The sequence below is a fragment of the Paenibacillus germinis genome, from assembly GCF_013141785.1.
Classification (GTDB): domain Bacteria; phylum Bacillota; class Bacilli; order Paenibacillales; family NBRC-103111; genus Paenibacillus_E; species Paenibacillus_E phytorum.
This window is the reverse complement of the sequence record NZ_WHOC01000011.1, coordinates 1-44,619: the sequence shown is the minus strand read 5'-3', so window position 1 is coordinate 44,619 and position 44,619 is coordinate 1. Positions and strand designations below refer to the sequence as shown.

The following is a 44,619-nucleotide window of genomic DNA, read 5'->3' as shown; positions in this document are numbered from 1 at the left end:
ACCTGGCGATGCGTCTGTAATCTTGACCACAAGTGGGCTGCTAGCTGTTGTTCCGAAGGAATTAATAAGTTCGCTCGTATACGTATAAGTGCCGTTCGCTTTGCCTTTCACATCTACTTTAGCCAATTGCGCTGCTGGAGACGCGTCTGTCAATGTTTGCGTACTAATGAGTACGCCATTTTCGTACAGCTTGAACACGGAGCCGTTATTTCCCCACCACATGTTCATTGTGACGGTATAGTTACCATCTTTTAATCCAGTTGCCTGACCGCTGTTATCTGACAAAACTGGCTTACCTGGCGCCCCAACCGATAACGGCTTCACAACCGTAATAGTCACAGCGTTTGTTGGTACTGTTTTTCCATTCAGGGTGACGGTAGCTGTAATTTGTGCAGTACCTTCTGTCAAAGCGCTAACTTTACCTGCTGCATCTACAGTAACTACCGCTCCATTACTTGTGTTGTAGGCAACTACAGCACCACTAAGATCAGCTGGTGTTCCATTGCTTAATGTACCAGTAAGGTGAGTAGCCGTCGTTTCACCTACTTTCAGAGACACCGCGTCAGCAGCAAGGGTAGCTTGACTGAATGTAACGCTCGTACTTACGTTGAATGTTTGTGTCGATTGTACTAAATTGCCTGCTGCATCCACTACACTGTATTGCACCGTATGTGCTCCTAGTGCTAGACTGCCTGCGGCAAACGTTTGACCGCTGTTAATCACAGCGCCATCCAAAGTCAACTTCTGCGTCGCCACACCGGAGTGTGCATCAGTACTGTTTAAATCGAATCTCAGCGTATCCGCATCTGTCACATCCCCAACTGTGTGACCGGACTGCGTCAATATAGCCTCCGGCGCTGTTTTATCCAATTTCACTTGCAACGATTTCACCGCTTCCACATTCCCTGCGGCATCTGTGGAGAAATATCCGATCGTACTCGTTCCTTCGTTTTGAATGACAATTGGTGCAACGTAAGCTGCTGCTGTCCCACCATTGATACTGTATTCGGTCCCCACCGCACCCGCTGATTCATCCACAGCCGTCAAGGTAACCGTCACGTCTTCTTTAAACCAGCCCTCGCTATTTGGAGAACTCGACAATGCCGCCGTCGTCACAGGTGCCACTGTGTCAGCCACTTTGGTGAAGTCGCTCAATCCTCTTGGTTTCAACTGGAATACACCTTTGAAAATAGCAGCCACACCTTTGATATTCACGGTTTGACCTGCCTGGTACGGGAACGTACTCTGTGTTAATCCAGTCCGTGCGTCTACCCGAACATGATTGCTTACCGCTCCGCTAACCGCATCAAATTCAAAAGAGCCAGTCGGTGTAGCACTAATGATATTATTGATAGTTACATTGCTAAGCTCAACCAGTTGACCTTGGTTATCGCTAGTTATAGAAGATACAACAGCTGGCGTAGGCACAGCAGCGACCCCTGTTTTGGCAATTTCCACTGGATCCGTCAACTCGAACTCTGTGTTAAATAGCGCTGTCGAAGCCGTCACCTTCACGGTATCTCCAAGATGGAAGCCACTCAAGCTCTGGAACACATACATACCGCCGGTAGCATCCTGCAAGTAAAAAGATTGCCCGCCAAAAGAGCCCGGTTCCGTAATTACAACGCCCTCAACAGTCACCAATGTTCCTGCAGCTTTCCCCCGTGCTTCAGCGACTGTGATCTTTGCTGGAATCGGATTCTGCTCTTCCGGTAATGGTTCAGCCGGAACGTTGCCAAGTGTAACGCCTTCGGTCTTCAAGTTCGTTCCGTTTTGACGCAGCCTCAAGTTGGCCGCAGCCGTCGTTCCCGGCTTAATTCGAACATTCAAATCTTTTGTAGCATGTCCGTTAATATCTGAGGTCACGCTAAACGTGGAGCTGTACGCGTATGCAGTAGGCCATGTGCCGTCTGCATTTTGAATCATGGCTATTTGAGCGCCACCGCTGACCAAATATATACCAACACTGAAACCCGCTACAGTCGTAGACGCAGGCAGGTTATCCACAACTACCCGCACGGGGAAGTCCACTGCATTGGGTAGTGTTGCTTGATGCACAAAGCTGTAAGCTGCGCTCGCTGTTGCCGTTGGTCCGCCGTATGACCCCGGTTTAAATGTACTGCGGTCATACCATTTGTAGCCTGCATTTGGTGCAGCCCAAGGCTCTGGCTGTGGTTCCGTTGATGTAGCCGGATCTTCAAAAGGCAGAAGCGTTGTCGGTTGATCTAACTGCAAGCCGTTAACCTGAGATAAGCTTGTATAGCTTTCTTTCTTCGAGAGCCAGTTCACCATATTTACAAGCAGCACACCATCATTCTGCTCTTTAAAGCCGTCATAGGTCGTCTTCTTCGCACCCGTATCCTCGCGGACATATTTCGGAGTTGCGTCTTCAACCGGTGAGGAATCGCCGATAAAAGCAGCCTTCCCTGCACCCGCTTTAGCAACAGCCACATAAGGGCCTTCGGCAATACCGCCTCCATTATAAACACCTTGATCGACTGCGTTCGCCCAAGCATCGCTCGTTTGCGGCAGGTACACAATCCCCTTCGCCTTTGTCGGATCAAGAATGGCTAGTGTTGAACCTGCATGCATAGCCACTGTTGAGACACCGTTGGTAATCCCGAAAGCTTGCTCTGGCGCAACAATTTGATTCGCCGTAATATCTCCTAAAGCATTATAGCGGAAACGCAAACCGAACTGTGTAGCCAACCAGTCCGAACTTGCTACATCCTGCATCGCCGACGAAGCGATCTCTTCTGCGTTCATGCCGCTAGCCGGATTCGTCCATGCGCCTCTGCGGTAACCATTGAATACTTCCGAACCGTCCCAACGGTTCTTGTTGCGGTCTGCATTGTAGTGATCTCCGATGAAGAAGATACTGCCGCCACCCTGCACATATTGCTCCAGAGCGGCCTGCTCGCTCGTCTTATAAGGAACATTAGACTCCGCAACGACGAATACATCGTAACCACTCAAATCACTCAAAGTAATTGGTGTTGTTTTGCGCAGCTCTTTCACATAATAACCATTATTCGCTAAAGCATTGGCGAAATCGGAGAAGGCGCCATCAATGACCCAATCGGCCGCCCCAGCCGTTTGTTCATGCGTATTGTCGAAAAGCACCTTCTTGCCAGCGTTTTCATTCACAACTTTGGCTTCAATGAATGGAGCCGGATCAGTCGGTCCTTCCGCCATAACAGCTTGCCAGCTGCTTGTGGCTAATACTTGAAACGGTAACGCGATTGTTACGGCAAGTGTTGTTTTCAAAAGTTTTGCTTTCCATCCTGCTAGCCTACTCATTACAATTCCTCCTTAGCATTTGCTGAGTCAAAAAACTTCTTCATAAGCAGAGGCTTTATGGACAGACAAGCCCAATAATACCCCTAAATTTTACCATGATCTAAAAGGAAAAAGTGATATTTTTTTGTAAAGATAAGGAAGTTTGTGCAGGTGCACAATTTCTTAATTCGCAACCTATGCAAACTTCACTAGCAGTCGAGCAGGATTGTTCATGAATATCACTCGATTTATTTGTAATCGCTTTCACTTTTTCTAAGGCTTTCCCTAAAGATTTAAAAGACAGCTGAACGGCAGGTTATATCTGCCTGACCAACTGTCTCCGTTTTTGTATGCCACAGCCTTTTATAAGCATATTATGGGCAAGGAAAGTCACCCGACCTCTAGCTAACGGAACGTAGCGCCGCTATTTCGGGAAATCTGCGCATAAAATCGAATAAGAGGAACGTGAGGGCGCTATTTGATCAAAAAAGAACGATCCAAAGGCAAAAACCGCGAAATAACGCCCCCTCGTTCCTCTTCCTCCAGATTTCGGATGTTTTCGGTCAAATAAAGCATCTACGTTCCTCTTCCTCATGATTCCGGCTGTTTTCGTCCAAATATCGCACCTACGATCCTCTTCCCCATGATTTCAAGTGTTTTCCATCCAAATAGCATTGACGCCTCAAGAAATTCTGGTTCCCATAGCTAAGACGGCTGATTCGCTTTCGTTTGTCCACGATAAGCATTCGGCACAAACCCCGTATGAGCTTTGAACAGCTTACCGAAATAATTCTTATTTTCGTAGCCCAACGAATCGGAAATTTGCTCAACACTCTTGTCCGTGATTTCTAAAAGCTCCTTCGCTTTTTCCATCTTGAGCCTAGTGACGTATTCAATGAAATTCTCCCCGGTTTCCCGTTTGAATAATCGGCTTAAATAGCTTGGATGCAGATGAAGATGGGTGGCTGCATCTTCGAGGGAAATTTTCATATGCAGATGATTATATACAAAGCGTTGACACTCCAGAATTTCACGGTTGTGTGACTCGCGATACACCTGGCCAGCCCATTGAATGGCCTGCTGAAGGTAATCCTTGAGCCATAGCTCAAGCTCACGGAGGGACGACAATTCATAAACATCATGATGTAAGAGCTCCGATGAGAAGGTTGATTGATAATGCTGCAGCGACTTGAGCCGCATCCGTACGTCGAGAATCATCTTCAGCAGCCATTCCTTTACTTCCATCGGGCGAAATCGGTTATATTGGATAAAATCTATCCACTTCGAGACAAACCCATCGATCATATCGGGTCGCTCATCGAAAACGACACTCCGAAACTCATCTAGTGCTTCGGAGTACTGCGCTAACAGCACCCCTCCGTCCCCGAATCCTTCTCTAACATGCCCCAATTTAATGATAGATGACTCCGGTAAATAAAAACGCAGATTCTTCCCTTCGACCATTCGAATCAATTGATCTTTCAAAGATCGTGCATCTTTGACTGGGCTTCCCGTTAGAAAGGTGAATGAAAGCTTTGAATATTGTTGTAAGCTGCTTTGCAGCTGCCTTAGTGTCTGCTCCACCTTTTGGCTGTTGTTGACGTGAAGCTCCGAGTAATGTGGAAACAACAAAACAAATTCTCCGGTATCATAAGTGAAAAGTGCTGTCTCCTTCTGATCGACAAGCAGCTCTTCAACAATATTCTGGATGGTGTATTCAAACAAATCCTTGGATTGAAAGCGATTGTCTGCCTCCTTCACACGATTCGCATAACCAAAGACCGGAAGTACGCCTTGCTTTCCAAGACGAATACCGAATCCTTCAGCTTTCAAAGTCCACTCTTCCGCATCAAACAAAGGCTCATTCACCGTACTGCGGATAAATTGACGCTTGGACGCACCGCGGTGTTGATAAGCCTCCTTCTCGAGCTTGCGGCTCTTCGACACTACTTGAACCTCCGCGTCCAACTGTTCCTTCAGCCTTCCCAACAACTCAGAAATGTTGCCAACATTCATCGTTTCCTTCAAGATATATTCGCTTACCGACAGCTTCATCGCTGTTTGCGCATAGTGAAAATCATCGTGACAGGATAGAATGACGGCCTTCACGTGAGGATGAACCTCACGCAGATGCCCAATGAGCTCCAGTCCATTCATGCCAGGCATGCCAATATCGCTTATGAGCACATCCGTCTTTTCCAGGCGTCCGGCTTCGAGCGCATCCAATGGATTCTCGTAAGCGCCCATCAACGTATAGCCTAACTCTGCCCACTTAATTGAAGTCTTCAAAAATTCAAGCACAGGTAAATCATCATCCACAATCATAACGGAGTACATGGTTAACCCTCCTTTCCTACCTGATGAGGAAAGCGCAGCACAATCTGCGTTCCCTGATCTTGTCCGCTTTCGATTTCATAATCAAAACGATGACCATATATTAAACGAAGTCGTTCAAATACATTGTGTAAACCAATGCCCGACAAGGAAGGGCTGCTTGTTTCCTGAAATTGCTGGGTAGGAATGACATCCAGATGATTGCGAAGTGCAGCTAAACGTTCAGGGGGCATCCCGACACCCGAATCTCTAACTTCCACCTGCAGCCTCCCATCCTCACAAATCCTCGAAGCTATGGTAATTTCCCCTGCCTTGCTTTTAAGCCCATGTATATAAGCGTTCTCAATTAGCGGTTGTAATAAGAACCGAGGTATTTCAAAAAGAAGGGTGTCTGAAGCCGCTGAAATCTGCAGCTGTACCCGATCACCGTGCCGAGAATTTAACAATCGAATATAATGTTCGTTAATCTCAATCTCCTCATGCAGCGAAATGTATTCATTGTTGCGGTTGATCGTCATCCGCAAGAGAGATGATAATGAACTGATTAACTCCGCATTCTCGGAATCACCTTTCATCATTATTTTCAGACGGATCGAATTAAGCACGTTAAATAAAAAATGCGGATTAATTTGCGCCTGCAGCATCGCTAGTTCTGCTTTACGCTTTAACTCTTGTTCGCGGCGGTTCTCTTCTAACGTCCGTTCAATACGGTCGATCATTCGGTCGAATACATAACCAAGCCGCCCTACTTCATCTCCCCCGCTGATGTTAGATCGCTCACTCAGTTGACCGGATTCAATGCGGACTACGGTTTGGACAAGCCGCGCAATCGGTTTCGTAAGCGTACGCACCATATAAAGGAGCACTACGGCGAATAGGATTAAAAAGAATAACTGGATCAGAAAATCAGTCTTTCGGAAAGACTCAATTTTGTGGGCAGCGCTTTTATACGGACTCATATTAACAAGCTTCCATTCGGGCGTTAAATGATTGCTATGCAAGATGTAATCTTCTCCATCTACCTTCACAAACGAAGATCCATCCTGCGCCGGAAGTTGATCATAGTAAGGAAACGGATGACCGATGGTTGTGGAGTCTTTATCGACCAGAATACGCCCCTGACCGTCAACAATGACCATCGATTCATTGTTTTTATATTGATCAAATAACTGTTGAATTGAGCTTAATTCCAGTCCAACAACCACATAACCGTACGTTAATCCATTGATACGAAGCGGTTTTGCTGCCGCCAATAAATAAGGTTGATTGGTTGCTTGACTATAATTGGGTTCAGCGCCTATCCATTTGACATTATAACCGGACGCTTTATCCACATCGCTAAACCAACTTTTTTGCAGGAATTCATTCGGGTTAAAAGCAAAGGTTGAATACGAAGCAACATACTCACCATTGGGCAAAAGCAGTGTGACGTATAAATTACCAAATGAGTTGATGACCGTTGACATTTTCTTAAATATCGTTTGTTTATACGCCAAGACATCCCCTTTATCCGTTTGGTCATTTGCCCGGCCTAATTCACGAATAGAAGGCTGCAGATCCTCATCAAATTGAATGAAATTCATCACATAAAGCATATTTTTCATTTGTCCGTTTACAATCTGATTGACGATCCGCATCGATTCCTGCGAGTTATCAGCCACTTGCGACCTCACAGCATCCCGTGTTAGCAGACTGGAGACGTTCATGGAAACGATGGAAGGGAGAACGAGACATATCAGAATCGTCAGCACCAATTTATTGCGTAGTGATAAGGTACGAAGCCAGCTCGGCACTGCACTCTCCTGCCTTTCGTTTGAATCAAAGAAATGGGAAAAAGAGGAGCCCTAGGCCTCCTCTTTCAATTATATCAGGAATGGTGTACGGTTCGTTAATAACTACTTGGCATTGCTCTTACGGATATCTTCGATTTTCGTTTTTGCTGTTTGAATTGTTTTCTCCAGATCCTGCTTACCTGTCAAGAACAGCTCGACTTGTGTTAAGAATTCCTTCTCTTGCTGCAGGGCATATGTCGGAGGAATAACAAGCTTCGTTGCTTTATTTACTTTCAACGTAGCCAACAATGAATCCTTATCGATCATGGCAGCTTGTTCTGGTTTACCATTTTTCAGAATCGAATCTACATTCTTAGCCAAATCGGCTTTCTTCCAACCCGAGAAGAACAGACCCTGTGTTTGAATTCCTTCCGTCGTATACCATTTCACAAAGTCATATGCCGCTTGCTTATTCTTGGAATTTGCTGCGACACCTACGAAGTCCGCGCCTCCAATCGTTAGACCGTTCACATCTTTCGCGTCGTACTTCGGATATGGAGCAAACACTGTCTTAAATTTCGCATTCAGCGCCAGTTCTCCTACCATCCAGTTCCCTGTTGCTAACATCGCTGTTTTACCGGCATAGAAAACGTCACGGTAAGCCATTTTCTGCGATATAACTTCAAAGTAAGGAACGGATGTTTTGTCCACATTTTCCATTTTGTTACGTAAATCGAGGGAGTAACGAACCTTTGGATTATCGATATTCTGTGTACCGTCAGGTTTCACTAGGTAAGCGTTATCCATGTCGCTGTTCAGTGCCAATTCCGCGTATTCTTTCCAATTATGGAAGTAGGATCCGTACTGCTTGGCTGCGCCTTCACCCTTGGTCAATTTCTTAGCATACTCCGCATATTCATCCCAGGTCCACTCTGTTGGTACGGGCAGTTTCGCTTCATCCAACTTATCTTTGTTCAATAGAACGAACCATTCCGCCATTTTACCGGGCAGAGCATAATATTTGCCGTTTACGACCGGGTCAAGCTTATATTCATCTTTAACAACAATGTTATCTTTCTTCAAATAATCATCAAGTGGCTCCAAGATACCGGCTCCTATGCGTTGAGCGAATTCGGGTGCGCTTGAGTACATAACAACGTCCATTTGGTCGCCGGAAGCGGCTAATAGATCAAGCTTTTTCATCCCTTCTTGGGAATCGCCCTTCTCGGACATGCTTTCATAAACGACTTTCACGTTCGGGTGAGTTTTATTGTAAGCTTCAACAGTCGCATTCCAGTTCCCTTGAGCCTCAGTGTACCATCCTTGTACTTTAATTGTAACAGGCGCTTTAGCTGTTGCTGCTGCATCCTTACCATTATCCGCCGCAGGTGTATCTCCTTTACCACAGCCCACAAGTGCAGTACTGATGGCTAGGACACCGCTTAGTACTAATAAACTCTTTTTCATAGGAACCCCTCCAAGTTGTATTCGTTATATTGAAAACCTTTACATAATCGATCGTAACAAACTTGTTTGGAGCACACGAGGCACTATTTTAACCTCATGCACTCATTTTTTGACTTTTTAACCCTTAGCCTTTAACGCCACCCATCGAGATTCCCTCGATTACTTGCTTTTGCCCAATGATGAAAATGATAAGTAAAGGTACGATTGCCGATACAGAAGCGGCCATGATGAGTGAGTAGAACTCTCCATTTAGATCAGCGAAGGATCGAATGCCAAGAGGCAGTGTGAATAAATCTTTCGTCCTTAAGAAAATAAGCGGGTTCTGGTAGTCGTTCCATGTCCAGATAAAACGCAGAATCGCATAAGTAGCGATCGCTGGACGTACAAGCGGTGTACAGATAGAGAAGAAAATTCGGACATGGCCTGCTCCATCCATTCGCGCTGACTCGATAAACTCCTCATGAATGCCCATATAGAACTGGCGAAGCATGAAAGTCCCGAGAACACTGAAGGAGCCAAGCAAAATTAAACCAAAGTGACTATCGAACAAGCCCATCCAGCGGAACAATAGAAACTGTGGAACGAGAATCGCTTGACTGGGAATCATATAGATCGCCAGGACGAGAACAAAGAGTACATGACGGCCGCGAAACTTGATCTTCGAGAAAGCATAGGCTGCCATGGAGGAAAGCAGGACGGAAAGCGCCGTAGTCAAAACAGAAACCTTGATAGAATTCCAGTAATACAGGGAGAATTTCGTCGACCAAACCGCCTTATAATTTTCAATCAAATTCCAATGCTTCGGGATCCACTGAATGGGATATAGAAAAACATCTGCTTCCGGCTTCATAGATGCGGATATCATCCATAAGAAGGGAGACATGAACAATATGCCTATGATAAACATGAAGATCGTTAGCAGCGTTTTTTTCACATTTTTAAACTTGTCCATCGGTTACTCCTCCTTCTTCTCTAGTAATTGACCCATCTACGTTGTCCAAACCACTGAACGAGTGTAATCAGGAGGACAAACACCAGCAGCACAATAGCCATCGCGGAGGCGTAGCCGGATTGTAGATTAACGAAGGCTGTTTCATACAAACGATATACGACTACACTGGTTGAATTCGCAGGACCGCCGCCTGTTAGAACGGAAATAACATCGAACGCTTTGAATGTCCCTATAATGCCTGTTACGAGTAAAAAGAATGTGGTTGGCGATAAAAGCGGCACCGTTATGCTGAAAAATTGCTTCAACTTCGATGCGCCGTCAATGTCCGCTGCCTCATAAAGATCGTTCGGAATCGACTGCAAACCGGCCATAAATATAATCATGTTATATCCGATACTCACCCAGATCATAAGTCCCATTACACAATATAAAGCAAAATCCGGATCAGCTAGCCATTTGGGCGGATTCGCCATCCCCCAGTCGATTAATATTTGATTAATCGGTCCATAGGTTGGGTGGAACAATACCTGAAACACAATAGCTACAGCAACAACACTTGAGATGTAAGGAATGAAATAAACCACTTTAAATAGGTCTTTAAAATGAATTTTCTTATCGATGATGACCGCCAGAACGAGCGAAAAGATCAAGGTTAACGGCACTACAATCATAAGAATCAGGTTATTTTTGAGTGATAGAAGAAATACGCTGTCATGCACAAGCTTAACAAAGTTATCTAAGCCGAGAAATTTCACTTTAGAAAATCCGGCAACAAAGTTCCAATTCGTAAAACTGAGGAAAAAGGAAGCTACGATTGGAAATAGTGTAAAAATAAATAACCCAAGTATCATGGGACTGACGAATGCGTATCCGACCAGATCCTCGCGCACCTGCTGCGTGGACCGCTTCCGCTTCACTTGTACGGAGGGAGTAATGCCTGCTTGTGAATGTATTTTGGTAGCCATGAAATTCACCCCATGTCGTGTTTTCTCTAGTCTACCTTGGTGGAGAAGCATAGGTAAGTCAATTAATTGACTCCTTTGGGTAAAATTTTGACCTTTGGGTAAGTAGTATGGCGGGATGCAAGGATAAATGTCTTGCGCTGTTCTAAAGAACGAGCCGTTTGTCTAGGTTAATGAGAAGCAAGTTAAGTTGCAGACTTTAACCTTTTAACACGTAAATTGATCGTCGGCTCCCCTTTTTGCGGTCCAAGCCATATTTGATCAAAACAATTCTACTCTCGCAAGCAATATTGTATTTTGTACAACAATAAGCCGGCTAATCCGCGTAATCCCTGCGATTGTTGCAGAACATACAACATTTTCTCCCAAAAGCAGCTCTTTTGAAGGAAATGCGGCAAAATTGTTGTACAACATACAACATCTTCAGCTTGGGTGAGAAGAAACCACTGAAATTGTTGTACACTGTACAACTTTCGCTCCTATAAACCGAGAAAAGACAGGTTGAATTCCTAATAGACCCTTTCCCCCATGCACGCGAATCCTGAGAGCGCGTTGTAGCACCGCCGCATGGCAGTGACAGCAAAAAATCCGATAAGCCTCAGAGGCTAACCGGATCCTTGATCTTACTTATTCGCTTCATGCACCTTCAGCAGCTTGCCTTTAATCGTCGTATTCTTCATGATTTTGAGCACCAATGGGCCCTTACCATTCAAAATATCCACATACGAAACATTGTCCTGAATCGTAATGATTCCAATGTCATCAGCCGTCACACCTTCAATTTTGGCCAGGGTTCCTACAAAGTCTACAGCCCGAATCTTTTTCTTTTTCCCACCGTTAAAATAGAGCTTCATAATTCCCTTGTTCAGTTGGTCACTTTTATCCCTCTTAATAACAGGTGTGGCCTGCATTTTTTGATCAAAAGCGGATTGTCCAATATCAACCTCATCCGCCGTGGGAGCGTCTTTTCTCGGTATTTCGAACCCCAGATAGCCTTCAATATCAGCTAGAAACTTGTCCTCATTTGGCGTTACAAACGTAATCGCCTTGCCCGTTTTCCCTGCACGTCCAGTTCTTCCGATTCGGTGGACATAGCTTTCTTTTTCAAGCGGAAGATCGTAGTTAATGACATGCGTGATATCCTCCACATCAATCCCTCGCGCCGCGACATCCGTGGCAATTAAGAAACGGAATTCCCCTCTTTTGAAAGCATTCATGACTAGGAACCGATCGTCCTGTATCATGCCCCCGTGGATTTTGTCGCACGGATAGTCTAGCTGCTCCAACTGCCTATATAAGTAATCGACATGCTCTTGCGTCCGGCAGAAAATGATGCAATTATCGGGATTCTCCACCACGAAGACATCCTTAAGCACATTAAATTTCTCGTTTTCTCGAACCGTTATGATAGAATGCTCAATCTGAACCTTGGACGCCTCAGGTGTTTGAATCTCAATATCGATAGGGTTATGCATGTATCGATGGCATAATTGTTCCACATCATTGGGGAGAGTTGCCGAAAATAACATCGTCATGCGATCCGTCGGCAGCTCATCAATAATCGCCCCCACCTGCTCAATGAAGCCCATCCGGAGCATCTCATCCGCTTCATCGATGACTAGATATTTTAGCCGCTCCAGGTCCAGCGTCCCTTTCTGAATATGATCCAGCACGCGGCCCGGCGTCCCAACGACTACATGGCACTTTTGGTGCAGCTCAATCTTCTGCTTGGCAAAAGGCTGCTTCCCATAAAGAGCTACCGCTTTTATCCGCTTGAATCTCCCGATATTCGTGATATCCTGCTTCACTTGATCGGCCAACTCTCTCGTCGGTGTCAAAATCAGCGCCTGCGGCCTGTTCTCTTCCCACTCCACCAATTCACAAATCGGTATACCGAACGCCGCCGTCTTCCCGCTTCCCGTACGTGACTTAACCGTGAGATCCTTCTCCTGCAGTGCGATTGGAATCACTTCGTTCTGCACATCTGTCGGCTGCTCGTATCCTAAACTTTGAAGCGCCCGTACGATATCTTCACTCAAATTATAATCCGTAAAACTTCTTATACCCACTAATAAACTCCCCTTCTTCTTGCTGTTCTTCCTATATTACTACATCTTGCCTCGGGAACAAAAAAAAGCCCTTAAAAGAAGGCTTGAAGGGAAACAGACCAAAAAAATTACTGCGCTTTAAACATTAAGAAAATTTCATTTTTATCGCCCGAGTGGAAACCAATAATCTCCTTACAACCCGTTAAGATATATTCAAATCCTTTTGTACTGTCCTCTCTCGTTACACTTCTCTTTTCAATATTATTGCACGAGGTTTTATCTTTCCCTTTTTGTTTCCCACCATGTTTATCTCTTGAGTTATCAAAAATATAGTTAATTTGCTTCCCATCATAAATGAGATCACTTAATATTGGATCCCCTTCCTCTGAGTAACTAGTAATTCTTAGTTTTGATGCTTTCTGATTTTCAAAATCTGTAATAAAAGAATCAATCTTTTCAAAGTTCATTGGCCCTAGATGACCTACAATAATATCTCCATTATTCTTTGCGTCTTGAAGAGTGTATGTATTACAGCCTGATAGTACGAATACAGAAAGAACAAGACAAATTATTCTCCTCATGGGTTACCTCGGTTCTATAAATGCCCTATCGAAGGTCTTCAAACTCTCGCAATCTTTATCCCCAAAATACTCCCGTATTGTCCTTATCAACTAATTGTAATTGTTTCTCAAAATTACTATCTGGTTCGATATGATCAACCCAGTGCCACTTATCCTTACTGTCTCTCCAATAGACTTTCCATTCATTCGATTCTAATCTGAACTGCGCAATATCAAATTGAGTCCATTCCGTACCAATATAGGGTTCTCTTTCCTCAATGAGTGTCACATTGTTCCCTCTAAATTTATACACCATCCGAATCTGGTTGTTTAAATGTTTGGGTATCTTCTTCTCAATATATTCCTGTAAAATGTTTTCTAATCGTTTCTTTGTGAATTCGTCAAACATAGTTTCACCTCATATTATTCAAGATGTCTTATTCAATAGATTCCTATATAAGAATCCTATTATTCTATATAAGGGTTCATTTAACCTGCATTTAATACAGTCTCTTCTCATAGCTCTCTTGTAACCCTTAGTGATTACTTCAATGGTATATTGAGTTGAATTCACATGTTCTGATAATATTCTTGGAATTGATGGTAAAGAGTCCTCTACTGCCCAAGACTTACTATCCCAAATACCAGAACGTTTAAATGCTTTAGCACAATGAATGAAGCATTCTTCAACTTCTACTCCAATTCCTAAAATAGGGTATTTCCCCTTGGCTTCCATCTGCTTCAGAATTCCTTCATCTTTAATCACAAATGCTCGCCCATTAATTCTTAATGTTTCTTCCAGCCCAGGAATAATAAATATGATTCCAACATGAGGATTCGATAATATATTTCTTAGTGAATCAATCCTACGGTTCCCAGGTCTTTCTGGAATAACAAAATATCTTTCATTAAGAACAAGAACCGAACCGGGAGCATCTCCTCTTGGTGAAACATCACAATAACCGTGCTCATCTGAAGTAGATAAAAATAATAATGGTGATAATCCTATTAAATCCTGACAATGTTTATCTAAACTGTTAATTACTTTTTGCTTTACAAGTTCACTCGGAGAGCCTATTAGTTCTCTAATTTCATCTTCAGATGTTAAAATTTCTTTAAATGGAACCTTCATATATTGTCCTCAGTTCTTTTGTGATTATTATTGCTCTTTAATATGATTTGCCCTTCCTAATCATTAATTCAATTAATCCCAATAAATCCCTGCACTTTTACGAACTACTACTCACTTAATTTACAAAAACAAAAAGAACTGCCGCGGCAGCTCCTTCATTATTTCTATAAACTCAATAAGCCTACTCTAATCCCATCTTAAAAGCCTCAATAGCCTGACCCAATCCATCAAAAGCATCCGAATTCTCCTGAATCGGCTTATCCGATCTTATAGCTTGAACCACTTGGTTCAGTAGATTTTCCGGCATGTCCACATCCGCCGAGTGTGCTGTAGCAACAACGACTAATTGCAGATCAGGGACGACAAATATGCGTCTTCCGCCTGAACCAGATGCATAGAACACTTCATGCTGCTTTTTGCTTCCTCTGACTAGCCCCTGAACCAAAGGCTTGGACCACCAATAATAGCCATAACCACCTTGTGTACCATTACTGTAATTGAGGAATATGCGCTTAGTCACCGACTCTTTGATCCATGACTTCGGCATAATGGTCTTGTCTTCCCATTGGCCTTCCTTCAGATACAGATAGCCAATTTTGGCCATGTCTCTTAACGTTAAAGCCATAGCCCAAGCCCCAATCGTGCAGCCCCCAGGATCATGATTCCAGTTGACGTCTGTTATTCCAAGCGGCTCGAATAAGCGGGATTTGGCATAGTCAAACATGGACTCACCTGTTACCTTTTGCAGTACAGCAGACAGAAGATGTGCATCACCATTGCTGTAATTAAATACAGTACCAGGCTGGTTCTTAGCCGGACGTTCCAGAACATTTTGCACCCAGTCCGATGAGTACATCATTTCGGTTGATGATTGTTCATTTGTATTGTCCCACGCCAGTCCTGAGGTCATGTTAAGCAAATGCTTTAACATGATCTTTGACTTCAGTGGATCACTTTCTAGCTCAGGAAAAAAAGTAGCAAGCCTCTGATCCAGACTTATCAGCTTACGTTCAGACAAGGCAATACCGATCAAAGCGGACGTCACGCTTTTGGTCACGGACTTCACATCTTGCGGTAAATCAGCTTGGCTGTTCTCATTATAAGCTTCAGCAACCAAATGTCCGTTACGAATAACCGCTACACTATGTACCTGCTGATCGCGAAAAACTTCGAGCATCTTGGCTAGTGCAGCTGAGTTCATCCCTTGCGCCTCTGGCGTAGATGTTTTCCAACCTTGGGTAGGCCAATCATTAGCCCTTATTTCAGAAATACTATCAGAATTGCTGGATATTTGAGGAAACGATTTGTTCAAAATATGCACTTGATTATTTTGGGTTCCAGACGCTGACAAAGAAAGGGCTGCTGTTTTATTTCCACTTCCGACAAGTGGTTTATTCTTATTTTTCATCTCTATCTTTCCTTCCAGTATGGTTTTTAGCCCCCTGTGCTAAGTATTTTACTTTATAAGTGTGAACTAATTATGGCTTAAACCTTAATAGAACCTTAATATTAGCTGAACGTTTGCTGAATTTCATGTGATTTGAGCCCCATATGTTACAATAATCGTACAAATCCCCTTAAAAGGAAGCTTTATTCGGAGGTTAGGCATGCGAAAACTCATATTTTTCATTGGTCCTGCCGGTGCAGGGAAAACGACACTCGCCAAAGCATGGGCACGCAAACACGGCGGAGCTTTTCTCGACATGGATACGCTGCTCCGACCGGCGGCAGAAGCGATCATGACCCTTGCCGGTCAAGACCCGAACGACCGGGATTCCCCCACATACAAGACATACTGTCGCGATTTAGGATACCGCATAACGATGGACGCAGCACTTGAGAATCTCGAACTAGGCTTGGATGCTATTGTAGTCGGACCTTTCACCAAAGAACTGGCAGATCCGCTTTGGCTGGAAAAGGAACTTTCAAACATCGGTGCTACGATTAACGATGTGTGCGTTAGGGCTATTTTTGTCTATTTACCAAGCGAGAATGCCTACCAAGAACGAATACGGACTAGAGGCTCCGCTTTGGATGTTTGGAAACTGGACAACTGGAAGCATTTTAGCCAGTCGCTCGTTCGTAGGGAAATCAAATGGTTAATTGATCCCTCTTCGATTCTCTATTTTGATAATTCAGGACCGTTTTCATCTATAAAGCTAGACGAACTTGAGAAATTCATTTACAGAAGCTAACGATATAAATAACAACATTGACAATATCTATTTGTAAAGTAACAAGTGAATTGATTTTACTTTACAAATAGGCTTCTGTAATTATAGAATACAAATAGGATCTACATACTTCTCAAGGGGCAATACATAAAATGAACCCGAAAACTTCCATGCAAGACATCGCCGATAAGTTGGGCATTTCCAAGAATGCCGTCTCCTTAGCCCTTAATAATAAAGCTGGCGTCAGCGAAGAATTGCGCTTCCGTATTTTCGAAGCAGCTAATCAGTTGAACTACCGGACAGATACCAAAACAAAAAAGAAACGCGGCAACCTGCTCGTCTTAATCCCCGAAAACATTCGTAATGATAAAATCTTCTACTACGAAGTGTTCTGGTCCATAGAAAAAAGAGCCAAAGAAAATGGCTACAACGCCATTATCTGCGGTGTTACACAGGAGATGGAGGATCAACTCATCCTGCCAGAGCTTTATCATGAAATTGTATTTGACGGCATATTACTCGTTGGCGTCCTTCATCTTAACTATGTTAGAAAGCTCATTGATTTGGGAATTCCCCTCGTTACAGTGGATCATTATTATGATAGCTTACAGCTTGACGCTGTGGTGACCGCGAATGCCGAAGAGGCTTACAAAATCGTCACTCATCTCATTGACAAAGGTCATCGGCAGATTGGTTTTATCGGTTCGATTAGTAGGACGAAGAGCTTCAGGGAACGCTGGTCCGGGTATCAAAATGCTATGTCTGATGCAGGGTTGACAGTCGATATGAATCACAATATCATCAACCCCTCACCGCTGGAGGCGCTAAATTCCAACCCCGTCCAGTTAGCAGATCATCTCGATGCGATGACTTCCATGCCGACTGCCTGGTTTTGTGCGGATGACCGCATTGCGATTTCCTTCATTCAAATCCTTATTTCCAAAGGCTACAAGGTACCGGAGGATATCTCCGTTGTTGGGTTTGGTGACATTGAAGCGGCTCAAATGATCGCTCCTCACTTAACGACGATCCAAGTGCAGCGCGAACAACTTGGCTATGAGGCCGTGGATTTTCTCATTCGCAAAATCGACTTCGGCGGAAGTCCTGCGAAGATTTCCATCTATGGAGAACTCATCGAGCGTGATTCCTGTAAAGCGCTTGGATAACGAATTAAAAAGATTTTCCTGTTAGAGAATGTTTACTCTCTCTGCAAGAGTCTTTTCACTTATCCACTGGAAATGTTATAATATCTGTTAGACGAAGAACGTCCTTGAGCCCTGTGGCGCAAGGGCGTTTTTTTATTCTTTTATTAGGAGGCGTTTGCCAAATGCCATTTGAACAAGCACATCAATCGTTCATAGAAAACCATCATGCACGCAGAAGCGGTGAAAGAAAGGGTCGTTTAAGTAGGGGGCACAACTATGCAGAAAAGCTGCTGCTCCAACAGGTATGGTGGCCGCTATTCGGTAACTTCGACAACCTGCATCCGGAATATGAGATCTACGACTGGAATCGCAAGTCGCAATTCCTCGACTTTGCGTTCCTCACTCCATTCGGTCGTTTTGGAATTGAGTGTGACGGCTATCAAAGCCACATCAAAGATATGGACCGCGAGAAATTCAGTTACGCTTTGAACCGAGATACATTCCTCACAGGAATGGGGTGGACAATGATTCATTTCTCCTTCGATGATATCCAGAACCGGCCCGAAGTATGCCGAATGCTGCTGCAATTGGTCATCGGCCCCCATCTCCTCCGCAATATAGCAGCCACTTCAATCTCTCCAGAAGAAAAGGAAGTCCTTAGGTTAGCCGTAAACCTAGGGAAGCCGATTCGTCCCAAGGATATCATCCTGCATACTGATGTAAATTTTCGTACAGCGCGTAAATGGTTGTATTGTTTAGTTGAAAAGGGCATTCTGCGCTCGATAACTCGCGGTAAATATACCTGTTACTATGAGCTTAAGGAAGGTGCGTGGCAGCATTTGATTTAGTGGCATGGGTGTGATGCCTGATTACTTAAGCAATGATGCATAGACTCTCCAAGTGTTTATCACTTCCACTATTTGGTCTCTCTGTCGGGTATCCACCACCAGTTGGGCACCCGCCAATTGAAATCCACTAGTTCACGTTAGTCCAAGTTGTATATTGTGCAACAATTCTTCCACCTCACGCTGGTGCAACCGGTCATTGTTGTATCTCGTACAACAATTTGAGCTCAAAACGCCTATTTCTGAGCGATTCTCACCAAAATGTTGTACGCGGTACAACAAAAAGCCAATTTGTCCAAAAATACCTCCGTATTGTTGCACAAAATACAACAACTCGGCGAGTTAGGGATATTCATTAGTCTGATATGTGCAAGTTGAGCTAAACTCGCTGTTTAAACACTGTTTTAACGTTGTTTAATTAACCTACAAGTTATACAATGAATAAAAACATAAGAATGAGGTCCCACTATGCAAATTGAGGTTTCGACCAAAAATATGTTCTTCCTGGAATGTTTCTCCTCGGAGACCCGAGTGAAAATCATTGAGCTGCTGGGTGAAGAGCCTTTGAATATCAAACAATTATCACAGCGACTGGAGATTTCATCCGCTATTGTAACTAAGCATATACAGAAGCTAGAACAAGCAGGAATTGTTACGTCCGAAAGTATGACAGGTGTTCGCGGAACACAGAAAGTATGTTATCTGCAGCTCGAGCAAGCGATGCTTCAGTTCAAAGCAAAGAAACCGTATGAACATCCGACGAATACGATTTCAATTCCGGTTGGCCAATACTCATCCTTCGAGGTGAGGCCTACGTGCGGTCTTGCTTCGCCTACGCAAATTATTGGCGTCATTGATGACCCCAGATATTTCGCGGATCCCCAACATGTGCATGCCGGCATCCTCTGGTTCGGGAGCGGTTATGTCGAATATAGAATCCCTAACTTCTTTCACAGCAATCAGAAACTTCGCTCCTTGGAAATTTCTTTTGAAATCTGTTCCGAGGCCCCGGGGTTTAACGAGAACTGGCCATCCGATATTTCTTTCTTTATCAACGAAACTCCCCTAGGTCAGTGGACGAGCCCTGGTGATTTTGGAAAGCAAAGAGGTGTGCTATCCCCAGATTGGTGGGGAAATGGTTTCACTCAGCACGGTCTTTTGAAAATCATCACCGTCAATCCGCAAGGCTCTTTCTTGGACGGAACGAAGATTTCCGACATCACCATCCAAGACTTAGATATTTCTTTCGCAAAAGACATACATTTTCGAATTGCTTCCTTAGAAGAGTCCACAAACTGCGGCGGTATTACGTTATTCGGCAAGCAGTTTGGAAATTATGAGCAAGACATCGTGGTTACGATGCATGAGGATAAGTAGTGCCGACCGTGGCGCCGGGTGCTGCACCGGGCCAATGTACGGGTCGAAACGGCAGTCAGTGGCGGCCCACTTTCACGGAGTTTTCTATACACGTTGACAACAACAATATGTCAAGTAAGTCCCCGATTCACAGATTTAAAATATGAACAATCTGGAAATCCTCTCATTGACACCAAACTTGACAATAAAAAAGCACCTGTACAATTTGAGCCAAAATACGGTGCTTTTTGAAGAGGAAAAAGAGGGACAAAGGGGCTCCCAAAACAAAGCTAACTTTACATACGTTGTAGATGGCTCAAAGTATCACACATTTGCATAGGCTAGCTGGAGGCCATCAAGTGCAGGAATGAAATGATGGTGAGTATCCAATATTGCATTCAGCGTGTGAAGAGCATCTTGGTTCTGCTGACTAAGCTTGGCATTCTTCTTAAGTCTTACCAACAACGACTGGTTGGCGATAACCTCAAGCAATTGTCTTTTCAGCTCCACTGCATTCTTCACTTCAATTGCCGCTCCAAGCCCTACAAGAAATGCAGCATTATCCTGTTCTTGACCAGGTATCGGCTTGTACAGCATCATCGGTAGCTCGAGTGCGAGCGCCTCGGATACGGTAAGCCCTCCCGGCTTCGTCACGATCAGATCGGATAAAGCCATCAGCTCGTGGACGTGATCCACGAATCCTGTGACCATCACGCGATGGCGTGTTTTCTCACCGCCTAGCTCCTCCTCAAGCTGCTGCTTCAGCTTCTCATTGCGCCCGCATACGAATACAAACTGCACTGGCACCGCCAAATCGTCTGATTGCAGCACAGACTTGAACTGCTTGCCAATCAAGCCATGTCCGCCACCCATTACCAGTACAGTAGGCATGTCACGATGCAAACCATGCTTATCACGGAGCTCGTTCCGATCATACGTTTGCGTGAAAGGCATTCGAATCGGAATACCCGTCACTATAATACGCTGCTCCGGAATCCGGTAACGCAGAAGCGATTGCTTCACATGCTCGGCACCAACCAGATAACGATCCGTACCGGGATGAACCCAGTAGCTGTGATCCGTATAATCGGTCATCACTGTCACAGTAGGCACCGTGGTCAGTCCGTTACATTTTAAGTACGACATCGCCGCGGCCGCTCCAGGAAAGGTGCACACCACTTCCGTCGGTTCCTCTTCTTGCAGCAATTCCAGCATCCTATCGGTGCTGAACGATTTCATCTTTTTAAACATATGAGACAATGTATTATCCTCTCGCGTCTTGCGGTACAAATACCCGTAAACAGAAGGCAGACTTTTCACCCACTGCATATAGCAGTATTTGCCCACCGAATGCAGGTAAGGATGCGTCCACTCCAGGAAATCAACTACTTTCACGTCCACATCCGGTTTATAAAACCGTGCAGCTTCCAGAATCGCTTGCGCTGCTTTATTATGCCCGTCCCCTAGGCTGCCTGTCAGGATTAATAGTTTGTCCCTACGTTTCATCTTCTAAGTCCCCCTTCGAACTTTCGCTGCTGCGTATTCACAGCCACCGATTCTTTCAGTAAACCAATTCTAAAACGTTCCACGACGTACACAACACCCTCAGAAACCAATACAGCACCTACGATATCCAGAAGAACATGCTGTTTTACGAGCAGCGTCGATACAATAATGAGCAATGACATGCTTGTAACGGCGATTTTATAGGGCCAAAATATAGTTGTTGATCTTAAATAGGCTTTCATCATTAAATACGAAGTTAACACGTGTGTACTTGGAAAACAGTTAAAAGGTTGATCTGAGCGATACACCCACTGTACCATCCGCAGCAGCCAATCGCTTCCGGTTAGCTCCGGCCGAGGAACAGTCGTCTGATATATAGCATATACCCCATAACACAGGAGCAGACCCATTATGAACTGAAAAAGTGTTTTATAGTACATGCTGCGATCCTTATAAGCCAAATATAAGAACCCAACCAACAGAAATCCATACCAAGACAGGTAAGGTATAACGAAGCTCTTCATAAATGGAATTTGCCGATCCAAATCCGTAACTAAGCTGTAAGCCACCCCGTCCGCCTGATTCAGATGAATGTAGATGAGACCCACTAGGGGGATCAATAGCAAGCCGCTGCAAGCCATTATATATGACCACCACGAAGTTTTTTTCACATCAATTCCTCGCTCTCCTTTACGTTATCTTCATTATAAAAGAGATCCAAAAAGTTCTTAACGCACTAAGGTACTGTCTTTCGTTAGCCAAAGGTCGCGAAAAAACCTAGACCAAAGTCTAAGTTCTATTTTTGCAAAAAGGAAAAATACACAGAAAAGACCTGTGACTAAGGCACAAGTCTAAAAGGCTATGGAAGTAAGTAAATGCTTATTTATTTCTTTTAGATCGCTTCTTATAACGTAGAATTCTATATAAAATAGCCCCGGTCAAGCCAACAAAGATGGCGATGACAATCCAACGATTGGACATATTGTCTCCTATGAAAGATTCCGTTGTAGCTCTAGCCTCTTTCAATGGGATCTCTTTATCTTTCAAGTAGTCGAGCTCTTTGGAGGCATCGGCAAGCTTTTTGGAAGGTGAGCAAAGTGGGTTTACCCATTCGTTCCCTTTCTTTTTTAGAAAAAGGAGATAGTGTACTCCTTTCTCACTTGGCCCGTTAAGTGATCCCCATGTGATGTCCTCATCCACATTTATTGTACGTTCCTCAATACCTTTAAAACTTTTTACGACAGTTAATTGAATTTGATTACTCTCCTTTTTGCGAACAACACCCTCAACAAGACCAATAATGACACCATCATATTGTTCATAAGCCTGCTCCATCGATGGCATTTGCGCACAGGATAGCGCATAGGTATTTGTGGGAAATAGAAACACAAGAAGAACTATCCATATGATTAGTTTATTCAAGCCAACACCGCCTTTTTTTTAAATTAGACGGATTTGACTGGTCATTGTTGCAAAATTATGTAAAAATCCGTTTCACGAACAGGGGTGGAGATAATGCCTCTATATTTGGACAGGCGGCATGTAAGATTGCGCCCGCCAGTATTAATGTTTTCAACAAAAGCTCCCCCTCCCCTAATGCCTAGTACAAGCTGTATAACTTCCTTCAAGAAATCAGCTTCGTCTGTTTCGCCTTTTCCGCAACTTTTTGGGTATAGCCGCTGAGCGGCTTTTTCAATGCTAGAGCAATAACGTAGCAAATCGCAATGAATAAACAAAGGAAGAACGCATCTCTAAGTACCACGGAGAGCAGCATACCCCCAACCGCCTCGCGCATGATACCTACCGCATAAGTGAACGGCACGAGTGGGTTAAGCTTTTGGAAAAAAGGCGATGCCGTGCTAACCGGGAACGTGCCGCCGGAGCTGGAAAACTGAAGCACAAGGAAGATGATCGCAATGCCTTTGCCTATGTTTCCGAATACGGAGACCAATGTGTACGTGATGGTTATGAACACTTTGCTGATGAGAATCGCAAAAATAATGAACCAGAACTTATCCACAACATATGTGCCCAGGAGGTACATATCGCCAAGTGTGACAATGATGGCTTGGAGACATGCAACCGTCAGGAAGATGAGCATACGTCCAAAGTAGATATGGTGCAGCTTCAGCAGGCCTTCCGGGTTATCCACATCCACTCTCATCATCGAAACAAGCAGCATGGCGCCTACCCACAGGGATAGCGTTGTATAAAAGGGCGACATCGCCGACCCATAATTCGGAATAGGAAAACGCCTATCCTCTTTAATAAGTACAGGATTCGCGAGGAAATCGCTTTGCTTCTGAATATCATTTTGCAGCAGTCGGAGAATTTCTTCGATACTTCCCCCGCCTTCCACCTTACGGATTTGATCCGCTGCTTTGCGGACAGCCGCCTCAAATTCTGGCAGATCATTGCGCACAAGGTTGGCCGCTAAATGAACGGCACTCTCGACTTCCGGAAATTTCGTCTGGTACAGATCGGATAATTTACGGATTTCGTCCTCAGCCGCTGGCAAATCATTACGCACAAAGTCTGCTGCCTCGTGCAGCTTCTGCTCGACTTTAGGGAGATCATTACGAACGAACGGCGCGGCTTCATTGATTGCGTTGGTGAACTCGGTCATTTTGGTCTGAAGGGTCGCTGACGCTTCATGTACTTTCGCGCGGATATTCGGCAGATCCTTTTGCAGCATATCGAGCTGAGTTTGCGCGAAATGAATGCCGCTCTGCGCATCCACTAAGATCTCTTTGATGTTCGGCAGTTGCGACTGCAGTGTCTGCAGCACAGTAGCCGAGTTTTGGGCGATAGACTTCATTTGACCCAGTGCTTTGGTGATGTTCGGGACAATTTCCGAGTCGTAGCGCGACAAGATATTGCCTAATGCGCTGCTCGCCTCTTTGGACAATGTATTCAAATTATCCACAAGGTCTTTCGCTGGTTTCTCCCCGCGCTGAATGGCCGATTGGATCTTACTTAACGTTTGAAGTTGGTTATTGAACTTGGATTTGACACTGTTCAAACGGTCTATGGAGTCGGTAAGCGGACCATTAGGTAAGTATGTATTCAAACGCGTAAGCAGGTCGACTGTTCGGTCAATGACCGCCACGCCTGTAGTAAGGCGATCCGTGAGCAGCCCTATAGCAGCCAAAGCTTTCTGCGGGTCAAGATTAGCATCCTGGAGCAGGCCAGTAAGCTGCGTTACCGCATCCGCTGTCTGCTGAAGCAATATCAAATTCTGCTTAACGACAGGGATAAGCGCTTGGAACGCCGCATCATTATTTTGTAAAAAGTTGGCCAATTGGCTTGCAAACGCACCACCTTGCGCAGCAATGGCCTCTACTTTAGGCAGAGCGTTTAACGCCGCGGTAACAATTTCATCCGCCTTGCGAGATTTATCAATCGCTGTGTTTAGAGCCTCTTCGACCTTGCCGAAGTTCTGATCCAGTTCTGCAATACGATCAGCGGCCCGCTGGATCTCCGGCAGTTTTTCCTGAATGACCAATACCTCTTGCGCAGCTGATTCAATCTTTGGCCAACGCTCTTCAATCTTTAGAATCGTATCACCGGCCCGATCTATTTCGGGAATCCGTTTCTCGAGCTCGACGATTTTCTGCCCCTTTTCCTTGATTTCGGGCAGCTTCTGCTCGATCTCAAGCGCTTTATCACCCATAGCCGTAATTTCCGGCAAGCGCTTTTCCAACTCAAAGATCCTTGACTCCATATTCCGAATTGTCGGCAGCTCTTTCTCCAAATCGATACCGAGCTCTTTCATTCGTGTCAAAATAGACGTGCTCACCGTTTTAATAAAATTTTCGCTGATTTGCGCAGTCACACTAGAAGCACCCTTACTTGTAATTTTAGGAGCGACCGCATTAATTTTCTCATTTACCGTGTATAAAATCTCCGGCTTTTCCATCGATCCATCCACAATACTTGTTATTTTTCGCGAAAAATCATCCGGAATAATCAAACTTGCGTAATAATCCCCTTTTTCAACACCGTCCAGAGCCTCTTGCTCGTTCACAAACGTCCAACCCAGGGAATGATTATTTTTCAAATTATCCACAACTTCATTACCGATATTAATAGCTTTATCCTCGACAACTGCCCCTTGGTCTTTGCTTGTTACCGCAATTTTGATACCAGACGTATTGGCATAGGGATCCCACATCGCCTCTAGATTAATCCAGGCATACACGGATGGTAAAATAGCTAGTGCAATCATAAGAAAGAGACCTGTGGGCACTTTCCACAAGTTCCTAAGATCCGTTAAATAAATGCTCAAAATTTTCTTCATAATACCTCCACAACTTTCAACGATATGGTTAATGTTACCTTGCACCTAAGTTACCATACACTTATTCGCCATATTAGTGAAGACCATACTAAAGAATATCCATAATCCCCCCAATGGAATCCATCGGAATGAGTTCTCCTCAATGTTAGAAACCTTCATGGCTGTGGGTAAGTTGTCCTGTGGATATGTGTATAGATTGTCTGATTTATTATACACAGCCTGCTCTGTGGACATGTTGATACTGTGGGTAATTTTGTGGATAAGTTTAATATGATCGGCATGGAGTCGTAAAGAGAGGAACAAAGAAGCGAGGTCAGAAAGCAGGTTGAAAGGTGCAGGCTCGAAGATGCGGAATTCCCGTTAGAGAGAGCAATTTTAAATCGAGAAAAGAGGGAGGGGATGTGAGGAATTATCAGAAATGTGATTACTTTAGGCTCGGTTTTCGAGCCTATTTCAGTTAACACAAATTGAAAGCTCGGTTTCCGCGCTTTCGCACATATGCTGATTACTAGCAACATCCTTAAGCTCATAAATCGGCTTCCCAGCCTTTTTCTCATAGTAGCGCATGCAGCGGCACAAGCCCACAGCGTTGGTTGCAAGGCATCACGAGCAGGTATTTACTTTTGCACAAAGGCATGCTATTCTTATTTCGATAAGTATAGAAACAACAAGAAAGGAGCACTCTACGATGGTTGATGTCAGTTTGGAAGCCAAGCAAGCGGTGAAAGTTCATAAAGCGTTAGGCGAACCTACTCGCTACAAAATTTTTGAGATCCTGATCAAAGAAAGCAATTTATGCCCTGCGGAACTTGAAAACCGTTTGGAATCAGTGGCCTTATCCACACTGTCTCATCATTTGAAACAATTAACAGACTGCGGACTGCTTGACTCCCAAAAAAAAGGAACGTTCGTATACTTCACCGTGAATTGGGAAAACGCAAAAAAATTCGTACCTTATTTGCTTGATTAATTTTTTCACTTTATATTTCTACATATTTAGAAATATAAAAATATCCCTCATATCTGTTGCAAATGTATTTTTTTTGATCCATATTTCAATAGATCTAGAAATATAAAAATAAAAATGAAAGAGGTTATCAGAATGTCAAAAACATGGAAAATTTACATCTTAGCACTCCTTAGTTTTTTAGTGGGAACATCGGAGTTCATTATTGCGGGAATACTGGATAAAATATCGAGCTCGATGGATATTTCATTAGTAGCTGCAGGCCAACTGATTACCGTTTTCTCTCTCGTCTACGCGATCGGCACTCCGATCATCATGGCTTTAACCTCAGGCTGGGACCGGCGCAAGCTGCTCCTCTACGCGCTTGGTTTGTTTGTCGTCGCTAATGGATTGGCCTTTGTCATGCCGGGATTCGGACTGTTCGTCAGCGCTCGAGTCTTGATGGCTCTTGGAGCCGGGGTCGTTGTTGTTACCTCATTAAGTATCGCGGCTATGATTGCCCCTCAAGGAAGACAGGCGAGTGCGATCGCAACTGTTATTATGGGCTTCACTGCCTCTTTGATCGTAGGGGTCCCGCTGGGTAGAATGATTGCCGCTTCATACGATTGGAAAATGGTGTTTGGTGGAATCGGCGCCCTGGGCCTAGTAGCAATGGTCGTTATCGCCTTAACTATTCCTTCCTTGCAAGGGGAAGCGGCTATTCCGCTGCGCAAACAATTGGCTCTTTTGAAAAATCCAAAAATGGCCATGGCCTTGTCGGTTAGTTTCTTTTGGCTTGGTGGTTATTCAATTGCCTATACGTACATTTCACCTTATCTTTTAACGATTACCGGTATGGGTGAGAAAACGCTGAGTACAGCCTTGTTTGCATTCGGTATAGCCAGCCTTATCGGCTCCAAGCTCGGGGGCTACAGCACCGATCGTTGGGGAGTTAAGCGAACATTAACGTCGGGTATGCTGTTGCATGTAATCACGCTTATTTTGTTAACTTTGGCCGCACACTCACCCAGTGTCGTATTACCATTGCTTATCTTGTGGTCTTTCGCCGCTTGGTCGTCAGGGCCTACACAGCAATATAATTTAGTTACACTAGCCCCAGAATCTTCAGGTATCATGCTCAGTCTGAACAGCTCGGTTATGCAGCTTGCGATGGCTGCCGGCGCCGGTGTTGGCGGTGTTGTAGTTGGACAAATATCTCTTGCGTCCGTTACTTGGATCGGAGCGATCGGTGTTGGGATTGCTATGGTTATTACAATCTTATCTTTTAGAAAATCAAGTGCAGGAAGCAAGGCTACTGCTGAATCTTCAGTTCAGCCGTTGCAAAGAGCATAAGAAATCTCCAGAGGTTCATTGGAAAAAGACAAAAAAGGATAATTCAGCTCTTATGGAGCTATAGATTATCCTTTTTTATCTGTCATGGTAGTCATGAAGCTCCAATAAAACTGACTGTAATCCAAATCTAGCGCGAGCCTAATAGCATTCGGCTGGGCGGTGGCGTTTGGTCGAAAATCGGCAATGCTTTGCCCCATCGCGATTCCTTCCTGGGCAACAACATGAACCGGCCGATTCATCCACTGGAACATATGTCGATTAACAAGAGCCATCATGGGAAGTAAGTCATGCGTCGGGGCACCTTGAAGCTGGGGCATAGATGTCTTATAAAAATCGTAATAAACATCAAAAATTGGTTTAAAAAGGGGTACCTTACCTACCCTGTTGATTGAATCACTCATATTCTGAGTCACAATAGCCTTATGGGTCACATTTAACGGAAACAGGGCAATGGGTCCGCCGCGCCTCATGACAAGATCAGCCGCGACGGGGTCCCCAGCAAAATTCGCTTCAGCCACTGGCGTAACGTTGCCCGGAACAAGAAAGGCACCTCCCATGATATAATATCCTTTCACTTTCTTTAGCAATTCCCCATACAGCATAATGGCCATTGCAAGAGAAGTCAGTCGCCCTGTATCGACAATGATGAGCTCGCCACCATATCGTTCGAGGATGGATTTCACGATTCCAAAATTTTGCCCCTCCGATGCAAATGGGGGAACTATCGAACCGAGCCCATGCGTCCCGTGTACTTTGGTCGTATAAGTCGGAGATTCACCTTTCATTGGCCGTTCCGCCCCTTTGATGACCGGCACATCGTTCAGTCCTAATGAATCGAGAAGAAAGTGGGCATTTCGGACGGCATCCTCGACTGGAACATTGCCGTAGCTGCAAACAATTCCGACAATGTTGATTGTTTTCGTAAAGCTAGCGTACATAAGAGCGACGGCGTCATCGACCCCCATATCGGAGAAAAACAATACGTTAGTTGTCATTGCATCCCCCTTCGATACAGAACTCCTTATATGTTTATGAACGCGGTTAATGCAACATGCGATAAACAGCGGAGAGGTCTTGCATAAAGAATGGGATGAAAATAATCGAAAACTATCCCAAAAATGATAAACACATTTAACTGGCAGCTTCTTCATGGATATGTGGATACATATACCAGGGATAGGCTTCCACTATAGGGAACAAAGAGTGGCTATTTACGTGAATTATGTCCTAATTCAAGCAAACGAGGAACCTAGTGACGCTATTTACGTAAAATATGCTCAATTCTAGCAAATGAGGAACGTAGTGACTCTATTCCGTTGTTTTCAGCTTCGAATAGCACAAATTTCATCAAATAAGGCCCTCTCGTTCCGCTAATTCATTATTTAGCTCATTTGATCCACTTTAGCCACTCCTCGTTCCGTTAAGAGCAACGTTGACCAAAAAGGACCTCCCCCCTTATGGCGAAAGTCCTCGTTGGCGTTCACTTCTCAGAGTCGTGCAAAATACTCAGCAGCAGGCAGGCGCAGCCTGCCTCTTATAACGGCACCACTTTGCGCCAAGTGCGCAAAGCTGTTACATCTTCCGCGCCTGCGGCCGCGTAAGCTTCGCAAACGAAGCCCGGGACTTCCGTGCCGTCCCGGAGCTCAACCTTTCCGATCCCCAGCGGAGCTGGGATCGCAGCTGCAAAGCCGCCGAATGCCTCCAGCGGCATCTCCCAGACCTCCAGCAGGATGGCTGCGCCGCCCTGCTGCTGCTTGACAAGCCCCGGCTTCGCCGGCGTGGTTGGCAGCTTCACCAGGCTGTACTTCGCTGCGGTCTCATCCTCCCGGATGAACCGCGCTCCACAGCCTAGCATTTGCTTCTCCAGCGGGTAGCCGCGCATGTGTAAGCCACAGACCGCGACCAGCGTCGTCGGCACCGCTACCGCGGCAACCTCATCCGCCACAAACTGCCCGGCTGCGCCGCAGATCAAGCTCTCCTCTTCAGCGAGCGCGAAGAACGTGATGCCAAAAGGCGTCTGCGGCGCCGCATCACCCGCCGGCACAGCAACCCCACACAAATCAAGCAGATTGCAATGATTCGTGTAGCGCCCCATATCCCGATTCGTGCTAATCGGGTCAGCAAGTACTTGCTCGCGCGTCCAAGTCCCCCCGCAGGTAGGCATGACAAGCACAGCATCCTTCAGCAATTTGCGAGCTTCCAGCTTGAACTGCTGAAGCTTATGCATCGCATGGAACACAGATGCAGCATCGTACTCGGCAGCGGAGCCGGAGCGAAGGATCTTCTCTGTAACTGGGTACGCAATGCCGGGATTGGCTTCAATAAAGCTGCCCAAGGCCGCCCAACGTTCGGCCACCCATGGGCCCTCATACAGAATTGCCGCCGCTTCGGCGAACAACGAAACATCGATATATTCAACGGGGATGTTCAAATTAACACTTAGTCCCTTCAATTTCTCAACTGCAGTGTCCCACGCAGCGCGGTACTCCGCAGCAAAAGGACCATAAAAACCCAATTCACTTTCCGGCAGAAAAACTTTAGACGGAAGCTTAGCCGCTCCCCTTACCACACTGCGTGACCAAGGGTCATCCGCTTGAAGCCCGCGCACTACGCCGTCTACGGCGAGCGCGTCCTCTAAGCTGTGCGCGAAGACGGTTACACAGTCTAAACTCGCACAGGCAGGCACTACCCCTTTGGTTGGCCAAGCGCCGAGACTCGGCTTATAGCCTACCAATCGGTTGAGTGCAGCCGGCACGCGGCCTGAGCCTGCCGTGTCTGTGCCAAGCGAGAACGCCGCATGGCCACGAGCTACCGAGACGGCTGAGCCGGAGCTTGAGCCGCCGCTGATCAGTTCCGGGCGAAGCGCGTTATGCGCGTCACCGTAAGGACTTCTCGCGCCGACAAGCCCCGTCGCGAATTGGTCCAAGTTCGTCTTGCCGACCGGAATCGCTCCTGCGGCAATCAATCTTTCCACGACGCCTGAGTGCTCCGCCGGCGTATACGCATACTCCGCGCAGCCAGCTGTCGTCGGCACCCCAGCCAGATCAATGTTATCTTTGATCGCAAATGGAATTCCCCACAGCGGCGCATCAGCCATAGAAACAGATTTTAATCCGTCCAAATAAGGCTGAATGACATCCATCGTCGGCGGTGTAATCCAAATATTCATACCCGCATCATCCGAAGAGCGCTGCACAATGGCCGCTATTACTTCATGCGGAGTCAATTCATGATTCCGATACCTATCCCGGAGCCATGAAATACTTAGCTCCTTCGGCACTTCAATCATCTTTATCTTCCCATTCTTCTCATTCATTTCACTCTTCCCGTTCTTTCCATTCTTCTCATTCAGTTCGATCTTTCCCACCTTATTAGCCTCAGTCATCTACAGACACCTCTCTCCTTAAGCAGATTGTGCAATACCTAGAATCAACTGTCCTGCATGAACTTGATCGCCAGGCTTCACCTGAATCATTGAAACAAATCCATCACAAGGCGCATGCTGCGGGAATTCCATTTTCATACTTTCCAGAATCGCCAGTTGATCGCCCTTCTTCACTTGTTCACCTTGAGATACAAGAAGCTTCCAAACACTTCCCGGCATAATTCCGCGTACAGCAACAGTTCCTGCTGGCAGCTCATCCTCTGGTCCTTCATTGACAGTCTCCTGTTCGGATACGTACTCAGCCAATCCCTTCGCCTTCCAGCTTTCCCGCTCTTCTTTAAAAGCAATTTGCTGCTGCTTACGGAACGTTTCCGTACTCTCTTCGATGGAGCTTAGGAATTGCAAATATTCACCTAAATCAAATGTCGTTTCTTGAATATCCGCTTCATATCGACCTCTTGGGAAGTCTTCACGCAATTGAAGCAATTCCTCAGCGCTGACCTCGTAAAATTGGATTTGATCAAAGAACCTTAACAACCAAGGCTTACCCGCCTTAAAGCTTTCCGTAGAGCGCAGGCGATTCCACATTTGAATCGTACGCCCTACGAATTGATAACCGCCCGGACCTTCCATCCCATACACACACATGTAAGCACCGCCGATACCAACGGCATTTTCCGGTGTCCATGTTCGTGCCGGGTTATATTTCGTTGTGACTAGGCGATGGCGCGGGTCAACCGGAGTCGCTACAGGAGCCCCCAGATATACATCACCCAATCCGAGCACCAAATAATTAGCGTCATAAACAATCTTTTTAACCTCATCAATTGTATTTAATCCATTAATGCGTTGAATGAATTCCAGATTGCTCGGGCACCAAGGCGCATCCGGACGAACCCCTTGTTGATAACGCTGAATCGCCAGCTGTGTCGCGGGGTCATCCCAAGAAAGCGGTAAACGAACAATACGCGAAGGTACGCGGAACTCTTCTAATGGAGGCAGCACTGCGTCAATCTCAACAATTTTCTTACACGCTTCACTTACCGTTATTTGTGAAGGGTCGATGTGAATTTGCAAGGAACGAATCCCTGGCGTTAAATCAAGCACCGGAATCGAGCCGCTTTCCACAATCGCTTGCATCAAAGCCTGCACTTGAAATCGCAGCAGCAAATCCAGTTCAAGCTCACCATACTCAACGAGTAAATTCTGATCACCGCAGCAGCGGATCGTGATTGGGAATCTGCGATTAGCTGTTTCATGGAAAAAACGCGGATATTCCGGCGTAAACTCTTCATTAACAGCAGGGAGCTGCACAAGCACCAGCCGTCCGAAATCCCCCTCACCAATCGCACGCAAATTACTTTCCTGCAGATCGCGCAGAGCTTCTGCTTCTGGAAGTGTCAGCAAGTGGAATCGAATTATATCACCCGGATGAAGCTGACCCAGCTTCCAAAACTCAGCCGAAGCCGTCGTCACCGGACATACAAAACCACCAAGACTCGGGCCATCCGGTCCAAGAAGAATAGGCATATCCCCCGTCAAATCCAGCGTACCGACAGCATACGCATTATCGTGAATATTAGATGGATGAAGCCCCGCTTCCCCGCCATCTTCACGCGTCCACAGCGGAGCAGGTCCTTTCAAACGAACCCCTGTCCTTGAGGAGTTAAAATGGACTTCCCAACTCGTTTCCGTCAATTGATCCAAGTATTCCGCGTGTAAAAACTCACCTGTACAATGAGGTCCAGGGATCACACCGATCGTCCACTCTCGTGTCATCACAGGACGATGCTCCAGAGCAAGCTCTGCCGCCTTTTGAACTGGACTTCCGCCTTCATTCACACCCAGCACATCTCCCGTGCGCAGCGCTCGACCGCCATGACCACCGAAGCCACCCAGCGTAAATGTGGATGAGCTGCCGAGAATTTTCGGCATATCCAAGCCGCCGCCGATAAGAAGATAAGTACGCATACCTTCCTTGGCCTCGCCGAAGCTCAGCACTTGACCGCGAGCCGCCAACACCGGCTTATACATTACAATAGCCGTTCCATCCAGCTCCGCCTGCATATCTGCGCCAGTGACACAGAACCACATATCGCTTCGAAACTTATAAGAACCTCCGCGCAGCGTCATTTCCAATCCGCAGGCATCGTCAGCGTTGCCAAGCAGCTTGTTGCCGATACGGAACGATAGCGGATCCATTGGTCCGCAAGGCGGCACCCCCACATCCCAGTGGCGGATTCGGCCAGGGAAGTCCTGAACGGTGGTTTGGATACCGCCGTCTACAACTTCCAGAGCCCGTTCCACAGGCTCGAACGTATTCAACAATTGCGTGAAGACGTTCCCGTCTACGCAATCTTTCTCTTGAAGAAGAGCCTGCAAATACTGCAGATTCGTTGTAATACCGTACATGCGCGTTTCCGCCAACGCTTCGATCAGTTTACGAATGGCGTCCAAACGGTCTGAACCGTGGACGATGATTTTAGCCAACATCGGATCGTAAAGAGTTGTGACCGTAAGACCATCCCGAACCCACGTCTCATTTCTTGCTTTATCAGAAAAAACCGCCCGATCCAACTGCCCTGCACTCGGACGGAACTGCTGGAGGCAGTCCTCCGCATAAATCCGCGCTTGGATGCTGTGCCCTACCGGCTTACTTATAATCGATTGAATATCTGTAAGCTCATTGGCTGCCTCAAGCACCATCCACTCAACGAGGTCAAAACCCAGCACTTCCTCCGTCACACCATGCTCAACCTGTAGTCTGGTGTTGACCTCAAGGAAGTAAAACTCACACGTTTCCGGATCGTAAAGATATTCCACCGTACCCGCACTGCGATAGCCCACTTCAGCAGCAAGACGCTTCGCCGAGGCAAACATCGCCTCACGTACTTCATCCGACAGATTCGGAGCCGGGCTTTCTTCAATAACCTTTTGGTTACGACGCTGAATGGAACAATCTCGCTCACCCAGCGTAACGACTTCACCGAAGTCATTACCGAAAATTTGTACCTCAACGTGACGCGCTCTCGCGATATATTTTTCAAGAAACATGCCGCCGTTTTTGAAATTCGTCTCTGCCAAATGACGTACGCCATCATAAGCGGCTATTAATGTAGCCTCATCTGCGCAGACACGCATCCCAATGCCTCCGCCACCTGCTGTGCTTTTGAGAATAACAGGGTAACCAATACGAGCAGCTTCAACTAATGCTTCATCCAGTTCTGTAATCAGCGGCGTTCCCGGCAGCATCGGTACGCCCGCTCTTTCAGCGATTTCCCGAGCAGAATGCTTGAGTCCGAACATTTCCATTTGCTCTGGCGTAGGACCAATGAACACAATGCCATTCTCTCGGCAAGCACGAGCAAAGTCCGCATTTTCACTCAGAAAGCCGTAACCGGGATGAATCGCCTGCGCACCGGTTTCCAGAGCTGTTTTCAAAATCAGCTCTGTATTCAAATAGCTTTCCTTCGCCGGTCCCTCCCCGATCAGAACAGCTTCATCCGCGCCATCCACATGTAAACTATCTTGATCTGCCCCCGTATATACAGCAACGGACGCAACCCCGAGCTTTCGTAACGTACGTTCAATACGTACAGCAATAGCGCCACGATTAGCAATCAGCACTTTAGTAAACATCGTATCCACACCCCTTAGAATTTCGTAGACCATCTATCTCCTCTTTATCAAAGGAACTTACTTCTCCCAAATAAGAACCTGGATCGGCGTCGGATTATAGGCATTACAAGGATTATTAAGCTGCGGACAGTTGCTGATCAGCACCATAGAGCTGCCAAGCGACTGAACCTCTACATAGCAGCCCGGAGCGGAAACACCATCATCGAACTTCAATCCACCATCCGGCGTGACAGGTACATTCATAAAGAAGTTAATATTCGGCGCCAAATCCCGCTTCGTATACGCTCTGTTTTCATGCTGAGCAAGCTGGAGCATAAACGTATCTCGGCAATTATGCATCGACAGCTTATCGTGCGAGTAGCGTACCGCGTTGCTTTGAGCTGAGCACGAGCCTCCAACCGTATCATGGCGCCCGCAGGTGTCGGCTACGATTTTGAGCAATTCCTTACCGGATTCTGCTCGGAGGACAGAGCCTGTGCTGAGATAAATATTGCTTTGACCTGCAATCGTCGCGACCGCACTATAATGATCTTCTGGATTCTCTGCATCATAAAACAGCGTGTCTGCCGCCTGATTCCCTTCCAGATCGACAATGCGCAGCACTTGCCCCGGCTCCAAAACGCGCATCCAGCCGTCTCCCGCTTGAATAACTTCGCTATAGATGGCATCCCGGGCGAGGCGAGGGCTTTCCACTCGATTAAAAACAGCCATTTAAATTCCTCCTAACAGCGTGTGATATTCCCATGTATTTTCAAAAGCTCGGCGATTTTCCGGGCGATAATTCAAGCAATAATCATCTTCACCCATAGGCGATGTAGATAGCACCTCTATTTTGATTGGCACAGATGGATAAGTTGTTCTTGGGTCAAGCGGGTTCGGTGTGTTCGATAGGACGAGCAAGCAATCTAATTCCGTACGCAGCGTAACCGTGGCACCCGCAGGGCAATGAGCAGCACTGAAATGCATATCCCCATCGTCATCACAAAACACTTTGGAAAATAAATTCACAACCGGCATCATGTCACGCATGCTGAGGCCATTACGTACCAACTCTACCGCAAAGTTCTCTTGTCCGCTCCGCAGCCACTCATTCCGCTGCTCTTGGAAATTCGTCGTTCCGTACTTGGTATCCGTAGCCGCACGGCTTGTGTATCCACTAAGTGGATCATGCCAGCCGATACTGTCCTCCACGATGCTCACTAACGCTCGGCCATTGTCACTCATCAGTACGTTTCCACGTGTCAAATGGGCTGTATGCTGGGCTTTCAGCGTATCCGGCATATTGTAGCGCTCCGCAAGGTCCTTCGCGTGGAACACTTGCATAGACACATTCGCGCCCGCCTCCAGCGCCGTAAAACGAATCAACTTCCCTCTACCAATCGCTCCTGACCATTTGCCTCCCGGCCCTATTGTCTTGTTCCAAATGTTATCCATGCCACCATTCTCCTTTGCCATGTCGTTAAACAAAAAGGGAGACATCACAAGACTCAAATGTCTTGGTGATATCTCCCAGGTTTTTATCCTTCCGTGGCGCTCTTCTAAAAAAAAGAGCGGTTTACTCTCGGACCAGCCCGGTCATGACCGGCGGAACCCTAGTAAACAATCGTATTCGTTTGTGTCACTAAACATAACATCGTTAATGATATGTGTCAATAACTTCTAGATTTTTTCCGTATTTTATCTTAAATACTTCTCACAATCTCAATTCTGTGTTATATTAACTTACACATTAAGCTGATATCTAACACAAATAAGTAAAATGCCATTTTCACTTATAGGTAAGTAACGATTCATCACATACATGATTTTCTAGGGTTCCGCGAGTGCAAGCAGCCTCGGTCTGGACCAAGAGAAAACGCACAGCTAACCCTGTGTTCACGGAGGGATAAAAGCCTGGGAGGATATCTGTTTCATAGATATCTCCTTGGCTTTTTTGCATATACGCCCCGCCCGGGACGATCACCAGAAAACAAGGATAAGGGAGTGTCAACATCATGAAAACAGAAGTCACATTACGCAAAACTTTAAGCCTATCCCAAGTCGTTTACATGGGGCTGGCATGGATGACGCCAATGATTTATTTCTCCATCTATGGCATTGCTTATGAAAACGCGCATGGCATGCTGACCCAAGCTTACCTGCTTGCTTTCGTTGCCATTTTCTTCACCGCGTACAGCTATGGTGTCATGTCCAAATCTTTTCCCACATCAGGCTCCGCTTACACCTATACGAAGAAAAGCATCCATCCCTACTTAGGTTTCCTGGTCGGCTGGGCACTGCTCCTTGACTACTTCTTCTCCCCCATCATTGCCTGCCTCACATTCGGCATCTATCTTCATGCACAATTCCCGTCCATCCCAGCGTATGTCTGGATCATAGGGCTCAATATCGTCCTCGGCATCGTAAATATTATTGGCATTAAGTTTTCTGCAAATATCAGCAAGCTATTCGTCTGGATTCAAATCCTTTTTATCGCAGTCTTCTGTCTTTTCCTTTTCCGAAATATCACCGGAGACGTTCATCCGCTGCAGCCATTCCTGCAAACCGAAGTACCATTCTCCAACATTCTTGCGGGAGCATCAATGATCTGCTTCTCTTTTCTAGGCTTTGACACGGTCACGACCATGTCGGAAGAAACCAAAAACTCCGAGAAAACAATCCCTCGGGCCATCATGATTATCATCATTGCAGCCAGTATTCTATACTTGGTGCCGTCTTTCCTGACACAACTGGTTTATCCACAGCTAACCTTCGTCAACATAGATTCTGCTGGTTTCGAGATCGTGAAGCTCGTCGGCGGAGCAGCACTTAGCTCTGTGTTCATCACCGTGCTTATACTCGCCATTTTCACCCAAGGCTTATCATCGGTAACTAGCGTTTCTCGCCTCCTCTTTGTGATGGGGCGCGACTCCGTTCTCCCTAAACGAGTGTTTGGTTCCCTTCATCCTAGGTTCAACACACCTGTCACCAACATCGTGATCGTCAGCGTCGTCTCTCTGCTCGCTCTTGTTATATCGCTTGACAATGCGGTGAAATTCGTGAATTTTGGGGCATTAACGGCCTTCTTCTTTGTAAACATCTCAGTGATTGCTCAAAAATACATCAAAGATAAGCAGCGTTCGCCGAAGCAAACGTTCCTTTATCTCATTATGCCGTTGATCGGAGCCGGATTCATTGGCTATCTACTGTCTCTGCTCGACAAAGATGCCCTATGGATGGGAGGCGTATGGCTCCTCGCAGGCATAATGTATCAATTGATTCGAAAGCGTTCCGCACGTACACTAACAGCGACAAGCAGGCCCATCATCACGGGCAGCGGCCGTCCTTCGGGATCTCTGGAATAGAATAAAGAAAACCGGCAGGAAAGATCATCCTGACGGTCCTTTTTAGGTTTAACACGCATCTGCTTATATTCATATCCTTGTTTCGATTCACAGCAAATGCTAAGGAAGCTTAACTACAAACTCGCTTATATAGTAGGAAGTGGTGTTGGATATGTCAAATTCGAATTCGGCAGATTCAGCATATTTGCCGCTATTAACACTTATCTGCATGGGCAATGGTTCATGTCCTTCAGGCAGCCATCTGGCTGTCGCCTTGTATCGTCCGATTGGTACATTATCGATACCCGCGCCGCCTTTGATAGGGCCGCCGTGCTTAATCAGCTTTTGGCCTGCGCTTCCGTCAAGCAATGGACCGACAGGCGTAAGTGTTATTTCAAGATCGCTCATATCGAACTCAGGCAGGCTGTCATCGAATGATGAAAAATTGGGATAAATATAAATTTGACCTTCAAACTTCTTCCAAGTAAAATCTCGGACAGCTCCCGCGCTCCCCGCAAGCGGACGGTCGACGTCAGCTGCTAAATGGAAGGTGAAACTCTTGCCGTTAAACTCTTTGGTGAGGTCAGCGCCCATACGCCATGTTGTTGTGATTTGCGGTAATTCAATCCGATAATGTCCTGATTCATCGGTGACTCCAAGGATATTGCTGTCGTAAAGTAGGGTATTATCCGCAAAGATCGAAACATCTGGTACTGGATGGCCTTTCGCGTCGCGTACGTAACCTTTAACGACATAAGGTTCAATCTCCTCTTTAGAGGGAATTGGTGCTGGATCTGGTGCTGGATCTGGTGTTGGTACTGGAGTTGGATCGGGATAAGCCGCAACATCGGCATCTTCGATTTGGATCGTCGCAACATTGCCCTCTCGGGAGTAAGAGACTCGGAAACCGCTGTTCTCTGCCACGAAGCGCAATGGAACCAACGTGTTTCCATTAATGATTTTAGCAGGAACGTCCAAGCTGACGTTCTTTCCGTTTACTTTTGCGATAGTACTATTAATCGTTAATTCTATAGATAAACCGTCTTTCGTTCCAAGCGCCTGTTGGATATTGCCATTCTCAACCCATTTCACCGTAAAACCGAGGGTTTCAAAGAGTTTGCGGAATGGAACTAGTGTTGAACCATCCTTTAGAATAGGCTGGGCACCGTCAAAGTGAAGCTCTTGGCCCTTGAGAAATACGTGGATCGTCGGCCCTTCCGCAGGAGCAGGTGATGATGGAGGTACTGGATTTGGCGTCGGTGTAGGCTGCGTCGGACTTGGAGTAGATGTTGGCGCTGGCGTTGTTGATGGCGGATTCTGGGAAGGTGTTGGAGCTGGTGTAGGCGATGTTGCTGTCCCTCCCGATTTCATCGGCTTGTTATATTTAATCGGTTTGGAAACAATCGTACCTTGCGGAGTCTCAATTTCCAGCACATAAGACTGCGTTTCCTTAATCGTTCCGTTGTTGCTAGCATATAAGTCGAATTTAAGCTCTCCATTGAACTCACCGACAGGTTCCTTTACATCTTTTCGAAAACCTGGGTTAATGATTTCACTTTCATGGGTGGTGCCGCTTGATGTTGTTACCGTTTTATCCTGGACAATGCCGAGCAGCCAGCCGGTGGTGGCGCGGTTTGTTCTCCACACTCCCTGAAAATTGTCCTTGCCGTAATCATCCGTAGAACGAAGTACAACCGTATTAATGACCGTTTTCTGCGCTAGGCTCAGCAACAGCTTGAAGTGTCCATCTTTATTACCCTCCGGCGTGAAGTCAGCTGCGCCGACAACGTCAGAAGCCGTATCCAACAGACTGAACTCCTTGATTTCAGCACCAGTAGGTGTTGTCTCACCAAAAGCAGACGCGATACCGGCAAATGCAAGCATTCCAGCCAACACCGAGCTTATTAGCAATGATTGCATTTTATTTCGTGAATTAGACATAATACTTTTTCCTCCCTCAATGTCATACCAACATTTGATTTCGATTTCTAGTAATAAACATAACAAACCTGTATTCCTAAGTCATAGCAGCCTGCTTGGTATTATATTTTCCTGTACAAATTAGAAAACCCATTCCTACATATGATAGACCCCAGAAGAAGGCAAACCACTTGTCAAGCCATGGAAGTCCGAATGAAACCAGCATAATGAGCATCAGGATAACCGTCCAACGCGGAAACACTTTTGCGCGGAAGGTCAGAATCGCAAGTATAATTGTCCCCAGCAGCATCCCCATGCCCGAAACTCCTCCCATAATACTCGGGAATGCTCCATCTTTGGCATAAAAGCCGTATGCGAACAAACCATAAAAATTAGATGCTACCAACAAGTTCCCAATCATAAGGATTAAGGCTGCAATAAATCCAAGTACCCCGGTTTCACGGGACTGTGCCATGTAAAGCGCGATGGAGCTGATGGCCATCAAAATACAGGCCGTGAATCCGCAAATAACCTCCGGCGTACTATCATCTCCCCAAATGAGCGACGACGGCGTCATCCCCATTCTGATGATTCCCGCCAATACGCAAAGAAACCCAAGCCACTTGACTACTCTCTCCAGTGTCATTTTTTCATCCTCCATTTAATTTCAATTTCTTGTAATAAACATAACAAACCTGTATTCCTGTTTTGAAGAGTAGCTGCTCCTAGCTGCTGCAGGAAGTTTCCATGGGTAATTTCGGGAAATGATCATTTAACTGCTGTTCAGAAACCGAGGTATTTGGTACGATAAACATGAAAAACATCCTTCCTTGGTTGATTTGTTGTGGTGACTTCATTTCCACCAAAGGAAAGGGTGTTTTCTGTTTTTTTTCGTGACAATCCCTCGTCAAATCAAGGGTTTACGTATATATTTATTTTGGGGTCATCCATAATTTTCTTATTGGTTCCTCTAGGTAGAAAGGAAGGCAGCAAGATGTCAGTACCGAATCCGATAAAGCGAGATCGACCGTCCATAATGGAAAAAATACGTCCTATATGGCTTTTGCAAGCTTTTTCCGTCACATTTAGTATCGCAACCTTCATTTTCTTTATTGGCGCTATTTCCAATTACTATGAAAATCTACGCAACAAATGTGTATTGCAATTATGCGGCCCCATGTCTCCCGCTCCGCCGACAACAATAGATGCTCTAAACCGTTATCATTTTACGCCAGATACCTATGCGCTTGCCTTCGTCGTTATCGATTGTGTTCTCCCTCTTCTCTTTTATATAGCCTCGGCGGTTATTATTTGGAAATGCAAGAGGGGGGTTATGGGTTCCATTGCCGTGCTTGCCCTCGTGGCATACGGAACAACCTTCCCCTCACTAGTCGACATAGCTTCTGAAGGAATTACGTTATGGGAACGATGGTATGATGGTGTCAGGGCAATTGGATGGATTTCCCTTTTCCTGTTATTTCTGTTGTTTCCGACCGGTCGGTTTTCACCTTTCCGAACTTATTACGTTTTTATCCCCTTTTCCATAGTGCAAATAGTTAGTTTCGTATTCCCCGGTACCGTGCTTGATTTGGAAAATTGGTCGGGAATGGCTAGAATTATCTACTATTTATCAGCTATTGGTACGATGATCTATTCTCAGTTTTACCGCTACATGAACATATCCTCGTCAGAAGAGCGGCAGCAGACGAAATGGGTGGTTTATGGCGTTTCGATTTCTTTTCTGGGATTTATCGGGATAAGCGGTTTGATCGTTTACCAGGTTTTTGCCGACAATCCTATATCTTATATTTATTTGAATGCGTCACTCCATGTATTTGTTGCCCTCATCCCTTTAACACTGACATTTGCCATTCTACGACACCGGTTATGGGATATTGATCCGCTTGTCAACCGAACGATTGTGTACGGAGCCTTATATCTTTCTATCGTCCTTATCTACTCTTTCTCCGTCCTGTACTTTAGTCATGTGTTTCAGACCGAAGGGAACTTCATCATTTCGCTGGTGGCGACATCTATCGTTGCTTTTTTATTCATGCCTCTTAAAGAACGACTACAGCGTATCGTAAACAGAATAATGAAGGGAAAGCACGACGACCCGTTTGCCGTGCTTGCCGAACTAGGGGATCACTTAATCAAACCGATTGATCACGACTCATTGCTCGATATTATGGTCAAAACAATTCAGGATGCCCTTCGGCTCCCCTACGTCGGCATTTCTATCAGCATCAATGGACAAGAGAAACTTATGTCTGTAGCGGGGAAAACAGCTTTTGACGTGCAGGATATCCCCATCATTCACGGCGGAGAGGTGCTCGGCAAGCTGCTTCTTTCCAGCCGGTCTCCCGGAGAACTCTTTACATCGGAGGATCGTAAGTTGCTGGATGTCCTTTTGCGGCAAGCAGGACAGATTGTTCATAGCGTGAATATGGCCAGCGATATGAAGCTTCTAGCCAGAGACCTGCAAGACTCCCGCGCACGTCTCATCTATGCCAGGGAAGAGGAACGGAGACATATTCGTAGAAATCTTCATGACGACCTTGCACCCCGTTTGATGTCTTTAGCCTTTAATGTGGCAGCGGCCGAGCAATATATTGAGAAGAATCCCAATAAGGCCTTCGCCCTGCTTGGAGAATTAAGGATGACGATCCGTTCTACGGTTGATGATATTCGAACCATGGTTCACGACTTGCGTCCACCGACACTTGATGAGTTTGGCTTGATAGGCTCAATTAAAGCACGTATTGAAGACACCATCAAAACATCGGAACAAGTATCCGCATCCCTGCATATCACCCCTTTGCGCGCAAAATTACATATTCCTCAAGAGCTTCCCGATTTGCCGGCAGCGGTGGAAGTGGCGGCCTATCGCATCGTAACAGAGTCGCTCGTAAACATCGTAAAACATGCGAAAGCTACAATTTGCGACGTATATTTGCAGATGAATTCGGAAAATGAATTGCAAATAGAAGTCTTAGATAATGGAATTGGTATTCCCGTCCACATCAAGCCGTCAGGCAATGGCGGAATCGGTTTAACATCCATCCGGGAACGTGCGAAGGAGCTAGGCGGTCAATGTGTATTTGAACGATTGGAACAAGGCGGAACACGTGTAAAAGCACTGCTGCCATTCTCACATAGGGAGGAATAGGTATGAAGATCCTATTAGTGGACGACCATCCGTTATTTCGAAGCGGCGTAAGAAATTTAATTCAAACAACGGATGATTTACAGGTAATCGGGGAGGCGGCTACAGGAGAAGAAGCCGTTGATATGGCTGTATCCCTGCGTCCGGATGTCATTGTTATGGATATTCGGATGCCCGGTATCAACGGAATTGAAGCTACAAGAATCATCAGGGAAAAGCTCCCCGATATGAAAATTTTAATTGTAACCATGCTGAAGAACGACAAATCCGTCTTTACCGCTATGCAAATGGGAGCAAGAGGCTATGTCCTAAAGGACGCAGGAGAAATGGAGCTGCTGCAGTCAATTCGCATGGTTGAAAGAGGCGGAGCCGTATTTAGTTCGGACATCGCGGCACGCATGATGCATTATTTTATGATGCCGCAACAATCACAACTTGCCAACCCTGCTCTCTCCGAACTAACCGGTCGTGAAAGCGAAATATTGGAGCTTATATCCGACGGATGTACAAACTTGCAAATTGCCTCACGTCTTCAACTGAGTGTGAAAACTGTCGCCAATCATGTCACGAATATCTTAAACAAACTCCAAGTTGCAGATCGCCATGAAGCCAAAAAACTCTTGAGCACATCCAAGGATTTGTTTGGTGCGGAAGAGGGTGAGTGAGTATTTAATCGAGTAACGAAAAACCATTATTTATAGATGCGGGGGTATCCCGACTGAAGCCCTATAAGTACGACGAAGGATTTCACTGAAAGTTTAGCCGTTACTTATGGTAGGGTTCCCCGCGATTAACCTGCTCCACCAGCACCAACCGCATCAGCTGCTGTTCCTCAGTAGGGCTCATGTTCTCCGGTGCCTTATCGACCGGCACCTCTATCATCTGCACCTTGGCATACGGCTCTATGCGCCTCACATACTCCGCGATCCCGTCCACGAGATTAGCGCTCCTTCAATTTCCCTACGGTTAATTTCTTGTATATGCAGAACCGACAATCTCCCCTCATTTGCTCCATTGGATAAAATACAATCAAATCAGGCTCATTCACCTTATTT

At 45.8% G+C, this 44,619-nt stretch carries 31 protein-coding genes, 1 pseudogene and 2 riboswitches; of the genes and pseudogenes, 9 read left to right on the top strand and 23 right to left on the bottom strand.

The window, feature by feature from the left end; genetic code table 11:
* The 11 genes and pseudogenes from GC102_RS01620 to GC102_RS01570 form a co-directional block, all read right to left on the bottom strand.
* On the bottom strand, positions 1-3,300 hold a 3,300-nt coding region (locus GC102_RS01620; protein ID WP_171687938.1), incomplete at its 3' end, for an OmpL47-type beta-barrel domain-containing protein.
* A gap of 684 nt (positions 3,301-3,984) precedes the next feature.
* Positions 3,985-5,616: a response regulator transcription factor gene (locus tag GC102_RS01615; RefSeq protein WP_171687937.1), complete on the bottom strand. Its 1,632-nt coding sequence runs from the start codon at positions 5,614-5,616 to the stop codon at positions 3,985-3,987.
* Between the two features lie 2 nt (positions 5,617-5,618).
* Positions 5,619-7,406, bottom strand: coding sequence for a cache domain-containing sensor histidine kinase (locus GC102_RS01610; protein WP_171687936.1), 1,788 nt, complete (start codon positions 7,404-7,406; stop codon positions 5,619-5,621).
* Positions 7,407-7,508: 102 nt separating this feature from the next.
* Positions 7,509-8,852: an ABC transporter substrate-binding protein gene (locus GC102_RS01605; protein WP_171687935.1), complete on the bottom strand. Its 1,344-nt coding sequence runs from the start codon at positions 8,850-8,852 to the stop codon at positions 7,509-7,511.
* 124 nt (positions 8,853-8,976) lie between these two features.
* Positions 8,977-9,804 carry a carbohydrate ABC transporter permease gene (locus GC102_RS01600; RefSeq protein WP_171687934.1) on the bottom strand — a complete coding sequence of 276 codons (828 nt, stop codon included), beginning with the start codon at positions 9,802-9,804 and terminating at the stop codon, positions 8,977-8,979.
* 20 nt (positions 9,805-9,824) lie between these two features.
* Entirely contained in the window at positions 9,825-10,769 is a 945-nt protein-coding gene (locus tag GC102_RS01595) for a carbohydrate ABC transporter permease (RefSeq protein ID WP_171687933.1), read from the bottom strand.
* A 620-nt stretch (positions 10,770-11,389) separates the two neighbouring features.
* The gene (locus GC102_RS01590) at positions 11,390-12,835 is read right to left on the bottom strand and encodes a DEAD/DEAH box helicase (protein ID WP_171687932.1); all 1,446 of its coding nucleotides are present in this window, start codon (positions 12,833-12,835) and stop codon (positions 11,390-11,392) included.
* 107 nt (positions 12,836-12,942) lie between these two features.
* Positions 12,943-13,395: a DUF4362 domain-containing protein gene (locus GC102_RS01585; protein WP_171687931.1), complete on the bottom strand. Its 453-nt coding sequence runs from the start codon at positions 13,393-13,395 to the stop codon at positions 12,943-12,945.
* Positions 13,396-13,450: 55 nt separating this feature from the next.
* Positions 13,451-13,783, bottom strand: coding sequence for a DUF3024 domain-containing protein (locus GC102_RS01580; protein ID WP_171687930.1), 333 nt, complete (start codon positions 13,781-13,783; stop codon positions 13,451-13,453).
* A gap of 91 nt (positions 13,784-13,874) precedes the next feature.
* Positions 13,875-14,506: pseudogene (locus tag GC102_RS01575) on the bottom strand (pyridoxamine 5'-phosphate oxidase family protein).
* A gap of 181 nt (positions 14,507-14,687) precedes the next feature.
* Positions 14,688-15,914: a serine hydrolase domain-containing protein gene (locus GC102_RS01570; RefSeq protein ID WP_171687928.1), complete on the bottom strand. Its 1,227-nt coding sequence runs from the start codon at positions 15,912-15,914 to the stop codon at positions 14,688-14,690.
* Between the two features lie 199 nt (positions 15,915-16,113).
* Between GC102_RS01570 and GC102_RS01565 the strand changes: the two genes are divergently transcribed.
* The 4 genes from GC102_RS01565 (at position 16,114) to GC102_RS01550 (ending at position 20,047) form a co-directional block, all read left to right on the top strand.
* The gene (locus GC102_RS01565) at positions 16,114-16,701 is read left to right on the top strand and encodes a P-loop nucleotide/nucleoside kinase family protein (protein ID WP_171687927.1); all 588 of its coding nucleotides are present in this window, start codon (positions 16,114-16,116) and stop codon (positions 16,699-16,701) included.
* Positions 16,702-16,832: 131 nt separating this feature from the next.
* Positions 16,833-17,846 (top strand): LacI family DNA-binding transcriptional regulator, encoded by a 1,014-nt coding sequence (locus tag GC102_RS01560; protein ID WP_171687926.1) that lies wholly within the window; start codon positions 16,833-16,835, stop codon positions 17,844-17,846.
* Positions 17,847-18,007: 161 nt separating this feature from the next.
* Positions 18,008-18,673 carry a PDDEXK family nuclease gene (locus GC102_RS01555; RefSeq protein ID WP_171687925.1) on the top strand — a complete coding sequence of 222 codons (666 nt, stop codon included), beginning with the start codon at positions 18,008-18,010 and terminating at the stop codon, positions 18,671-18,673.
* A gap of 465 nt (positions 18,674-19,138) precedes the next feature.
* The gene (locus GC102_RS01550; protein WP_171687924.1) at positions 19,139-20,047 is read left to right on the top strand and encodes an ArsR/SmtB family transcription factor; all 909 of its coding nucleotides are present in this window, start codon (positions 19,139-19,141) and stop codon (positions 20,045-20,047) included.
* Between the two features lie 303 nt (positions 20,048-20,350).
* Here GC102_RS01550 and GC102_RS01545 read toward each other — a convergent pair whose 3' ends face one another.
* The 4 genes from GC102_RS01545 to GC102_RS01530 all read right to left on the bottom strand — a co-directional run bounded on the left by GC102_RS01545 (position 20,351) and on the right by GC102_RS01530 (position 25,832).
* Positions 20,351-21,532 carry an MGDG synthase family glycosyltransferase gene (locus GC102_RS01545; protein ID WP_171645071.1) on the bottom strand — a complete coding sequence of 394 codons (1,182 nt, stop codon included), beginning with the start codon at positions 21,530-21,532 and terminating at the stop codon, positions 20,351-20,353.
* Positions 21,529-22,203 carry a phosphatase PAP2 family protein gene (locus GC102_RS01540; RefSeq protein WP_171687923.1) on the bottom strand — a complete coding sequence of 225 codons (675 nt, stop codon included), beginning with the start codon at positions 22,201-22,203 and terminating at the stop codon, positions 21,529-21,531. Before GC102_RS01540 ends, GC102_RS01545 begins: the two co-directional genes overlap by 4 nt.
* A 208-nt stretch (positions 22,204-22,411) precedes the next feature.
* Positions 22,412-22,954, bottom strand: a complete 543-nt coding sequence (locus tag GC102_RS01535; RefSeq protein WP_171687922.1) for a hypothetical protein — start codon at positions 22,952-22,954, stop codon at positions 22,412-22,414.
* 202 nt (positions 22,955-23,156) lie between these two features.
* Positions 23,157-25,832, bottom strand: a complete 2,676-nt coding sequence (locus GC102_RS01530) for a YhgE/Pip domain-containing protein (RefSeq protein ID WP_171687921.1) — start codon at positions 25,830-25,832, stop codon at positions 23,157-23,159.
* Positions 25,833-26,520: 688 nt separating this feature from the next.
* Here GC102_RS01530 and GC102_RS01525 point away from each other — a divergent pair.
* Both GC102_RS01525 and GC102_RS01520 read left to right on the top strand, forming a co-directional pair.
* Positions 26,521-26,802, top strand: a complete 282-nt coding sequence (locus GC102_RS01525; RefSeq protein ID WP_060646009.1) for an ArsR/SmtB family transcription factor — start codon at positions 26,521-26,523, stop codon at positions 26,800-26,802.
* 132 nt (positions 26,803-26,934) lie between these two features.
* Positions 26,935-28,131: an MFS transporter gene (locus GC102_RS01520; RefSeq protein WP_171687920.1), complete on the top strand. Its 1,197-nt coding sequence runs from the start codon at positions 26,935-26,937 to the stop codon at positions 28,129-28,131.
* A 65-nt stretch (positions 28,132-28,196) separates the two neighbouring features.
* On the opposite strand, the gene GC102_RS01515 is transcribed toward GC102_RS01520, so the two are convergent.
* From GC102_RS01515 to GC102_RS01495, 5 genes are all read right to left on the bottom strand, one after another.
* The gene (locus GC102_RS01515; RefSeq protein ID WP_171687919.1) at positions 28,197-29,126 is read right to left on the bottom strand and encodes a nucleoside hydrolase; all 930 of its coding nucleotides are present in this window, start codon (positions 29,124-29,126) and stop codon (positions 28,197-28,199) included.
* A gap of 539 nt (positions 29,127-29,665) precedes the next feature.
* Positions 29,666-31,420: an allophanate hydrolase gene (gene atzF / locus GC102_RS01510; RefSeq protein WP_171687940.1), complete on the bottom strand. Its 1,755-nt coding sequence runs from the start codon at positions 31,418-31,420 to the stop codon at positions 29,666-29,668.
* A 114-nt stretch (positions 31,421-31,534) separates the two neighbouring features.
* A complete protein-coding gene (uca, locus tag GC102_RS01505) occupies positions 31,535-35,155 on the bottom strand; it encodes an urea carboxylase (RefSeq protein WP_171687939.1) in 3,621 nt (1,206 codons plus the stop codon).
* Positions 35,156-35,212: 57 nt separating this feature from the next.
* Positions 35,213-35,866 carry an urea amidolyase associated protein UAAP2 gene (locus GC102_RS01500; protein ID WP_171687918.1) on the bottom strand — a complete coding sequence of 218 codons (654 nt, stop codon included), beginning with the start codon at positions 35,864-35,866 and terminating at the stop codon, positions 35,213-35,215.
* Positions 35,867-36,589 carry an urea amidolyase associated protein UAAP1 gene (locus GC102_RS01495; protein WP_171687917.1) on the bottom strand — a complete coding sequence of 241 codons (723 nt, stop codon included), beginning with the start codon at positions 36,587-36,589 and terminating at the stop codon, positions 35,867-35,869.
* A 70-nt stretch (positions 36,590-36,659) separates the two neighbouring features.
* Positions 36,660-36,762, bottom strand: a riboswitch (guanidine-I (ykkC/yxkD leader).
* Positions 36,763-36,953: 191 nt separating this feature from the next.
* Positions 36,954-37,057: riboswitch (guanidine-I (ykkC/yxkD leader) on the top strand.
* 92 nt (positions 37,058-37,149) lie between these two features.
* Here GC102_RS01495 and GC102_RS01490 point away from each other — a divergent pair.
* Positions 37,150-38,499 carry an APC family permease gene (locus GC102_RS01490; RefSeq protein ID WP_171687916.1) on the top strand — a complete coding sequence of 450 codons (1,350 nt, stop codon included), beginning with the start codon at positions 37,150-37,152 and terminating at the stop codon, positions 38,497-38,499.
* Between the two features lie 99 nt (positions 38,500-38,598).
* Here the strand turns inward: GC102_RS01490 and GC102_RS01485 are convergent, their stop codons facing one another.
* Complete coding sequence (locus tag GC102_RS01485) at positions 38,599-40,419, bottom strand: stalk domain-containing protein (protein ID WP_171687915.1); 1,821 nt, start codon at positions 40,417-40,419, stop codon at positions 38,599-38,601.
* 76 nt (positions 40,420-40,495) lie between these two features.
* A complete protein-coding gene (locus tag GC102_RS01480; protein WP_171687914.1) occupies positions 40,496-41,044 on the bottom strand; it encodes a hypothetical protein in 549 nt (182 codons plus the stop codon).
* Between the two features lie 348 nt (positions 41,045-41,392).
* On the opposite strand from GC102_RS01480, the gene GC102_RS01475 reads away from it, so the two are divergent.
* Both GC102_RS01475 and GC102_RS01470 read left to right on the top strand, forming a co-directional pair.
* Complete coding sequence (locus tag GC102_RS01475; RefSeq protein ID WP_171687913.1) at positions 41,393-43,567, top strand: histidine kinase; 2,175 nt, start codon at positions 41,393-41,395, stop codon at positions 43,565-43,567.
* A gap of 2 nt (positions 43,568-43,569) precedes the next feature.
* Entirely contained in the window at positions 43,570-44,229 is a 660-nt protein-coding gene (locus GC102_RS01470; protein WP_171687912.1) for a response regulator, read from the top strand.
* Between the two features lie 100 nt (positions 44,230-44,329).
* Here GC102_RS01470 and GC102_RS01465 read toward each other — a convergent pair whose 3' ends face one another.
* Positions 44,330-44,500, bottom strand: coding sequence for an RNA methyltransferase (locus GC102_RS01465; RefSeq protein WP_246320689.1), 171 nt, complete (start codon positions 44,498-44,500; stop codon positions 44,330-44,332).
* Positions 44,501-44,619 lie beyond the last annotated feature (119 nt).

Coding starts and splice junctions, on each gene's coding strand:
- GC102_RS01550 (WP_171687924.1), top strand. CDS start 19,139: ATGCAAATTGAGGTTTCGACCAAAAATATGTTCTTCCTGGAATGTTTC.
- GC102_RS01500 (WP_171687918.1), bottom strand. CDS start 35,866: ATGGCTGTTTTTAATCGAGTGGAAAGCCCTCGCCTCGCCCGGGATGCC.
- GC102_RS01485 (WP_171687915.1), bottom strand. CDS start 40,419: ATGTCTAATTCACGAAATAAAATGCAATCATTGCTAATAAGCTCGGTG.
- GC102_RS01585 (WP_171687931.1), bottom strand. CDS start 13,395: ATGAGGAGAATAATTTGTCTTGTTCTTTCTGTATTCGTACTATCAGGC.
- GC102_RS01480 (WP_171687914.1), bottom strand. CDS start 41,044: ATGACACTGGAGAGAGTAGTCAAGTGGCTTGGGTTTCTTTGCGTATTG.
- GC102_RS01475 (WP_171687913.1), top strand. CDS start 41,393: ATGTCAGTACCGAATCCGATAAAGCGAGATCGACCGTCCATAATGGAA.
- GC102_RS01560 (WP_171687926.1), top strand. CDS start 16,833: ATGAACCCGAAAACTTCCATGCAAGACATCGCCGATAAGTTGGGCATT.
- GC102_RS01515 (WP_171687919.1), bottom strand. CDS start 29,126: ATGACAACTAACGTATTGTTTTTCTCCGATATGGGGGTCGATGACGCC.
- GC102_RS01490 (WP_171687916.1), top strand. CDS start 37,150: ATGAAAACAGAAGTCACATTACGCAAAACTTTAAGCCTATCCCAAGTC.
- uca (WP_171687939.1), bottom strand. CDS start 35,155: ATGTTTACTAAAGTGCTGATTGCTAATCGTGGCGCTATTGCTGTACGT.
- GC102_RS01525 (WP_060646009.1), top strand. CDS start 26,521: ATGGTTGATGTCAGTTTGGAAGCCAAGCAAGCGGTGAAAGTTCATAAA.
- GC102_RS01565 (WP_171687927.1), top strand. CDS start 16,114: ATGCGAAAACTCATATTTTTCATTGGTCCTGCCGGTGCAGGGAAAACG.
- GC102_RS01580 (WP_171687930.1), bottom strand. CDS start 13,783: ATGTTTGACGAATTCACAAAGAAACGATTAGAAAACATTTTACAGGAA.
- GC102_RS01470 (WP_171687912.1), top strand. CDS start 43,570: ATGAAGATCCTATTAGTGGACGACCATCCGTTATTTCGAAGCGGCGTA.
- GC102_RS01545 (WP_171645071.1), bottom strand. CDS start 21,532: ATGAAACGTAGGGACAAACTATTAATCCTGACAGGCAGCCTAGGGGAC.
- GC102_RS01595 (WP_171687933.1), bottom strand. CDS start 10,769: ATGGCTACCAAAATACATTCACAAGCAGGCATTACTCCCTCCGTACAA.
- GC102_RS01600 (WP_171687934.1), bottom strand. CDS start 9,804: ATGGACAAGTTTAAAAATGTGAAAAAAACGCTGCTAACGATCTTCATG.
- atzF (WP_171687940.1), bottom strand. CDS start 31,420: ATGATTGAAGTGCCGAAGGAGCTAAGTATTTCATGGCTCCGGGATAGG.
- GC102_RS01615 (WP_171687937.1), bottom strand. CDS start 5,616: ATGTACTCCGTTATGATTGTGGATGATGATTTACCTGTGCTTGAATTT.
- GC102_RS01605 (WP_171687935.1), bottom strand. CDS start 8,852: ATGAAAAAGAGTTTATTAGTACTAAGCGGTGTCCTAGCCATCAGTACT.
- GC102_RS01555 (WP_171687925.1), top strand. CDS start 18,008: ATGCCATTTGAACAAGCACATCAATCGTTCATAGAAAACCATCATGCA.
- GC102_RS01570 (WP_171687928.1), bottom strand. CDS start 15,914: ATGAAAAATAAGAATAAACCACTTGTCGGAAGTGGAAATAAAACAGCA.
- GC102_RS01520 (WP_171687920.1), top strand. CDS start 26,935: ATGTCAAAAACATGGAAAATTTACATCTTAGCACTCCTTAGTTTTTTA.
- GC102_RS01495 (WP_171687917.1), bottom strand. CDS start 36,589: ATGGATAACATTTGGAACAAGACAATAGGGCCGGGAGGCAAATGGTCA.
- GC102_RS01530 (WP_171687921.1), bottom strand. CDS start 25,832: ATGAAGAAAATTTTGAGCATTTATTTAACGGATCTTAGGAACTTGTGG.